Raw genomic sequence first — 50,260 nt, 5'->3', positions numbered from 1 at the left:
GCCCCACCTCGAACACATCGGCGCAGACCCAGGTGGCCTCCGGAACCAGCTTCATCCCGACCGCCACGAACTCGGGATCCGATTCCACGCATACGATTTCGCGCGCGGGCAGCCCACGAGCCTGCTCGAGGGGGTTGCGGCAGGCGAAGGCGAGCGCGCCGATCCCGGCGCACAGGTCGATCACCCGATTGCCGACCACGTCCAGGGACATGCAGTCGGCCAGATCCGTCGGAGTGAAGAACGTGCCCTCGACGGGGCGGGCCTGGCTGGCCGACTCCTGATAGTGGGCCAGGACGAAGCGTTTTTCCTCCTCGTCCAGGTCGCGGCGTAGACCGGCCAACCCGAGCGCTTCGCGATGCGCGGTGGCCTCGGCACGAGTGAGTCTGCCCATGAGAGATCAACCTCCGAACACAGGAAAGACGCCGCACCCGAGCCGGGTCCGGCGAAAAGGGGAATGGACGAGGAAACGGAGCCGGCCCTGACCGGAATGCGCTCAGGAGGCGGGCCGAAGTTCAGGTCCGCGCGGTGGGTGGCGCGGACTCGCCGGTGCGTGCAGGATCTCGAATTCACGCAGGGCCCACCCAGGGGCCGCACGCAGTTCGCGGCTGTCGATCTCCACGCCGGTGTCGGTGATCCGGGCGCGCCGCCAGAGGGTCGGGGAGCACACCAGGACCTGCTGCACGGCGCCGATGCCGTGGCCGTAGGTGTAGGCGCGGTCCAGGCGTATGACCGCGCCGACCGTCCGGCGGGCGGTGGCGAGGGCGCGGTGGTGGCGCAGCGCGTCGGCCCGCCACTGGCAGGCGTCGGGATGGTCGGTGGGGGTGAGCGCGTCGAGCACGCGGCGGGTGACGCCGTGGTGATCGCCGGGGCCTTCGGTCTCGTGCAGGTGCTTGACGACGATCTCGGAGACACCGCCGCGGTGGTGGCGCTGGTAGAGCAGCACGTGCGCAGACACCGTCACCGGTGTGGTGATGTCGGCGATCGCGGCGTAGAGGGCATAGGACCAGCCGCCGTGGCGGCGGCCGGTGCCCAGCGCGGCGCGGCAGTGCGCGACCAGCAGGTGCCCGGTGGGCAGGTTCTGGCGCAGGTTGTCCAGTACGAAGCGGTGGGTGTCGGTATCGACCGGCACCCGGAACCCGGTCGAACCCATGCGATCTCCTCGCAAGTGGGCGCCCGCGGGCGCGGGGTGGTCAGGAGTGTCTGGGATGACGTCGCTCAGCCGTTGTTCGGCGGCGTCGACGAGGTCGGCGAGCAACGAGTCGATGCCGTCGCTCGTGCGCGATGCCACCGGGGTCAGCGGTTGTCGTCGCCGAGGTACAGGGCGTGCTCCTCCTCGACCTCGCCGCGGTTGAGGACTGCACGCAGTTGCCGGACCCGGGCGGGACCGAGGTTGTGGGCGATGCGCATTCCTGGCGATGCCGGGCAGGCCGCAGCGGATCCGGGCTGCTCGACCGAGAGGGATTCGAGCCAGGTCAGGACTGCCCGCAGATCGGTGAGGGTGACGACGGTGATGCCCTCGACCTGGTCGAGATCGTCGGTGTTCTCCGGTGTCGCGGTCACGACGTAGCGGAATTCGGTGCGCGCTGCCGCCGCGACAACGGTGGCGATGGTGTCCGGCGGGCCAGCGGCGCGCAGGCGGCCGTCGAGGCCGAGTTCGGCGAGAAACAGGACGTGGTCGAGCAGCCCGCGCCAGGGCGGGTCGACGGCGAGCTGGTGGACGGTGACCGCGACCGCCAGATCGTGGTGGGGCCCGTGGCCGGTGCCGCCGACGCGGTAGAGGCGAAACTCCTCGCCCGGATATTCGGCGTCGCTGTTGACCAGCCCGGCACGAACCCGATGCCGGGTCTCGGGCGGGACGGGGTGCGCGGCCACGGAGGCTGCGACCGTGTCCAGCGCGGTGGTGGGAGTGGCGGCGAGCAGGGCCAGTTCGGTGCCGCCGTGGCGGGTGAGATTCGCTGTCCAGGCGAAGGTGTCGGTCACGCGGGTTCTCCGTTCGGTCGGTCCGGGGCGTCGTCGCCGGGAAACGGTTCGGTGGGCAGATCACCGGCGAGCAGGTAGATGTCGCGGGGTGAGGCGAGCGGGGTGACGTCGTGGTCGGCGATGAGGTGGTTGCCGGGGTTGGAGGTTGGGGAGGTGATCGGCCCAGGCACGGCGTAGGTGTTGCGGCCCAGCCGCTGCGCCCACGTGATCGACACCTCGCTCCAGCACCGCCAATCGGCCTCGACCAGGACGGTGGCGCGGGTGAGCGCGGCCAGTAACCGGTGGGCCGCCCCGACACGCTGCGGGCGCGGCTGGGTCCCCGGCGGGTATTCGCTGACCAGCACACCGGTGCCAGGTCGCGCAGAGCGCAGGTGGTGGTTGTGGTGGCGGTAGGCCAGGTCGGTGCCGCACGCCAGCACCGTCAGCGTCGGCACCGGGACGTGGTGGGCGGTGGACAGGGCGAGGGCGGGGACACCGGGACCGCCGGTCGCGGCGACAGCCATGCCGCGGGCGGTGACCTCGGCGGCAATCGCGGTGGTGACCTCGATCCCATAGCCGGTCGGGCGCGGTGTCCCGGCGACCGCGACAGCGTCCTCGGCGATCTCGGACAGCCGGGCGGTGCCGGACACCCACAACGCGAGGGGACCGACGAAGTGTTCGGGTCCCCACCCGGGTGCGTGCAGCGCGGCCAGATGCGCGGACGGCCATTCATCGTCGTCGGGGGTGATCAGTCGGCCCCCGCCCGCGTAGTGCACCACCAGCTCGGCGGTCGCGCGGTCGGGATCGGCGCGGGCCAGCACTGCCGGATCCACCTCGGCCCCGGCGGTGCCGGTGGCCAGCGCGGTCGCCGCGTCCTCGACACCGAGCCTGTCGATCAACTGCCACACCGTTTTCGAGGGTCCGCGCGCGGCGCGCGAGAGCAGCGCCCACGCCAGCCGCCGGGGCTCACGCACTGCTCCGAACGGGCAGTGATCAGTGCTGTTCATGAGCGAATTCCGTTCTGCTGGTAATTGATCGGCCTGGTCGATCGGGGCGGTACTGCCGTGGCGCCTCGGCGCCCGGGTGGCGGGTGTTATTCGCCGAAGGCGTTGAGGGGGCGGCCCGAGCGCCAGTTGGTCCAGGCGTCGGCGATGTTGGGGCGAGACCCGCCCGCGGCCACGAGCACGGCGTAGGCGTGGGCGTGGGCGAAATCGACCGCGTCACCGGACCCGATCCCGGCCGCGTCACACCAGCCGCGCACATACCCGAGAGCCTCGGCGCACAGCCACCACGCTGTCCGGTTCCGTAACGCGGCGTCGCATTCCTCGAATCCCGGCACCCGCTCGACCGGGGACGGGGCGGGAGCGAGGTTGGCGGTGAGGTCGCCGGTGAGCCGCCACGCGACCCACGCTTCCGCCAGGCCGGGGACGAAAACGTTGTCCTTGGTGAGGGATTCGGTGACGCGGTCGGCGTAGGCGGACGCGAACGCCTGGGCGGTGGAGGCTTCGGGGGTGCCGGAGTGTTGGATGTGCAGTGCACCCCAGACGAAGCCTTCGGCACGCGCGCGATCGTTGTCGATCCGGGCGCGGATGTCGGTGTCGGTGGCGGGCGAGTGGGCAGAGGCGGGTGTGGACATGGGGGTGGCTCCTTCGAACGAACGACAACGCCGCTCTCGTCGGGAGAGGGTGGCGGCGGGTTGACTGGGGCGAGGGTGGACCTCGACGCACCCGGCAGGTCAGTTCGGTGACCACGAACCAACCGACCGGCACCGGGGAGTCGCCAGTGGGTGTGGGTGCGTGGTGGCCTGGAACTATGGTCTGCCGAATCCGTGCAGGTGCAGGGCTTCGACGATGTCGTGGGTGCTGGGATGGTCGGCGCCGCGCAGGTCGGCGATGGTCGCCGCGACCGCGAGGGTCCGGTCGGCGCCGCGGCGGGTGATCCGGCCCTCCCGTAGTGCTGCCTCGAGGGGAGCGGCCTCGGTCCGTGACAACGGAAAGTGTTGGCGCAGAAGCGATGAGGGGACGCGGGCGTTGGTGGTGTAGCCGTGCTCGCGCCACCGGGCCGCTGCCGCCGTACGGGCCGCGGTGACCCGGCGGCGCACCTCGGCGCTGGTTTCGCGGGAGTCGGCCCCGAACCCGCCACGGTCGTCGGGGTTGTCGCGGATGGTGATGTCGACGCGTTCGGCCAGGACCCGGTGCAGCCGCTCCCGGTGGCGGCGCTTGGCCGCTGGCGGGCAGGCACACGCGCTATCGCGGGCCGCGTGGCACAGGCATTCGGCCGAGGTCAGTACCGCGAGGGTGTCGCAGGGCAGCCGCAGCAGGTTGTCGCGGTTGGCGACGACGACCTCACCGTCGTCCAGCGGTGCCCGCAGCGCGTCGAGCGTGCGCTGGTGCAGGTCGGGATAGGACTCCAGGTGCAGCACGCCGAGGTGGGCGCGGGCCAGTGCGCCGGGACGTGCGGAGGCGGCGCCGCCCAGCAGTGCACGGGCACTCGAGGAATGATGGACTTCGACGTAGGGGCGGGCGGTGATCGAGGCGAGCGGCCCTTCGGGCAGGGTGCCGGCCAGCGACGCGATCGCCCGGACCTCCAGCGACTCGGATTCGGTCAGCCGCGGCAGTAGTCCGGGCAGGCGTTGGGCGAGCGCGCCGAGCCCGGCGGCCGGTGGCCCGATCAGGCGCAGGTGGTGGCCCCCGGCGGCGGCGACCTCGAGTGCCCATCGCGCCCGGTAGTGACCACGCACGTCGCTGAGGTCCACGCCGGTGAATTCCGGTGGTGCCGGGACGGCGGCGGGGACGGCCAGGGGGTGGTCGGCCCCGCCGAGCCAGGCCAGCACAGCGCCGAGATGATCGGCGCCGAGAATGGTCATCCCCGGCACGACGGCGGCCTCGGCCAGGCTTTCGCGCGGCACGATCACGAGGGTGCGTCCGTGGTCGCGGGCGGCCAGGACCGCGGGCAGGATCCCGCGCACGGGCCGCAGACGGCCATCGGGGGCGAGTTCGCCGAGCAGCACGACCCCATCGAGGCGCGGTGCGGGGATCGTGGCGGGGGCGGTGGCGGCGAGTACCGCGACCGCCAGTGCGAGGTCGTGCATACCCTCGATGCCCGAGCCGACCGGCGGCGAGATCCTGAGAGTCACCCGGGCCTGCGGCCACCCCCAGCCGCAGCTGGCGACCGCGGCGCGGACCCGGTCGATGCACGCGTGCGGCAGGTCCTCGGAGGGACCGGTCACGGTGAGCGAGGGCAGTCCCGGCGTGATCTCGGCCGCGACCTCGCGCAGGTGCCCGGTGAGTCCGCGCACGATCACCGAACAGGCCACCGCGCCCATCACCGACCTCCCTCATGTGGGGGGTCGACGGACAGGGGCAGACGACGGGTCGATACCGCGGCGTGACGGACAGGAGTGGAGGGCATGGTGGTCTCCGATCTCGGTGCGGGACATGGACGGGAAGCCGCAGGAGGGCAGGCCGGCAGGGGATCGGTCGAATGACGGCCGAACGGGTTGGCGGCGTTGCCGCTGTCGCCGGATGCTGTTGTGTGACAGCGGGATTGCGCGAGCCACAGCGGGATCGTGGGGCGGTCGTTGGCCCGGTGTGTGGCCCGGCAGGGGTGTCGGCGGGTCAGGCGGCGGGCAGGTAGGTGCGGGCCTCGACCAGGACACGGACCTGGTTGTGGACCTCCTCGGGCCAGCACACCGGCCCGGTGATCGCGAACTCGGTCACCGGGAGTTCGACCGGGTTACCGTGCACGCGCCCGGCCGGGCGGCGACGCGCGCGCAGACGCACTACACCCGGTTCGGTGATGGGCTCGGGCGGGGTGGCGAACCAGTGCGAAGGGTGCGCCCACACCGCGTCGTATTCGATGCCGTCGATGCTCCAGGACCAGTGCTCGGCCTGCAGGCCACGGTGGTAGTCGAGTTTCGTCTTCCCGCCCTTGCGTTTCGGGCGCGGCGGCAGGCTGTTGGCGTCGAGGTCGGCGAAGATGTCGGGGAACCGTTCGTGGGCCTGGGCCTCGGTCATGACGGCGGTGATCTCGTGGAAGCGCATCGTGTCATCGGTGGTGATCCACCGATGACCGGTCATCTTCGCCGCGATGGTATGCACTGCCAACGGGGACAGGGAAAAGTTCACCACCGACACCGATTTCGGATTCACCCGCGTGATCTGACGCCACGTCGCCCCGCGGGCGCGCACGAAGTCCCCGACCGTGAAATCGTCACGGCCCCAGCCGGGAGTCAAGCCTTGGTCGATCTGGGTTTGGCGGACCTGTTTCCAGTAGGCGATGTCCCGCTCGCGCTGGGTCATTCGGCCCAGCACGCGCTCCCGGTATTCGCCGGTCGCCGGGCCGGTGGTTTCGGTCTGATAGACGTTGCCGTCGCTGTCGAGGAACCGGCGGGTGTGCCCGTCGAGGGCGCGTTGATCGCCACGCTGCTCGGCCTCGAGGATATCGATCCGGTTGGCCACCGTCCGCGGGGAATTCCGGTGCTCGGTGGTGTGGGCGGCGGCCTCGGCGCGATGGTGGGCGCGGGTGGCGTCGCGGTCGGCTTCGACCGAGCGGCCCCACGCCTTCCACGACTTGTCGATGGCGTTGCGGTGGCGGCGTTCGGAATGGTGCCCGATCTTGACAGGCTCTCCGAACGGGGGCAAGGCGTTGTGGGCGCGCTGATGCGCGGCTTCCGCGGCGGCGGCTTCCGCGTCTTTGCGGGATGCCTTGTTCTGCAACGCATCGACTCGGTCAGCCTGTCGCAGGGCGCGGTCGGTCTCGGCGTCCTCGGTGGCGCGCACGCTGCGGTCGATGTCCACCTCGACGGTGTATCCGGCCTCACGCAACTTCTCGGCGGCGTAGTCGATGTGGTACTGCTTGGGCTGGCGATCGCGCGAGGACACCACGATCCAACACTGAAGGCTCCTGGCCCACCGCCAATGCCCAATCGCGTCGCGCACCGCGCACATCACCTCGTAGGTGCCATCACCGCGGTCGGTCCCTTCCAACAGGGTGCCCTCTTCGGCGGTATGGGAAATCGTGAGTGCCGACAAGAGCGCCACCTCCTTCCAAGAGTTGTCGACATGCGCATCTACGCATGTGTGAGGGTTGGGTTCGTTCGGCCGTTTTCTGTAGCCGCGGGTCAGTCGCGGCGGGGTGAGCTTTCGGGCAGCTGATAGTCGCGGGGGCCGGTGCGGGTCAGTTCGTCGCGGGTGAAGTCGTCGACGGGTGCGCCGATCCACTCCGCGGTCAGGCCGGGGAAGGTGGCCTCGCCGAGCAACCACGACTCGAGAGTGTCGCCGACCTCGAACAACCTGCCCGTCACGCGGTCGTCGACGCACAGCCGCGCGGCGTCACCGCAGCGCACGCGGATCAACGACAGTCCGGTCGCTTCCTCGATCGCGGCGAACAGGCCACCGATCCGCTCAGCGCTGACCGAGACCAGCGGTGCCGGGCCCAGACGTGTGGTGAACGCCTCGGGATCGGTGAACGCGCGCAGTTCGGCGGTGAGTTCGCGGCGGCGTCCGGCGATGACGGCGAACACCACATCGCCGAGCGAGTCACCGACACTTGAGTTCCGGATCGCGGCGCGCACCTTGGGGAGTTCGGTGCGGGTGAGGCTGCCGCCGACCATCGCCAGCAGATCCGCCACCGAGATCACCGCCGCCCCGGGCGCGGCACTCGCGCGCGCGGGCTCGACAGCGGTGACCGACGGCGGTTCGATCTCGGTGTCGTCGTCGCATCCGCCGACCTCGAGATAGGCGCCGGTGAGAAGGTCGTCGTCGCCGACCTCCACCAGAGTGAGGCCCCCTTCGTCGATACCGACGAAACCGGAGGTATCCAAACCCGACACCCATGCACGTAGTTCCGGGACGGAGATCATGAGCTTCCTGCCTTTGCTGTTGTCGGAACAGAGTTCGTCGATTCGGCGACCGGGTCGCTCGGCAGCGTCGACCGCGGCGAGTCAGAGGAGGCGACGCGACCGGGATCTGTGCTGGCGATGTTGGAACGGCGTCGCCGCGGCGGTGTTCGCCGGAGCCGCTGCGGGCAGTGCGTGCCCTCTTCATGTCATGGGCTGTCAGAGACGACCCGTGATGAGGTGGAGCAGGCCGTTGGCGATCTCCACAATGTGTTCGAGGTGGAAATGGATTGCCGCGGCCGTCGAGAGTCCACTGTCGGGGAACAGTATTTCGGTGAATCCGGTGGTCACGGCGACGCTTTCCTGCCCACCGCTGCAGTTGCGCAACATGAGCGTGAAGCCGGGAAGCTGCGGTGTGTTGTCGTGGTCGACGAGCATTTCGAGCGGAGGGTCGCCGGTGAGAACGTCGGCATTGCGAGCGGCGTCGAGCAGTGCCACCAGGTCGCTGGCGGGCTGCTCGTCGTGACTGCACGGGATGTTGCCCGCGATCCGATCCCTTTCCGCCGCAATCCAGCCCGCGAACGCGGCCTCGTCCAGAGCAAACGGGCACGGATCGTGATGGCCGATGACGAAGGCGGTGTCGGGAGAACCGCCCGCCGGCGCGTCGGCGGGCTCGTCGTCGCTGAGCAGCTCGTGTGCACGAGCCAGCAGATCCTTCTGATACGTACCGAGGACGTCGTGGGGATCCCCGGTAGCGGCCCACAGCTCTGCGGCGGTCGCTACCAGGCACTCGATATCCTCGGTGGTGAACCAGGTCCTGATCGGGTACATGGGCGGTCCCTTTCTGCTCTGCTGTGGCGATATCCGTGCTCGGCCGCCACACCAGCGGTGATCCGAGCGACGGTGCCGACACGGAGGGATGACGCAGCGACACCACCGGTCCGGTCAGTGGACCGCTGCGTGATCCGCACGGCGGGACGGCAGGACGGTCGGCGCGGGCCGAAACTGTCGTGGCCGCAACCGGAGTGGGTCATGCCGCAGGGCTGGTGCCATGCGCCCGGCGGTGGCGGCGGGTTGTGACTCGCACCCATGCATGGCCATGCCCGCGCTTGGTGACGCTGGCAGAGGCGTTGCGAACAACGATTCTTGGGCCGGGCCGCGTGGCGATAGTTGGCTATCCAGGGACGTGGGCTGCGGGCTGGCCCGGTTATCGATTGGTTTGTGGGCCAGTGGGCCGCGGACATCCGACGCCGTTGTCGCGACGCGACTGCGGTTCAGGAGTTTCCTTCGTCGAGTTCTCGACGTAGCAGTCAGATCGGCTGATACGTTGAGCGCGTGGACCAAAGGGCCGATCCACTGAGCGCAGAGGATCCGGTGACCAGCCGGGAGCAGGACGCTGTTCGGATCCTGTTGTTGCTCGACAGCGCGGGCGAACCAGTGGACGACACCGAGCGGAGGATTCCCGGGCTGAGCACCGCGGTGTGTGTTGTCCGCACGACGGTGCGGTTGCTGAAGCTCGACTTCTGGCTGCGCAACCCCGACTACCTTGCAGACGAGCTGCTCAACGACTACGAGAGCAGTCGCGAGGAGCCGCTGCTCGCCATGGCCGCGTCGATCTTGGAGTCCGAGGAACCCGAGGTGCGTCGATACCCCATGCTGCGCAACAAGTTCGGCGCGTGGGAGAACATCGACAACGCGATGGCGGTTCTACGCGGTGCGGGCCTTGCCGCCCGCAAACGCAGCGGCACGATCGAGCGGGTGCGTCAAAGCGATTTCTACCTCCTCGACGAAGGCAGGCGGGTGGCCCGCGAGATCGTCGCCGACGAGCCGGTCTTCCAGTACTACGTCGACCGGGTCGACTTGGTGGTGAGACTCGCGGATGGTCTCGGCGGAACGCAGTTGAAGAACCGCCAGTACTTGCAGCGCGAGTATGCCGATACACCACTGCACGAGCACATCTCGACGGTGGCACCGCGGGCACGTGCCCGCTTGGCGGCGCTGCAAGCCGACTTGGCCGATTCGCGTGAGGCTGTGGACACTACGCAAGGAGAACGACGATGACCGGGCTTGTGGGCGACGACCAGCACGCCCTGTTCACCGGTAAAGATGCGAGCACCGTGGCAGATGGGGGCGCGCAGGAGCCGCCGGTGTCCGGTGAAGCGTTGCTGGATACGCGAATCGCAGACCGGGCCAAGGTCACCGCGGAACAGGTACGGGACGTGTTCGCCACCTACGGGTGGCCTTTGGTGTTCACCCCGGCCCGCCCGCGGTCGCTGCGCCTGGTACGCCTGCGGTTGGAGGGAGTCCGCGCGGGCAAGGTCGCACCCGGCGCGTTCGATACGACATTTGATTTCACCACGGGCCTGACGGCTCTGGTCGCGTCCAACTTCCGGGGTAAGACCAGTGTCCTGGAGCTGATCACATGGTGCCTGCGCGGGACACCGCGGCGGGAATTGCAGAGCGGCGTCCGGGGCTGGCTGAATCACCTCGACCTGGACATCACCGTCGCCGGACAGTCGATGGGTTTCCGCTTGGACATCACCGACGGGGCGATCTCGTCCGCGACCGTCCTCACCGCACCCAGCGCGTCCGTCCTTGCTCATGCCCGGGAACCGGACCCCGCACAGAAAGTGACTGTCCTGCTCCAGGCGACCGGCGAACAGAGCTACGCCGAGCAGGTGGCCAACCTGATGTTGGACCGGCTCGACCTGTCTCAGATTGTCAGCACGCTAAACGAGACCAGCACGCAGACCCACGGATGGCCAGCCTATTTTGCCGCGATGTACCTGGGCTCAGCCAGCACGAAGATCCTGCTGGGAGACCATCCGATGTCCGGCTTGGCGGGCAGGCTGCTTCAGGTCTTCTTGGACCTCCCCGCAGCCGCAGCGCTCACCCGGGTCAGGACCGCCCGCGATGTCCGCCGTAACGAGGCACAAGCCCGCCAAGCCGAGTGGGAACGCGAAGCGGCCCAGCGTCTAGAAGAGCGCACGCGCATCGAGGCCGAACTGGTGACCGCACGCGCACGACTGGCCGAGCTCACCGCCGCCGCCGGGCACAGCGGATCCCTCACGGAACTCGCACGAAAAGCCGCGCACCTGGCCGGGCAGGTCGCCGACGCCCGAGCGGTCGACGACGACGCCCGGCGCGCCGAGCAGAGCACGAAAACCGACCGTCAGCGGGCAGCCAAGCGCCTGGCCGACGTCCGCGAGAGCAAGGTCGCCAGAGCGCTGTTCCAGGGACTGGACCCTGACGCCTGCCCGCGGTGCGATCAGGCCATTACGACCGACCGCAGGCACAGGGAGCACCACTCCCACGCCTGCGCCGTGTGCGACCGCCCGGTCGACACCGACGACGCCGAGGCGATGGAGATCATCGCAGAGGCAGAGGTCCGCTTGAACGCGGCTGCGGAAGCCGAAGACCAGGTGAGAGCCCACGCGGAGTCCACGCGTACTCGGCTCAGGGCCCTCACCGCGGAGTTGGCTACCGCAGACGAACTTCTCCGATCTGCGCGGTCGGCCACCGCGCTGCCCGAGGTGATGCAAGCCCAGCAGGCAGTCTGGCGCCTCGAAGGCGCGTTGGAAGTCCTGCCGGCTTCGTCCCCGCCGGGCGGGGACGAAGCCGACAACGAGACGGTGACTCTGCGGGTGCTGGACACGGCGGTGAAGATCCTCGACGCCGACAACAAGAACGCCGCGGACGCGCTGTTCAACGACTTGGGGCGAGAGGTCGTCGACCTGTCCCGTCGGTTCGGCATGCTCTCGCTCGAGAACGTGCGCATCGACCGCGGTGCTCGGATGAAGGTCACCAAGGACGGGGGCGGCGAGGACTGGTTCAGCGATTGCGATTCCGGTGCCCGCCTGCGCCTGCGCATCGCATTGGTCATCGCCCTGCTGCGCGTCGGGGCTGCCTATGGCGTCTCGACCCACCCGGGACTGGTCATGATCGACAGCCCCAAAGCCGAGGAGGTTCAAGACCTCGACGCAACTGTCCTGTTCCGCGAACTCGCGGCGGTCGCTGAAGAACAGGGCATTCAGGTCGTGATCACAACCCGCGACTACGACCTTGTCCACACTGTCCTCGACGCCAAGCACACCATCGAAGCTGACGAGAACGAGCCGCTGTGGTGACCAGGCCAGGAACACGACGTGGCTGACTTGGCCGATCGCTTGAACAACCTTGCCGCAGCCGGGCAGCGGGTGTCCTTCACAACGATCGCGATTCCCGTGGCGGAGATCCTCGACAAAGCCCGCGAGATCGCCGCAGGTCCATTGGCACCGTTGCTGGCCGAGGCCATTACCGCGGACGACGCCGACCAGCGATGGGCGGATGTCACCGGACTGTTCGTCGACGGTCTGGCGGCGCAGAAAAGCGTGCTGGCCCTGTCCAGCGCCTTGGAAGTACTTTTGGCCCGTCCAGCGGTGCTCAGTTCTCACGGACCAGCGCTGCTCGACGCACTTCTCGACCAACTCGCACAGACGGTCCAGGACGCCCCAATACTCGCCGGTACCCGGCTGGACGCCGCAGTGCGGTTGGCCATCGGCAAGGCCGTGAGGCCCTTTCGGGTGTGGGATTTCCTCGAACGGCTCTCCGTGCTGGACGCCCCGGAAGACTTCGTCGAACTGCTGCCGCGCACCCTGGGCGCGGCACTCGACAGCTGGGCGGAGGAGACGGAAGCAGCCACCACGCTGCGCCGCCTCCTCGGTGAGCTGGCCCAACTGGAAGCTTCCGACTCGGACGCGGTCTACGAACTAGGCTGCGACCGACTCCGCAACGCTTTATCGAGCACCGACCTGACCCAGGTCACCCAACACCTCATAGATGCCCGGCGAGATCTCGCCGCCAGCACCACCGACGAAGCCCGAACCGACGCCGACTGCTTGATCGCGGCCTGCGACGCGGTTCTCGCTTTCAGCCGCCACGACACCGGCGCAGTGGTCAACGCGGCTGTACGCCTTACGAGGGCACTCGAACAACTCACCGCATGGCAACTGCGTACCCACCAGCCCACCTGGACCCGCCCCCGTCGCTCGGCCCTGCTCGGATGGCACCAGCTCCTACTGCTGCTGGACACAGCCTCGAATACTCTCGCCGACACGGTTTGGATGAGCCCGTGGAACGCCCTCGACGCCGTCCTCTCCGCCTACAACTCGATCCGCACCGTCCAACCGTTGGGCCCCAGCACCGACGCGGGTGTGGCCTTACTCGTAAAGCCCGCAATCGAAGACACCTTCTTACGCGAGCAGAACTTCCTGCACATCCTCGAACGCGCCGTAGATCAATCCGAACAGCACACCGGCCACCCCCAATTCGACCACCCAACAGCCGAAATTCTCCTGGGCAGGATCCGCGCCCGACAACCTCGCACCCCCAGATCCAGCGCGCCCGACGGCGAAGCCAACCCCGACGACGAAGACCCACAACCTACGCAACGGCTGTACCGCCTGGCGCCACTGCTGGTCCGCGCCATGGGCGAGAAGGCAGCACTAGACCTCACCGCAGACCTGACCGACGACGTTGTGTCTTCCCTCGGCGGACTCGCCGAGCAGGCAGATCAAAGCCGCTTCGACGCAAACGACCCAGTGGTAGGTCCGATCGTGCACCGCATCCTCGACCAGTTGGCCGGACACCCCCACTACACCGGGCGAGTACATGTCACCTTCTCAGCGCTGGTGTACCAGACCGTCCTATTCCTCAAGTCGCGCCTAGACCTGGAAAAATCCAGCCTTCTGGGCAAGAGGCGCCGTAACGGCGAACCGGTCTACGACTACCGCCAGCGGCCCGAGAAAGACCAACGCCAACCGCTTGAGGAGGACCTGCAATTGGACTTCCGTAGCTGGCTGGACTCGGGCCCCCTCCACTACGCGGCAAGTGCTGAGCCAATCGACTTGGCCCTCGGACGGGGCGACATCATCGTACGCTTCGACGCGCTGCGCTACTTGGCCGAGATCAAGAAAGATGATCACGACAACAGCCGCCAGCACATCGAGTCCACCTACCTGACTCAAACGACGGAATACAGCAACACCAACGTCCCCTTCGGCCTGCTCCTCGTACTCGACCTGACGCCGAAGACCTCCAGCAGCGGCACCCTCAGACTCGATGAGCTGATCTGGGTCGCGACCCACCGTCCGGCAGGAGCCACAGTTGATCGGAAGGTCGTCGTAGGTATTTTGCCTGGCAATCGATTGCCACCCTCGGATTACTCAAAGTGATGGCTCATGAGGCCGCAAGCCCAAAGCCAATGAGTTCCGCGCCGCTGTAGGACCTATCCACGCCAACTCATCGAGAGGTGGTGCGAACCCCACGAGTCGGCTCTCCGCGTGGAACGTACGACACTCGACATCACCGGCGCCGCAGACAAATCCGGAAAACGGCCACCGAGAGCCCCAGTTGAACGGTGAAACACGTGTACTGGCCAACTATCGATGAGAGTGGTCAATTACCCCTGCAAGGCACATGTGTTCGAGTGCCAGCAAGCGCTCGTCGGCGTGTCCGCCCCACCGGGTTTCGAAACCTGAACGTTTCTTCGGGGTGATCGTGTTCGGGGCCGCGACGAAGAACTCCTCCAAGCGTGGATAGTTCTCGGTCTCGACGGTCAGCCAGAGCCGGGTGTGTCGGCGCTCACGGAAATCCCCAGGTTGAGGCAGTTTCCGCTCATGTAATTCCGCAGGTGTCCGCTCACGTAATTCCCCAGCGGGAAGGTGAGCGCGGCTGGTGTGGTCCTCCCGAGACGAAGGTTGCTCCCATCGATGCGATTGGTGGGAGCTGGTATTGGCGAGGAGAACGTTCGACGTGGTCGATGTGACCGAGATTTTGATTCACTGGCATGCGGGTCGTTCGCAGAGCCAGATCGCGTCCAGTCTGGGGCTGGATCGTAAGACGGTGAAGAAGTATGTGGATCCGGCGATCGCGGCGGGGTTGGCGCCGGGTGGGCCGGCGCGGTCGCCGCAGGAGTGGGGCCAGTTGGTTCGGGAGTGGTTCCCGCAGTTGGCTGATACTCGGTTGCGGCAGGTGACGTGGCCGGAGATCGAGAAGCATCGCGATTTCATCGTGGCGATGCTCGAGGCTGGGGTGAGCAAGCAGACGATCTGGCAGCGGCTGCATGACGAACACGGCCTGGTCGCATCGGCGGCGTCGCTGAAGAGGTATATCGCAGCGAACCTGCCGGAGGAGAACCAGCGGCAGCGGGTGACGGTGCTGCGCGATGATCCGCCGCCGGGTGAAGAAGCTCAGATCGACTACGGGTATCTGGGTTCGTGGGTCGACCCGGTCGGTGGCCGCAAGCGCCGGATCTGGGCGTTTGTGATGGTGCTGGCGATGTCGCGGTTGATGTTCGTGCGTCCGGTGGTGTCGATGGATCAGCGGGCCTGGACCGAGGCGCATGTGGAGGCATTCGCGTTCTTCGGTGGTGTGCCTGCTCGGTTGGTGCCGGACAATCTGCGCACCGGGGTGGCGCGTCCGGATCTGTATGACCCGAAGATCAACCGGTCCTATGCCGAGTTGGCTCACCATTACGGGACTTTGGTGGATCCGGCCAGGCGCGGCAAACCCAAGGACAAGCCGCGGGTGGAACGGCCGATGCCGTATGTGCGTGACTCGTTCTGGCGGGGCCGGGAATGGACGTCGCTGGCCCAGATGCAGGAGGCTGCGGTTGCGTGGTGCCGGGAGGTGGCCGGGCGGCGGTCATGCAGGCCACTCGGTGGTGCGTCACCACTGTCGGTGTTCGAAGCGGTCGAGGCGGAAACGCTGATTGCGTTGCCGCGCAAAGACTTCGTCCTCGCCGACTGGTCGACGGGCACTGTCGGCCCGGATGTCCATGTCAAGGTCGGCAAGGCGTTGTATTCGGTGCCGTGGCGGCATATCGGCCGTCGGGTGGATGCGCGGTCGACGTATTCGATGGTGCAGATCTTCGACAATGGCGAGCTGATCGCCACGCATGTGCGTAAACCGTTCGGCAAGCAGACCGACATGTCGCACTACCCGCCGGAGAAGATCGCCTTCGCCATGCGGGGACCGACCTGGTGCCGAAACCGTGCTGCCGAGATCGGGGAATTCACCACGGCTGTGATCACGGAATTACTGTCGGAGAACGCGTTGTTCCGGCTCCGCGCAGCCCAGGGCGTGCTCGGGTTGGCCGATCGTCACCGACCGGAGCGGCTCGAATTGGCGTGCGCCAAAGCAATCGCCGTCGGGGATCCGTCCTATCGGACCATCAAGGGCATCCTCGCCGCAGGGCTCGAGGCCGACCCGCCACCACCGAGCACTGGTGATGGAGGCGCCGCGGCGTTCCTGCACGGCCCTTCGCGGCTGTTCGGCAACGTCGTGGCCCTGCCCAACCCGAACAGCCCAGCCGCGATCGCCGCCACCACGAACACCGACCGGGACGACGACGCTCGTGATGGCGCCGACGACGAGCAGGGCGAGGGGGTGTCGGCATGATCGTCGATGTCGCCCTGGAACAGGCACTGCGAACGTTGAAGCTGTCGGGGATGCTGCAAACTCTCGAATCCCGCCTCGCTCAGGCCCGCGCCGGCGATCTCGGGCATATCGAGTTCCTGCAGGTGTTGTGTCACGACGAGATCGCTCGCCGCGAGTCCCAGTCGATCGCGCGCCGCATCCGGCGCGCCCAGTTCGAACAACAAGTCACCCTCGAGCAGTTCGACTTCGCCGCCAGCCCGAAACTCCCCGCCGCCCAAATCCGTGACCTCGGTGCGCTGCGCTGGCTGGGAGTCGGTGAATCGGTGGTGTTGTTCGGCCCGGTCGGGGTCGGGAAAACCCATGTCGCCCAAGGACTCGGCCATCTGGCCATCCGTCAGGGCGCCGAGGTTCGATTCACCAAAACCAGCCGACTGCTCGCCACACTCGCCGGCGGTCACGCCGACAGGACCTGGGACAAGCGACTGCGCGAATTCGTCCGGCCCGCCGTGCTGATCCTCGACGACTTCGGCATGCGCGAGCTCACCGCGCCCCAGGCCGACGACCTCTACGAGCTGATCTCCGAACGTACCGCCGCTGGCGGCTCCATGGTGCTCACCTCGAACCGGTCACCAGTGGATTGGTATCCACTCTTCCCGAACCCTGTCGTCGCCGAGTCACTTCTGGACCGGCTCATCAACACCAGCCACCAAGTGTTCATGAACGGGCCGTCCTACCGGCCCAACAAACGCCCCGGCACCAAAGACGAGCCCAAGACACAACAGAAGGAGGTCGGGTAGAACATAACCCAGGACCCACCACCTGCCCCATTACGTGAGCCGAGCGCCCGGGAATAACGTGAGCGCCGACAGGGTGTGCTCACCGTCGGCACGTACAGCGATCCCGAGGCTATCGGCGAGGTCGAGGACGAACCGCTCGGCTGCGGCGCGGTCGGCGCGATGGGTGATCTCGACCGCGCGCCACGCGGTCGCGCGGGCGCTGTAGCAGCGCCGCACTCGATACACCGCCCACTCACACGAGTCCATCGCGGCGTCGGCCAAGGCATGGACCTCGTACGCACCGTCTGCCCTGAGTCTGTCCCGCAACGATTTACCTGGCCCGAACAGCCCGCTGCGGTGGTTGAGCGCCAGCGTGCAGTACTCGTCGACGAGATGTTTGAAGGCTTCCTCGGGGTAGGTGCGGTAGCGGGCGAGTTGATCGGGCCAACTGGGCACGCTGACGTAACCACACTGGCGGCAGCAACTTTTGGGCCACCATACGCCGAACAATCCGTACAGGTAGCCCTGGCTCATCGCCCGGCTCATCCCGGCGGCGTGCAGCGGGTAGATCGGGTGGCGGCGCCCGCCCATCGTGACTGAGGTGTCGCGGGCGATCCTTGCGGTCTCCTCGGCGGAGAACCCCACGGCGTGGATGTAAGGGCGCGGTCCCAAATGTGTTGCACGCCAGGTATCTAAAGGCTGGCCCTTTGCCTTGGTTGAGCAGGCGCGCCCGTTGAGGGTGGGCATGACACCGTTGCCGCGGTGTTCGGCCGAGAGCGGGTAGAAGCCGTGCTCGTCGGGATCGGGATGCAGACGTGTGGGGGTCCGGGTGTCTTGCAGGACAACGATCCCGTCGGCGACGCTGGGACCGGCACGGGCGACTTCGATGAAGCGCACTCGCCGGGCGGCGAGCAACGGCAGGATATGTTGCGCGACAAGGTCACAGGCCGATCGCCACTCGTCTCCTGTCTGGGCGACCATGACCAGCAGATTCGACAGATCATCGAGCAACTGCGGGGGCCGGAAACCTGGGTCGAGCAGAGTACGGGTGACCCCCGCGGCGCTGTCTACGCCTAGACCGAAAGACCAGCACAGCGGCATCGCATCGTCATCGAAAAGCGTTGGGAGAGGGAATAATCCCTCGGTTTCCTCGACCATGGCGACCGTTCCTTTCGGCAGATGACGCGGCCCGGCAGCACGGTCGGAAGCGATACCCCGGGCACTCACGCGAACGAAGCAGCCCCCAAGCGGGTGCGCTCACGGCCCAGGCAATGCAGGGCACTACGCGCCGCGTGGAGGGACCGCGCCGATCGAGGGCGCCGGAATCGAAAGCAGCGGCCCGTCCTGTGGAGATCCGTACTCCGGATTGCCGCTCTGTCAGCGGTCGAGCGGGCGGCGGGCGTGCAGGAGCACGGTGTCGGCCTGGGTGCCGGAGGTGGTGAAGGCCCCGGCGGGCAGTGGTTCGTGACCGCCGTGGGCGGTGATGAATTCCCGCATCGCCCGGTGGTCGCGGTCGGTGCGGTAGGTGTAGCTGTTGGGCGCGAAAGCCAGCAGCCCTCCGCCATCGTCGAGCAGGCCCCAAGCGGTGTAGAGGTGGTCCATCCACACCGTCGGCTGCCCCGGCAGTGCGAACGGCGGGTTCATCACCACGCCCGCGTACCGGGGTGTCGCTGTCGCGGCGAATTCCTCGAAACTGGCGATCACGATGGTGACCCGCGGGTCGTAGTCGATGGCTGCGGCACGCTCGCGGTCGGGCTCGACGGCGGTGACCCGCACAGCCGGGTTGGTGGCCAGGATCGCCCGCACAAGCGCGCCATCGCCGGCCGAGGGCTCGAGCACGTGCGCGCCGGGCGCGAGTGCGGCGATACCGGAGTGCTCACCCGCAACGATGTGGCGGGCCAGCGGCTCGGGGGTCGCGTAGTACGCGTCGAGTACTTTCCTGTCGGTGTTGGGGGTCGTGCCGCGAGCCACCGCTGCGGCGATGGTCTCGCTGGGGTCGTCGGGGAAGATGTGGGCTTGTGCGCGGCGGTTCCATTGTCCGCCCATGGATTCGAGGACCCTGTTGACTTTCTGGTAGTCGGCTTTGCTCAACTGCTGGGGCAGGAACAGGTTGTTGCCTTCGGTTCGCGACTCGGCCAGGACCTCGCGAGCGAACTCGGGCACCGACACCGACGTTCTCACAGCCATCAATGATCACCTTTCACACAGAATGGACACAGACAAGGAGACCCACGCCCAGCGGGCGGGAATCGAACGACGCTGCACAGCGCGGGCCGCCGGAAAGGCCGTGGTGGACTCGAACTCCGGCGTCGCGCCGGTGTCGACCGGTCAACAGGATGTGTCGATGACCAGTTCCACCCGTTCGTCGGCGACGGCGAGGCGGTAGTGGACGCAGTAGGTATCGGTCATGATGGTGGTGATGTGCAGCCGGTAGTGCTCGGTCCAGGTGCGCAGTTCGTCCCCGGCGGCGGCGGCGAGCCGGTGCTGGGCATCAGGGTCCAGGGATTCGAAGTGCTCGCCGTAGTCGGCGAGACTGCCGGTGTGCAGGGCACCCGCGTAGGACCACACGTAGCGGCGGGGTCACCGCCCATATACCGCTCGTGATGGCGGACGTGGACACCGCCCAGGACCGAGCGCGCGGACTCGGGACACCCGCAGCGGGCCGCAGGCGTGCCGTGGCGTTGCGCGATCGTGGCGCCGTCGAACCGGATCCGTATCGGCACCGATCGCGCGAGTTCGGCCGAGTTCATCTCGACCGTCACCACCCCCGCGGTGTCGCGCCCGCAGGCGATGCTCAGCAGCGGCATGCCACCGTCGCAGAGCACCCGCATACCGCAGGTCGTCGTCGTTTCGCGGCCGTCAGCCGACGACAGGCGCGCATCCACAGCGAGGTCGCCGCAGCCGGTCATGTGGCGGCTTTTCGGGTGATGTGGGCGAGCAGGGTCCGCAGGGCGCGCAGTCGTCCGCGCCGGGTTTGCAGGTTGAGATAGGTCGACAGCTCGACCGCGGCCACGAAGGCGTCGACGAGCTTCTCGCCGAGTTGGTCGACCTCACTGCGCTTGTCCAGCAGTTCCTGGACCTGCTCGCTCAGACGCGTGATCTGTTGTCCGGGTCCTGCCATCCCGGCCGGGACGAGATCCAATCCGAACTCGGCGGCCAGCATGCCGAGCAGCTCCCGCCCGTTGGGCAGCGGGGCCCGATCGGCGGCCTCGACCACCGCCAGGCCCTGCGGGGTCGAGCAGACCACGCAATCCTCGCGCGGCTGCTCGTAGCTGCACCGGGTCCCGTGCACCTCATCCAGCGGCTCGCCCTGCTGGATCAACCCGTCCAGACACCATCGGCCGTCCTCGAACACTATGTGCACCTTCACCGCGTCCTCGATCCGATGCTCATCGGGCATGTACGGATCGAAATCGGGGTGATAGGCGTCGATCTCGTTGTCACTCATGATGTTTCCCTTTCTGCGAGTTCGGATGTGGGCGTGCGGATCTCGGTTCGGGTCCGGCCGTGCCGGGACACGAACCGACGTCAAGGAGAGCCGGGCGTACCGGGAAGGGGGGCGGATTCAGTCGATCCAGTCGGCGACCGGCCCGGTCCCGGTGTCGGTGGCGGCTTCGGCGACGACCTCGGCCATGGACACGTCCACACGGAAGCGGTGCCCGATGTCGGCCTCAACCGCTGCGTACTGCGCGGCCAGCTCGGGGTGCAGGCGCGCGGCTCGCACCAGACCTGATCTCGACGAATAAATGCAGAACACACACGACGCGCGCGGAAATCCTGCACTGTAAGAAAAATGAGGCCGGGTGCCCGCCGCTGCGATCCTATTGGGGAAGTCCGATATCCAACGCTCCGGAATAGCCGGGACGGTCACTGCGGAGCCCGTCGTTGAACGACTGCGGCGTATTTGGCCCAGGAGGCTCCCGAACGATCGACCCAGCGGTCGGCTGCGGACGGGCTGACGCCGAGGAGGTCGGCGAAGACTGCGGCGGGCATCTGGGTGGCGAAGTCGAGAAGGGCGGCGTGTCGGCCTGGTCGCGAGAAGATTCCGATCTTCTTGAGGCGGTGGCCGAGGTGGTTCGGGCTCAGGTGTCGGGCTGGGTCGACACCGGGGAAGAGCCAGGGCGATTCTCCGGCTCGGTTGACGACTGATCGGGCGCTGCGGGTCTTGATGTGTTCGTGGAGGAGCTGAGCCAGCTCTGGGGGCAGGTTCAGCGGCTTGGGGCCGAAGTTGATGTGGGTCTCGGTGGTCGTGACGGTGACGTCGGTCATGGTGAGGCGGACGATGTTGGTGACGGATTGGGCGTAGAGCAGTGTGAACAGGCCAGCGACGCGGTCCCCGATATGGATGGTTCGGTTGTTGAGGAGTTGGCGGGCCAGGGCCCATCGGCGTTCGGCATCCAGCGGAACCGTTTGCTTGGTCTTCCGGTATTCGGGGATCTCGATTTGGTGGGCGTGGTGTTTCTGAACTGACCATTGGACGAATCCGCGGGCCTGGTAGCGGGTGCTCGAGCCCTCGGTGATCCAGCGGTCGATGTCGGCCTGCTGACAGCTGGCCAAGGTCAAGTCCTGCTCGTCGAGCCAGCGAAGCAGGGCGATTGCAGCTCGGAGGCTGACGCGGATCGCATCGACTTGTGCTCGTTGAGCGAATTTGTCGTCGCCGAGCAGTCGACGCAGTCGGCTGAGATGGTGCCAGGTGACGAAGCGGCGCAGTAATTTCCGTTGTTCGGGGTTGTCGACGGTGGTCAACGCCTTGTCGATCCATGCTTGGAGGTCGGCGAGGTATTCGTCGCGGGGTTTGAGAATGCCTGCGGTGGCCAGGATCCCGCGGAGGTGTCGGCTGGCATTCCGGGAGAGCCGCCGGTCGAATTCCTCATGGGTGAGTGGGCAGGTTCCAGCGGCGATGTCGCTCAGTAGCTGGGCGGAGGCGGACCTGCTGAGCCATTGGAGGATCTGGTTGGGAGAGGTGGCGTTGAGCAGAACTTGGTGCAGGGCATCGAGCTCTGGGCGGTCGACGGCGTCGGGACCGCGGAAGAGTTGATCGAGTTGGCGGGCGAGAGCGCAGCGTGGGCAGAGCCCGTAGTGGTAGAGCCGATCGACGGTTCCGCATTCGGTGCAGGTGCGGAACGAGATGGGGTCCTTCTCGTAGCAGGTGTGGCAGAGACGGCCGTCTGGGCCCCGGGCGGCGATCTGGAGAGTCTTGCCGCATCGAACGCAGGGCGATTTCTTGTGTGAGCATGACTCGCAGACGGGATGTCCGGCAGCGACTCCCAAACAGTTGCGGTAGTGGCCGCAGCGGCCGCAGAGGGCCAGCGGGAGTCGGTAGCAGATGTTGCAGAGCTGCTCGGTGCCGTGGCGCTGGACGATGAACCGGTGTCTGTGGCAGGTGGTGCATTCCTCGTGGAGAAGCCCGACGTTCCGATGGCAGTACTGACACAACGGCTTTCCCTCGGAGGTGCGGCCGACCACGAGCCGCTCACGGCCGCAGCGGGTGCAGGTCTTCTTCGGCTCAGCCTTCTTGTAGCAGGGGTTGCAGACGCGCTGGCCGTCGAGGCGATTGGTGAGCGCGAGGTCTTGGTGGCAGACCGGACAGGGCGGCAGCACCACGTGACGTGCACCGGCTCGGCGCAATTCGGTGATCAGGCGGATGAGGAATGGCGAACCGGATGCCGCCTCGCCGGTCAGCAGACCGGGGCGGTCTTCGATCTCCCAGGAGAGCTTGAGCAGATGGTTGGGCAGCTTGGAGACCTTGGTGATCGCCGCGTTCATGATGTCGCGGTCCATTTCCGGCTCCAGCTCCCGCAACTGTGCGGCGAGCAGAGCGACGGCGTCGACGTCGCGGCCGGGTCGGCAATCTCGACAGACCCTCCGGCCTTGCCGGTCATGGTATTGGAGCCAGCGGAAGGCTTTGCAGTTCGCGCATTCGGCCTTCGGTCGCTTTCTCTTCTGCTTGCAGGGCAAACAGATTCGCGTGTTGTCCGCGCGCTCGGAGAGCTTGTTGGGTTTCTCGCAGTCCGGACAGCGCGGTGCGACCACGTGTGCAGCGCCGGCGGCGATGAGGGCGTGGATGAAGTGGTCGACCGCGACAGGGCCGTCCGGTCTGCCGCAGGTCAGCAGGTCCGGGCGCTCGGTGAGTGCTTGGACGATGCGCAGCTGTTTGGCCCTGATCGACGCGGCCGTGCGTGCCGCGGCGAGCACGGTCTCGGCCGCCATGGCCGGTTCGACGTCAGCGACCAGCTGGAGCAGTTGGGTGTCCAAGGGTGATCGGTGCTCCATCTGACCCGTCCTCGTCCGGATTCAGCGGGTGATCCGGGCCGGCTTCGGGCGGAACGAGCCCACGCCGGTCTCGGTGCCGCTGCCGGATGCTGCTTTGCGGGGCCGGGCAGCTACGCCGACCGCGATCGGTTCGATCAGGTCTTCCATCGAACAGTCCAGGATGTCCATCAAGGCGACGAGCACTTTCAGGCTCAGACGCTCCGGTCGCTCGGCGACCAGGCGATAGACCTGGCTCGGTGACAGACTGATCCCTCGCTCGGCGAGCATCGGCCGCAGCGCCGTAGTCGAGAACATCTCTCGGGTCGCCATCACCTGCCGGAGGTTCCAGCGGTAGTCCAACTTGGCGGTCATGACAACTCCTTCTCGAAGGCCCGGTCCAGGGCCTGACGCATCATTGAATTCATGAAGTCACCGCTGACCGCTGTGTAAATCGCTGTGGTGGACTGGAATTCGTGTCCCGCTGCGGCCTGGATGAGTTTCGGGTCGGCGCCGTCCTCGATCAAATGGGTGACCCAGGAGTGTCGGAGGCAATGTGGGGTCAGCTCTGCTGGCAATCCGAGCGCGTCCCGATACTGGGCGAAGCGGTCGTTGATGTCGGCCGGCCGTACTCGCCCGCCCCGCTCGGTCAACCAGATCGCCGGATGTTCCGGGATTCCGAACCTCGGCCGGATGTTGACCAGGTAGTCGTCGATGACCGGAACGATCCACGGCATCAGCGTTGGGACCTCGCGGCGCTTCGGTGGTGATCCGCGGGTGCGTTTTCCGTGCCTGACTTGCAGCATCCCGTATTTTCCCAGTTCGCGGGCGTTGGCGTTGCGGTAGAAGTCGACGGTGTCCATGCGGGACGCCTCAGTTCGGCGAAGGCCCCACGCGTAGATCGTCTTGAACAAGGTTGCATCGCGGTAGGCGGCCAGGGCGCCCTTCCTGCCCGACTTCGCGGCGCGATCGACCTGCTCGTCCGCGTAGTCGAAGAACCGTTGCAGCTCATCACGGGTGAACGGTCGCCGGTCCGGCGAGCCCTCGTAATCCATGAGGTGAGCGACGCTGTTCCACTCGTGGACGATTTGGATCGGGTGAGTCTCGAATCGCTTCTGGCACTCGTATTCCCAGCCGTATGCGGGGTTGGTGAGGTATTCGGTGAAGCCCCGGACCGCGCCCTGATAGTTGCGGATGGTCGATTCCGCGCGGCCGAGTTCGCTGACCAGGTAGGCCATCCACTCGTCGAAGTGTGCCGCGGTCCAGTTCCATGGGTACTCGTTGGTGTAGGTGTGGAACCGCCGCACGACCTGTGCTCGTGAGTGAATTGTCTTGGGTTGCAAGCGACGTCCGCCTCGCTGCTGGCGTTCCCACCCGCGAATCATCGCTTCGAAGACGGTCTCTTCGGGATGCAGAAAGGCAACGCCGTCGACCAACTCGAGGCCCGCAGCACCGGGGCCAAGCACGCCCTTCTGCACCCAGCCTCCCGGTCCCTTTAATGCGTAGATCTTGCATCAGATGCGAATAGCATTGCAAATGCGCAGGTAGAAGGGTTGCCATAGGTGGGTCGTTGCGGGTTAGAGTTACGCCGATTGACCTGCAAAGTCGGGAATCGTGATTGCATCAGATGCAATTCCGGATGGACGCGCCCACACCGCGGCGAGGTCCCAGCCGTGGATCGGCAGCCAGGTATCCACGATCCGCCGCGAATTCGAGACACTGGCCTTCGGAGGATTCCCGGCGCTGCGGGCGGCAGCGCACCGCGGGCACAGACACGTCCTGCCGGGCTCGTGCACGAAGGCGGGCCGGTTCGCTCTCTCCGCGGACTCTTGACTGCGATGGCCCATGATGTTCAGCACCCTGATCGGGCGATCGACGATCCCGGCGGCGCGGGATTCCGCGACCAGCATCGTGATCACCCGCCGCGCCGGAGATCGCTTGAAATCGCTTGTGCACCAACGATTTCGATGCGATGGCCATTTTCCGCGTTCGGTGACACGGTCGAGCAGGTCCCCGCCGGTCCGGGCTACCACCTCGTGGCGCAGCCCGTAATGGTCGGCGTGTTCTCGCGCGAGAGCCGAAGTTTCCGGCCAGTCGGAGCGGCCCATGTCGGCATGGACGGTGGTGACCCGGTCCAGCACACCGAGGTGGTGGAACTCCTCGACCAGAACATCCACCATCGCCTGGCTGTCCTTGCCGCCACTCAGGCTCAGAAGGTAGTGGTCGTATCCACCCAGGTCAGGCCCCGCAGCCACCGAGAAATCGATCCCACCGCGCCCGCGCCGCAGTGACCGCTGGGCGGGGCCACGCCGAGCGGGCCTTCGCGTCGTGGCAATGGGCGTGGTCACGGCCGGGACCGCCTTTCTGTGTCGGTGCCGCTGCGGGCAGCGGGAGGCAAGGGGCGCGCACCGGTGGGGAGCGTGCGTGGTGTCGGATCCGGTCAGGCCGCCGACACCGTTCGTAATCCGGCGTCGAACAGCGGGATCTGTTCGCTGCCAGTGACTTCGGTGCGGGGCGCGATGCGGGGCCGTGGGCGTGGTGCGGGTTGAGTGGGTGCCGGTTGCTCCCACAGTTGCGGGTCGGTGGTGACGCGCAGGTGGTGGTTGAGGCGCAGGGCGTTCATGGCCTTTTCGCGGAAGGCCACCGCGTAGCGCAGGCAATTGCGGCAATCGGTCACCCGTCGGCGCCCGCTGTCGCGATTCGGGCGTGAGAGGTGCACGCAGCCGGGCATCGGTGTCCGGGCGCGCCGCGCTGCCAGTGACCAGGATTGGCTGTCAGCGCTGTGCAGAAGATGCCCGGCCAGGACCAGGGTGCGCAGCGAGACTCCGTAGCCGTGCATCCTCATCCCGAATCCCGCGAGCGCGGTCAGGACGTGGGCGACATCGTGGTCGGCGCTGCTACGTCGGCAGATACTGCCGATCCCGACCCAGCGGCCGGCCAGATCGATCCCCGCCGAGCGATACATCCGGTAATGCTCGACATATTGGCTGGGATGCCACCCTTGAAGGGTCGGCAGCCACGGGACGTGATCGAAATTGTGTGCCAGGTACCGGTAGTTGTCGAGGGTGAGTTGCTGATGATCGGCGATGCTCAGGCCGGTGCGTCGCAGGCATCCGGGTTCGCACGGCAGGTCCTGGATGCCGACGAACCCGGGTGGCCCGATGTCGTCGATGAGCCGCGACCACAACGCCCCGTACTCGTCCGGCACGGCCCACCAGGGGTGATGATGTGGATCGGCGGTGAGCACGAGAGCCGAGTAAGCCCCCGAGTCGCCGCTGTAAGGGGCGTGGTTGATCCGGACCGGGAACCGCTCCCCCCTGGTTCGGTAGCGCGCCAGCCGCGGCGCGGACAGGAACACCGGCACCGGTGTGGTGTTGAGCAGGCTGGGTTGACCGACACCCAGATAGAACTGCATCCGCCGCGCCGGATCAGGATGGTCAGCGGTGACGGTCCACGGCGTGATCGGTCCCCACGGCGTGTCCCACCGCCGACCGCCACTGTCCTCGGACCCGCGCGCGGGTGCCGGGTCATCGAATGGTGAGGCCATCATGCGAACTCCTTCCACACCGGGACGACGAAGCAACGGCGGCCCCGACCGTCCTCGGACACCGCAGGCGTATTCGCCGCATTCGGGGGGCCGATGACCCTCCGATTCGATTCGGGCGGCACACATCGATGAGGCGGCAGCGCAGCGAACGGTGCTGTCGCGCTGTGCCGCGCCGTGTTCGGCCCGGCCCGGGTTGGGTGTCGCTACGGGATGGTGATGCCGAGGTCGGCGGCGGCTGCGATGGCGAACCGCGCGCCCCGGTGCACTACGCCTGGTGGGAGGGCACGTTCGAGCGCGGCGTGGAGCAGCCGGGCGAAGATGTGCGTGGGATCGGCCTCCAGTGCGATCGTGATCGCGAGCCTGGCCAGGGTGCCGTCGCCGCGCAGGTGTGCGCTGTAGGCGAGCAGGACCGCGGCCTCGGCGCGGTAGCGGCCGGTGAGGCTGCGGGTCAACAAGATCCACAACCTCTCCGCGGCGACGGCGTGCTCGCCGATGGCGATCGCGGGCAGGCACTGCGACACCGTCGCGATGCTCAGCACGGCCCCCAAGCGTGCGAGGTGACTCGGGGTGAGGGTGAGGCCGTCGGCGAGATCGGCGATCGCGTACAGCACCTGCTCGAGGTCGCGGCGGTCGCGGACGGTCATCTCCAGGTCGTGCTCGACGGCCTGGCGGCGGCCACGGACCTCGGCGACAGCCCCGCCCAGCGCCGCTGACACCGGGATGGCGAGCGCGGGATCGGTCCTCAGCGAGTCGGCCAACGCTGCCCGAGACTCCAGGACAGGCATCCCGAGCGCTGCACGCTGCCGCGCGGAGGGTGTGCGAGCGGGATCGGGCAGCGTCCCGGATTCGGTGGTGCCCGACAGCGACCACCACGACCCACCGGCCACGATCGCGACCGTCGCGAAGGTACCGGACACGCGGACGGGACTGTCGGCGAGGCCGCGGACCACCTGCTCGACAAGACGATGGTCTCGCCCGGATGTGGCCCGTCCGTCGACGCCCGGCGCGGGCAGCCGGTCATCGACGACGATCACGAAACCCGTGGCAGAGCCCATCATCGCCAGCAAGGGCCGCAGGCAGTCGATGATCGAAGCGGCACTGTCGGTGAGGTCGAACCGAGGCAGCGCCGCCAGCTCGCCGCGGTCGGGATCTGTCGATCCTGCCGGGATCAGAACCAGAATCAGCGAACGCTGCGGGATGAAACCGATCATGCCGGGGATCGAGGCGATCAACCGGCCCGGAGACGGCAGTGGCTGAGGTATGGACATCACGAATCTCCTTGGTAGGGAATAGAACAACCTCCGAACACCTCATTGCTGGTGCCGGTATGACATCGGGTGGGAATGCCGAGGGCTGGCGCCGACCGCGGTGGGGCTAGTCGGGCACCGCAGCACCGGACGGGCGGAATCGGCGTGGCATTGGTCTTCCACGAACGTGGAAGACGAGCGGATGATCACGATGGGTGGGCGGGGAGTAGCATCGTTGCCGGAGGATCAGCAGGCTGGCCGATATTGTTGGAGGTCAGCTCATGGCTGCACGTCGACCGCCGCGCTCACCGCGAACGGCTCGGTCACCGGAAATGACGCAACGGGTGCAACGTTCACGCGAGCGTGTGCGCCGTCGCCGGGAACTCGCCCGCGAACGCGACCGCGCGATCGCCGCGGCGGTGCGCCGCTATCTGTCTAACTGGCAGGCGATCACCGCGTGCGAGACCAAACGCGACGCCGAGATCGCCGAACTGCGCCGACAGATCAGCGTCGTCGAAGACGAAGCCGCCGGACAGATCGCGAGTCTGCGCGCCGACCAGGGCAGCGCGGCAATGATCATTCGAGACCAGCCCGGCCACACCGACGATGACGTCGCCGACCTGCTGGAGATCACCCCGAAGCAAGTCCGTCAACTCATCACACTCGCCCGAACACAGGCCACCGACCCGCCCGCCCCGCCGAAGGACGCCGAAACGACCGACCCGCCGGAGGACGCCGAAATGACCGATCCCACGCGCGAGCAGAGGCAGCGGACGGAGGAGAAACAGACCGACACCGACGGCACGGAATCACCGCGTGCCACCGGTATCCCAGCGCAGACCGAACAATCGAGATGACACCGGCATCGCCGCCGACCACCGAGATCGGCCGCGCACGAGACCTGATCGGCGGCGTCTAACTGTCTACAACACCAGCCATCGCTGCAACGCGCATGATTCGCCGAACGGTTCGACACCTGCCGACTCGACGACGACCGTGCCGGGAGATCGGAGCGAGAGTCGACCGGTGCGATGGGCGCTATCGCTCGGCGACTATCGGGTGTCGTTGTAGCGGCCGACCTTCCAGACATGCCATCGGAACTGCTGCGGCGACAACGACTGTCGCACCGGTATTCCTGCCACAGGCGAGTACGGCCAGAACGCGGTCCCGCAGCGATGGCAATAGAACCCGGCCCTCCACAGCGCGTGCGCGTGCGGGCGTCCGCGCAGGATTCGGTTGTTGTGACGGCGTCGGCCCCGCGCCGCCGCGAGCGTCAACAGGCCCGGCGAGGCGTAAATCCCGACCATGAACACCCCGGACACAGCCATCGACATCTGGGCTCGTCCCGGTTCTTCGCCGACAGTGCCGATGGCCAGAACGATGAACATCAAGAACGCGGGTACCAGCAACATCCAGCCCACCCGGGTCAAACGCCGCGTCGGCTTCCAGTCGGGCTCGCGGGCGAAGCTGTTGGCCAGCGCGGTGGTGTGGGCTCGATCGACGGTCATCGTGCCGAACACCGGCACGAGCCCACTACTCGACACTCCGAAACCCGAATACGATCCGCTCCCCATCGAGACCGAAGTCCCGTCCGAGCACAACGCGGGCACACTCTGCACCCAGTCGAGCCGCCCACAGCTCGGGCAGGTGATGTCGATATCCATCCGCCGATCTCCCGGTCGGGCCACCACGTCGTCGTCACGGCCGTGCGGTGGTGCTGCCTGCGATGAAACCTCTGGCAAATCGTATTGAACACCGCCGGAACCTGTGTGTCGATAATCCGAATCTACGTAACGCATGGTCTGTTTCCTCTCATGGGCGCGTGAGGGAGGGGCTCCTGTCGGCGATTCCGACATCGGGCGCGACTAGCAAATAGCTGGTAAATACCGATGGGTTCTCCGCCGGGGGATCTGGCAGACCACAACCGCTGCCATGTCGATCCAGAGCCGTCCTCGGAGGGGATCTGTGTGGCAACTCACACCATCGCTGCTCTGATAGGTGCATCCCCCAAGCCCATTCGGGGCTGTTCAACCGGCTCGGTCGCACGGCCTGGAAGACGTCATCGAAGGGGTGGCGACCGGTTGACTTCGCGCGCACGGTCGAACGCCGCGCAGCGGGTGCTATTCGGGCGTGGACAAGTTGATCTCGTGGAGGATGCCGTCGAGCGGAAGGGCACGGTTTCCACGGCGTTCGGCGTGTTGTCGTAGTCGTCGACGAGTTCGATGCTGACTCCGCGGGCCATCGGAGTCTTCTTCGACAAGGCGGACAGCACGAGAGCGGAGTCGTAGCGCACGCCCTATTGGTGAGGAGCCGACGCGTAGAGCAGCGGACGGACCCGACAGGGCCGTGGTGGTCTATTCCTAAACACTATGTTGAGTAGGGGTACATGGGTCGAGGGAGGCGCTGATGGACAGCTCAACGGACGTCACTGACTGCGAGAGGGACAGCGTGTGCGCGGGCATCGTGTACGCAGCAGGTCGGATCATCGAGCGCAGTGTCGATCCCAGCATCACCGCGGAGGCACGCAAGATCCTTCGCCTCGCTCAAACCCTGGAGCCGCACCCCCCTACGCGCCCGGATAAGGGCCAGCACTGTTGAGGGTAGGTACATCGGTCGCGCGAGGGGAGCGATGTGAAGGGTATGTCGTGATCATCCGACAACCGACCTGCGCGCGCACTGTCGCGTCAAGGACGGGCCGAGTTTGAAGATTCTGTGGTTGCCAAGGACGCTTCGGGCCGAGCGTGCGTCTCGGCCCGAAGCGATTGTCAATTCGTACCAACCGGGGTCTTGATCTCCAACTCGGCTGCGGTGGTCCGGCCACCCGCCGTGGTGGTGGACACTGTCTGCTCGCCGACGTCGTGAGCATGGAGAATGGCGGCGTCGCTGAGTATTCGACTGATGGTGGAGCGGCTCTTGTTCAACTCGGCGGCGATTCGAGAGGGATTCCAGCCGTCGAGATGATGGTGGGTCAGTGCTCTGGCGACCAGGGCAGGGTCGCGGCGTCTGCCTGGATCGCGTGCGCACAGCCGCGCCGCCTCTGCCGAGAAGTCTCGGTCTGTGCGATCGGAAGCAGGCGTTGGCGTGTGCACGGAACCGGCCACCGCTGACGGCGCCTGCACATGGAGAGCGCTGGTCCTGGTCACTACGAATTCCTCATCCAGCGGCGACGCGACCTTGTTCGCCCATTCGGTGAGGTGCGCACGCTGTTTTCCGTGGCCGGAGTGAGCAAGGGCGAGCAGTGCCACAGTGGCTTGCGCCATGGACCCTTCGATGATGACGGGCCACAGCCACGCTTCTGCCTGGGGTACTCCAGCGGTGATCGCCAGGGACCGGAGCGCGGTGAACGACAGCCAGAACGCGCCGGTGGCGATGAGGACGGTCATCGCGGTCGCGACCCACCTGGTGGCGCGGGTCGCGGTGTGTGCACGCGCGAGGACCGTTACCCCGTGGACTGCGGCCAGCAGCGCCAAGGGCGGGATCACCGCGACCGCGGCGGCCACGACCGGCAGGGCCGTGTCGTGCAGGAGGGCTTGGGTGGCGTTGCCGGTGATGCTGACGGTGGCTGCGGCGGCGAGCACGGTCCAGAAGAACCCGTGCGCACGGGATTTCGGTGTGACCGCCTCGGGATCCGACGTCCGCGCGGTGTCCGTGGACGAGGTGAGAGCGAGGTCGGTCATGAGCGGGTTCCTCCGGTGGCGGGTTGGGCGGCGTGCGGACGGTCCATCCGGTCGTGGCGGTAGGCGGGGGCGAGTGGATGGGATTCGCCGGTGAGTACAGCGAGTGCTGCGGCGATCTCGTGCAGGTGGGCTTTGACGTAGGTGGCGGTGACTCCGGCGTTCTTGCCGCGGTGTCCGGCGTATGCGCGGGCGACGGCGTAGCTGAAGGTGCGTTCCACCCAGGTGAGGGTGGTGTGGCGCAGCCAGTGCATGCTGACGCCCTGGGCGGCGACCCACGGCAGTTCCTCCCCGACGCGAGCCCAGATGTGGTCGTAGCGGCGGGAAGTGATGGGTTTGCCGTTGCGGTAGCGCAGCAACTGTTCCGAGCGTGGGCTCCCGCGTTCGGCCGCGTGTTCCAGTAAGCCGCGCATCAGGGTCGGTGACACCGGTTGCCACCGGTCGCTGCCGTCCTTCTCCCGTAGGAAGATCAGGCACTGGTCGGGGTCGAGATCGTGCGGACGCAGGGCGAGGGAACCGCTACGGCGGCAGGCGGTTTCGATGTGCAGGCGCAGGACCAGCGCGTCGAGGTCGGGGTCGTCGCCGGTGGTCGCGGCGGCGGCCCAGATCTCGGCCAGCTGATTCGACGGGATCGCGTAGCGGTGTGACGGGCGGCGTGTCGGGCGGGCGATCCGGCGGGCGGGGTTGTCGACGGGCCGGATCCAGCCCGAGTCCTCGGCGAAGCGGTAGACACACCGCAGGGCGCTGACGAAGTTCTCGGCGGCGCCGGTGCCGCCGCGCGAGGCCCGGTTGGTGCGGGCCTCGGTCTGGAGGCGGCGGGCCATGTCCTCGAACTCGGCCTTCTCCGGTTCGTCCAGACGCCGCTCGGCCCAGTAGGTGAGCAGATGGGTGAAATGAGTGTCGTAGGTGCGCAGCGTGCCCGGCGACAGCCGTGCCCGCACCTTCGGAATGACCTCGGCGAAGGTCGGCACCGTGGTGCCGGGGTGGACGAGATCGGCGGGAGAGATCCCCATCTGGGTCAGCAGCAACCGTGCTGCGGCGAGGGTGTCGGCCGTTACGGGCGAGTGGCTGGAGGTCGTCATCAGTGGGCCTCGCTCACTAACGCGAGACTCGGCGAGCACAGTTCGTCGAGCACGGCCGGTGGGTGGATCAGCAGCTGATGGTTGGTGTGGTGGGCGATCAACAGTGCGCGGTCACCGATGTCGAGCCCGATCCGACGGCGCAGCCTGTAGGGGATGCGAAAGTAGCCGCCCTCGGCGAACACGACGTTTGCGTCGGGTGCGGGGCGGGCCAGCAAAGCACCGGCATCGAGACAGGTCAACTCGAGTCGGATCCCGGGCTGCCAGTCGAGGGCGGTGAAGACGGTGCGGTCGACGATTCGTCCGCCGGAGCCGACGGTGCACAGCCCGTACTGGATGTGCCCGTTCCGGGGACGGACCGAGTGGTTCGTGACCTGTGGTCCTGAAGCGAGTTCCTGCAACCGCGACTGCGGCGGGATGACCGGCGCGATCACCGCGGATCGCTTCCGTCAGCAAACATCCGGGAGACGGCACAAGTGACGGAAACTGGCAAACGCGCCACCAATCGGCGCAGGTCAGAAGGTGAAATCACAGCTCAGGCTCCTGTAATAAAGGGCCCTCGCGCACACTGCACGAATATCTGTCACGAATGACGGAGATCTGTGCGCGAGAGGGGACTTGAACCCCTACGTCCGTGGACACCAGAACCTAAATCTGGCGCGTCTGCCAATTTCGCCACTCGCGCTTGATGGTACGACCGTCCAAACTCTACCGGGCGATTCGGTCATAGCGAAGCATTGGGACGGCGTGGCGTACTGGCCGGTAACCTCACCTGGGATTATAACGATTTGGAAAACGACAACATGAGGGGCGCTCATGTTTCCTACGTGTTGGTAACCCGATGGACCAGCGGGTTCAAACATGAGGCCGGGTCATGTTCATCACTATTCTGGTACGTACGTACCTGAATACTCCGAAGTAACGGCCGCGCCCGGAGGCAAACGTGAGGATTTCCTCATGATTTTGTGCCATTCTCGCCGGTATCAGGCCGATCACCCGCGATCACTCGTGAACCGGTAGGGACCGGCGTGTCGCCGAGGCATGTCGCATGGAGAAGGAAGTCGAAGCGTCTTGACGATCAACGAGAGCACCAAGACCGAAGCCGGACAGAGCACGAAGGTGGTAGCCGCCACCGGGAAGGCCGCGTCGGGCGGGGCGCGGTCGCCGCTGTTGGATCGTCTGCTCGACGGCGCGCCGTACGCGCTCGCCTTCGGCGGACAGGGTGCGCAGTGGCTGAGCGAGCTGGAGGAGATCGGGCGCGACAGCGCGCTGGAGCCGGAGCTCACCGCACTGGTCAACGAGGCGGCCGCGCTGCTCGAGCCGGTTGCGGCACAGTTGCTTGTGGTTCGGCCCGTCGGCTTCGACCCGATCGGCTGGATGCTGGAGAACGAGCTGGCCGACACCGATGAGGGTGAGACCTCCGCCGCCCCAGCCGAGCACGTGCTGCGCTCGGCCGCGGTGTCCATGCCCGGTGTGCTGCTCACCCAGGTGGCGGCCGTGCGGGCGCTGCGCTTGCAGGGTCTGGATCCGGCCGAGCACGCGCCGGTCGCGATCGTGGGGCACTCGCAGGGCCTGCTCGCGGCCGCCGCGGTCGAGGCCGGTGGCGCCCGTGACGCGGAGCTGCTCGCGGTGGCCCAGATGATCGGCGCGGCAGCGGGTTTGGTGGCTCGCCGCCGCGGCCTGATGCCGGTGGGCGAGCGCTCGCCGATGACCGCGGTGTCGAACGTGGATCCCGAGCAGTTGCGCGCGGTGGTGGCCGAGGTGTGCGCGGGAGCCGATCCCGCCGCGTCGGTGGTGATCTCGATCCGCAACGGGCGGCGGCGCGCGGTGCTGTCCGGACCGCCCGCCCAGCTGGAGCGGGTGCGGCAGCGGTGCGCCGAGATCCACGACGAGCAGGCGCGCGAGCGCGACGCCAAGGTGCGCGGTGGCTCGGTGTTCGCTCCGGTCTTCGAGGACGTGGCGGTCGACGTCGCGTTCCATCACCCCGCGCTGGCCGACACCGTCGATCTGGTGAGCAGCTGGGCCACCCAGTGCGGCTTGGACGCCGAGCTGGCGGGCCGGTTGGCGCGGGATATCCTGGTCGACCCGATCGACTGGGTGGACGTCGTCGACGGCGTTATCTCCGCGGGTGCGCAATGGATCCTCGACCTGGGCCCGGGAGATCTGCTTTCCCGCGTCACCGCGGGCACGCTGAAGGGCACCGGCCTGGGCATCGTCGCGGCCGCCACCCGTGCCGGACAGCGCAGTCTGCTCACCCCGGGCGCGGCGCCGGAGCCCGCGGCCCCGTGGTCGGCGTTCGCGCCGCGGCCGGTGCGGCTGCCCGACGGGCGCATCGTGGTCGAGACCGCGTTCACCAAGCTGACCGGCCGCTCGCCGATCCTGCTCGCAGGCATGACCCCGACGACGGTCGACGCGAAGATCGTCGCGGCCGCGGCCAACGCGGGCCACTGGGCCGAGCTGGCCGGCGGTGGGCAGGTGACCGAACAGATCTTCGCCGACCGGGTGGCCGAGCTGCGGAAGCTGCTGCACCCAGGGCGCTCGGTGCAGTTCAACTCGCTGTTCCTCGACCCCTACCTGTGGAAGCTGCAGCTGGGCGGCAAGCGGTTGGTGCAGCGGGCGCGCTCGGCGGGCGCCCCGCTCGACGGTGTCATCGTGACGGCGGGCATTCCGGAGCTGGAAGAAGCCGTCGCGCTGATCAAGGAGCTGACCGAGGTCGGTATCGCGCACGTCGCGTTCAAGCCTGGCACGGTCGCGCAGATCCGGGCCGTGCTGCGGATCGCCGACGAGGTTCCGGACTACCCGGTGATCATGCACATCGAGGGCGGCAAGGCCGGTGGGCACCACTCCTGGGAGGACCTGGACGACCTTCTGCTGACCACCTACGCCGAGCTGCGCAACCGCGCCAACGTGGTGGTGTGCGTCGGCGGTGGCATCGGGACCCCCGAACGGGCGACGGAGTACCTCACCGGCGAATGGGCGGTCCAGCACGGCTATCCCGTGATGCCCCTGGACGGTGTGCTGGTCGGCACGGCGGCCATGGCCACATTGGAGGCCACCACCGCGCCGGAGGTCAAGCAACTGCTGGTGGACACCCCCGGCACCCCCGACTGGGTCGGAGCGGGCACCGCCTCCGGCGGAATGGCCTCCGGTCGTAGCCAATTGGGCGCCGACATCCACGAGATCGACAACGCCGCCTCGCGCACCGGCCGCCTGCTGGACGAGGTCGCTGGCGACGCGGACGCGGTCGCGGCGCGCCGGGAGGAGATCATCGCGGCGCTGAACGCCACCGCCAAGCCGTACTTCGGCGACCTGGTCACCATGACCTACCAGGACTGGCTGGAGCGCTACGTCGAGCTCGCGGTCGGGCTGGACCGCCGCAAGGACTTCGACTGCGGCAGCGACCTGGGCGACGCGATCGCCGAGGCCACCCGCTCGGTGTGGCTGGACATCACCTGGCGCGACCGCTTCGCGGAGATGGTGCGCCGCACCGAATCCCGGCTGCACCCGGCCGACCGCGGCGAGATCCCCACGCTGTTCGCGAGCGACGAGGACTTCGAGGACCCGGTCGCCGCGCTGTGCGCGCTGAAGGACGCCTACCCCGCGGCGGAACGCACCCTGCTGCACCCGGCGGACGTGCCGTTCTTCGTTGCGCTGTGCAAGACCCCCGGCAAGCCGGTGAACTTCGTGCCGGTCGTGGACGCCGACGTGCGCCGCTGGTGGCGCTCGGACTCGCTGTGGCAGGCGCACGATCCGCGCTACTCGGCCGATCAGGTGTGCGTCATCCCCGGCACCGTATCGGTCGCAGGCATCACGCGGGTGGACGAGCCGGTCGGCGAGCTGCTCGACCGCTTCGAACAGGACACCGCGTACTCGCTGGTGCGCGCGGGCGTGGTGCCCGCCGCGGTGGACGCGCGCCGCACGGCGGGTGTCACCAGCGGCCCGATCGACGCCGTGCTCGCCGCGCCGGACGTCCAGTGGGCAGGCCGCACCACGATCAGCCCGGTGCACCGCCTCGGCGACCTGTCCGAATGGGTCGTGGACGGCAAGGGCGCGGTGCATCCGCCAAGCGGAGCGACGCTGGTGGAGACCACCGGCCCCGAGCCGGAGCACGCCTACCTGGAGCTGACCGTTCCGCTGCTGGGGGACAACGCGGTGCGGATCCGGATCACCGTGCCCACCTCGGTGCACAACGGCGGCGCCCCGGTGGTCACCGAGGCCGACGCGGACGAGGCCATGTCCGCGCTGCTCGCGGTCGCGGCGGGGCAGGATCTGCCCGAGGTCAAGGGCAAGGTCGCGCACGTGAACCTGGCCTGGACGCCGGACCTGATCGCCGATCACGCCGGCGTCACCGGTTCGGGCCTGCCCGCCACGCTGAGCACGCTCGGCCGGACCGTGCCCGACGTGCTGGTCGGCGCCTGCTGGCCCGCGGTGTTCGCGGTGCTCGGCGCGACCCGCACCGCCGAGGACGAGAGCGTCATCGAGGGCATGCTCGACCTGGTCCACCTGGACCATCAGGTGCACCTCGCCGCCGACCTGCCTGCCGAGACCAGCGTGCTCGCGGTGCGCGCGGAGGCGGGGGAGACCCTCGACACCGACCTCGGCCGCGTGGTCGAGGTGCACGTGCGGATCACCGCCATGCTGGACAAGCCCGAGACCGGGATGTCGATGCCGGTGCTGGCCACGCTCACCGAACGATTCGCGATCCGCGGGCGCACCGGCACGGGCGAACTCACCGATCCGCCGCGCGCGGCGGGCACGGTGTCCGACGCGGCCACCGACACGCCGCGCAGGCGTCGCCGCGACGTCACGATCGTCGCTCCGCGCACCATGCACGCCTTCGCCGCCGTCTCCGGTGACCACAACCCCATTCACACCAGCGACGCCGCCGCGAAGCTCGCCGGGCTCGGCAGCCCGATCGTGCACGGCATGTGGCTGTCGGCCGCCGCGCAGCACGTCGTCTCGGCGGTCGATCCGGCCGGTTCGGTGCCCGCGCGGACGCTGACCGCGTGGACCACCCGGTTCCTCGGCATGGTCCGCCCCGGCGCGGCGATCGATGTGCGCGTCGAGCGCGTCGCGGTCGACGCGGGCAGCGAGATCGTCGAGGTCTCCTGCCGGACCGAAGGCGAACTGGTGATGACCGCGACCGGTCGCACCGCGGCGCCGAAGACCGTGTACGCCTTCCCGGGACAGGGCATCCAGCGCAAGGGGATGGGGCTGGACGCCCGCGCCCGGTCGAAGGCGGCCAAGGAGATCTGGGAGCGCGCCGACAAGCACACCCGTGCCGCGCTCGGCTTCTCGATCCTGGCGGTGGTGCGGGACAACCCGACCTACCTCAAGGCGCGGGGCGTCGAGCACCGGCACCCCGACGGCGTGCTGCACCTGACCCAGTTCACCCAGGTCGCCATGGCGACCCTCGGTGTCGCCCAGGTGGCGGAACTGCGTGAGGCCGGGGCTCTGGTCGAGGGTGCGCTGCTCGCGGGCCACTCGGTGGGTGAGTACAACGCGCTCGCCGCCGTCGCCGGAGTGCTCCCGCTGGAGGCGGTGCTCGAGGTCGTGTTCCAGCGCGGTTCCGCGATGCACGAGCTGGTGCCGCGGGATGCGCAGGGGCGCAGCGACTATCGGATGGCCGCGATCCGGCCCTCGCAGATCGGGCTGCCCGATGGCGAGGTCGTCGACTTCGTGCGGGAGGTCGGTGATCGGGTCGGGGAGTTCCTCGAGGTGGTCAACCTGAACCTGCGCGGTTCGCAGTACGCGATCGCGGGCACGGTGGCCGGGCTCGAGGCGCTGGAGGAGGAGATCGACCGCCGCCGTGCCGAGTTCGGCGGCAAGCGGGCGTTTATCCTGGTCCCCGGCATCGACGTGCCGTTCCACTCGACGGTGCTGCGCAAGGGCGTTCCGGAGTTCCGGCAGAAGCTCGAACAGCTGCTGCCGGTGGACCTGCGCCCCGAGGTGCTGGTCGGCCGGTACATCCCGAACCTCGTGCCCAGGCTGTTCTCGCTCGAGCGGGCGTTCGTCCAGGAGATCGCGGACCTGGTGCCGTCCGAACCGCTCGCGCAGGTGCTGGCCGACTTCGACAGCTGGGCGGCCCGGCCGACCGAGCTGTGCCGCGTGGTGCTGATCGAGCTGCTCGCCTGGCAGTTCGCCAGCCCGGTGCGCTGGATCGAGACGCAGGACCTGCTGTTCACCGACACCGCGCACGGCGGCCTCGGGGTCGAGCGGTTCGTCGAGATCGGTCTCGGCGCGACGCCCACGGTGGCCAACCTGGCCTCCCAGACGCTGAAGCTGCCCGCGTTCGGCGGCGCCACGGTCGAGGTGCTCAACATCGAGCGCGAGGCGGCGATCGTCTACGCGACCGACACCGACCCCGCGCCGGTCGACGAGCCCGTGGAGGAGCAGGCGGCCACCGCGCCGGCGGCCGTCGCCGCCGCCCCGGTCGCCGCGCCCGCCCCGAGTTCGGGCGGTCCGCGTCCGGACGACATCGCGTTCACCGCCGCCGACGCCACCCGCGTGCTGATCGCGCTGTGGACGAAGCTGCGGCTGGACCAGATCGGCCCGGTGGACACCATCGAGGGCCTGTGCGACGGTGTGTCCTCCCGGCGTAATCAGCTGCTGGTCGACCTCGGTTCCGAGCTGTCGCTCGGCGCGATCGACGGCGCGGCCGATGCCGACATGGGCGCGCTCTCGGCGACGGTGGAGCGGCTCGCCCGCACCTACCGTCCCTTCGGCACGGTGCTCACCGACGCCATCGGCGATCACCTGCGCAAGGTGTTCGGCCCGTCCGGCAAGCGTCCCGCCGCCATCGCCGATCGGGTGACGAAGGTCTGGGAACTCGGGGACGGCTGGGCCAGCCACGTCACGGCCGAGGTGTCGCTCGGCACCAGGGAAGGCACCAGTGTGCGCGGTGGCGACCTGGGCGGGCTGGTCTCCGGCGCCCTGAGCGACGGCGCCTCGGTCGACGCGGCCATCGACGCCGCCGTGCAGGCCGTCGCGGCCCGCCGCGGTGTCGCGGTGTCGCTGCCGTCGGCGGGTGGCGGTGGCGGTGCGACCGTCGACGCCGCCGCGCTGGGCGAGTTCACCGAGCAGATCACCGGACGCGACGGGGTGCTGGCCACGGCCGCGCGTGTGGTGCTCGAACAGCTCGGGCTGTCCGAGCGGGTCTCCGCGCCGGAGGCGAACGACGACTCCCTGGTCGACCTGGTGTCGGCCGAACTCGGTTCGGATTGGCCGCGTCTGGTCGCGCCCGCGTTCGACGCGCGCAAGGCGGTGCTGCTGGACGACCGGTGGGCCACGGCGCGCGAGGATCTGGCCCGGCTGTGGCTGGCCGACGACGCGGGCAGTGCGAACGGGCCGGTCACCGGTTTCCTCGGAGCGGGCGAAGCGGTTGCCGCGCAGGCGAACTGGTGGCGGCAGCGGGCGATGCACGAGGCCCGCTCGGTGCTCGCGGGGCTGTACGAGCGGATCGCCGAGGCGGCGCTGAGCACCGAAGAGCCCGGGCTGTGGTCCTCGGACATCGCGGTGGTCACCGGCGCCAGCAAGGGATCCATCGCCGCGGCGGTGACCGGCATGCTGCTCGGCGGCGGCGCCACGGTGGTGGTGACCACCTCGGCGCTGAACGACGAACGCCTCCGCTTCTACCGGAAGCTGTACCGGGACAACGCCCGCCACGGCGCGGCCCTGTGGGTCGTGCCCGCCAACATGGCGTCCTACCAGGACATCGACGCCTTGATCGACTGGATCGGCACCGAGCAGGTCGACAGCGCGGGCGGTGCGAAGATCAAGATCAAGGACGCGATGACGCCGACGCTGCTGCTGCCGTTCGCGGCGCCGCGGGTGGCCGGTGACCTCGCCGACGCGGGCGCTCGCGCCGAAATGGAAATGCGCGTGCTGCTCTGGTCGGTCGAACGGCTGATCGGCGGGTTGTCCAAGCTGGGCGCCGATCACGACGTGGACGCGAAACTGCACGTGGTGCTCCCGGGTTCGCCCAACCGCGGCCTGTTCGGCGGCGACGGCGCCTATGGCGAGTCGAAGGCGGCGCTGGACGCGGTGGTCGCCAAGTGGCGCGCCGAGAAGTCGTGGTCGACCCGGGTCACCCTGGTGCACGCGCTGATCGGCTGGGTGCGCGGCACCGGACTGATGGGCCACAACGACCCGATGGTCGAGGCGGTCGAGAAGGCCGGCGTGCAGACCTGGTCCACCGCCGAGATGGCCGCCGAGCTGCTCAAGTGGTGCACCTCGCGGGCCCGTCAGGTGACCGCGAGCGGCCCGCAGCAGATCGACCTGACCGGCGGTTTGGCCAGGGCCAAGCTGGATCTGCCCGAACTGGCCAAGCAGGCCGCGGAGCAGGCGCAGGCGCAGGCCGACGCCGAAACGGGTCGCACGATCGCCGCGCTGCCCGCGCCGCCCACCGTGACCTCCGCGCTGCCGGTGCCCGAGTGGGGCGAGGTGAGCGCCGATCCGGCCGACATGGTGGTCATCGTCGGCGCGGGCGAGCTCGGGCCCTACGGCTCGGCGCGCACCCGCTTCGAGATGGAGGTCTCCGACGAGCTGTCGGCGGCGGGCGTGCTGGAGCTGGCCTGGACCACCGGCATGGTCACCTGGGAGAACGACCCGAAGCCGGGCTGGTACGACGCCGAATCCGGCGACTACGTGCCGGAGCACGAGCTGGCCGAGCGCTACCACGACGCGGTGGTCGCCCGCTGCGGTGTGCGCCGCTACGAAGACGACGGGGCCATGACCGACAACTCGGCGCCCCTGATGACCTCGGTCTTCCTGGACCAGGATCTGTCGTTTACGGTGGGCGGCGAGGCCGAGGCCCGCGCCTTCCACGCCGCCGACCCGGAGCACACGGTCATCACGCCGGTCGCCGATTCGGGTGACTGGACCGTGACGCGCAAGGCGGGCACCGAGATTCGCGTGCCGCGCCGGGCCAAGCTGTCGCGCACCGTCGGCGGCCAGATCCCGACCGGCTGGGACCCGACCATCTGGGGCATCTCGCCCGATATGGCCGCTTCGGTGGACCGGGTCGCGCTGTGGAACATCGTGTGCACGGTGGACGCGTTCATCGGTTCCGGCTTCAGTCCGGCGGAGCTGATGAGCTGGGTGCACCCCTCGCTGGTCGCCAACACCCAGGGCACCGGTATGGGCGGCATGTCCTCGATGCGCTCGCTCTACGTCGACAACCTGCTCGGTGAGCCGCGCCCGAACGACATCCTGCAGGAGGCGCTGCCGAACGTGGCGCTGGCGCACGTGGTGCAGTCCTACGTCGGCAGCTACGGCGCGATGGTGCATCCGGTGGCGGCCTGCGCCACCGCCGCGGTGTCGGTCGAGGAGGGTGTCGACAAGATCCGGCTCGGCAAGGCCGACCTGGTCGTGGCCGGCGGTTACGACGACCTCGGCATCGAGGGCATCGTGGGCTTCGGCGACATGTCGGCCACCGCGGATTCGGCGGCGATGAGCGCCAAGGGCATCAGCGACCGGTACTTCTCCCGCGCCAACGACCGCCGTCGCGGCGGGTTCGTCGAGTCGCAGGGCGGTGGAACGGTGCTGCTGGCGCGCGGCAGTGTCGCGCTGGAGATGGGCCTGCCGGTGCTGGGCGTGGTGGCCTACGCCCAGTCCTTCGCGGACGGCGTGCACACCTCCATCCCGGCTCCGGGTCTGGGCGCGCTGGGCGCCGGTCGCGGCGGGACCGAGTCCCGGCTGGCGACCGAGCTGCGCAAGCTCGGCGTGACCCCGGACGAGATCGCGGTGGTGTCCAAGCACGACACCTCGACGGCCGCCAACGACCCGAACGAGTCCGAACTGCACGAGCGCCTCGCAGCGGCCATCGGACGCTCGGACGGCGCTCCGCTGTTCGTCGTCTCGCAGAAGACCCTCACCGGGCACGCGAAGGGCGGTGCGGCGGCCTTCCAGCTCATCGGCCTGTGCCAGGTGCTCGAGCAGGGCGTCATCCCGCCCAACCGCAGCCTCGACTGCGTGGACGAGAAGATGCGGCCCTTCCCGCACCTGGTGTGGGTCCGGGAACCGCTGCGGCTGGGCGATCGGCTCCCGCTGAAGGCCGGTCTGGTCACCTCGCTCGGCTTCGGCCATGTGAACGGTCTGCTGGCGATCGTGCACCCGCAGGCGTTCATCCAGGCCATCGAGCCGGGGCAGCGCGACGAGTACCGGCGCAGGGCACAGGAGCGTCAGCTCAGCGGCCGCCAGCGGTTCGTGGAGGCCATGTGCGGTGGCGCGCCGCTGTACGAGCGTCCCGCCGACCGCAGGCTCGGCGGGGAAGGCACGCCGTCCGGGCGGGCTCGTCAGCTGGAGGCCGACGTGCTGCTCTCGCAAGAGGCGCGCCTGGCGCAGGACGGCGCGTACCGGGCGAACGGCATGGGATGCGCGTAACCGGATGCGCGGCGGGGCAACTCGTCGCGCCGGGTTCGCGCGCGTGCTCGCCGAGTACGTCGTAGGCTGGCCGCCTATGACGATCCTCGGTATCGGCTTGGACTTGGTGACCATCTCCGAGTTCGCCGAACAGCTCGAACGCGCCGGAACCACCATGCTCCGGGAAAGCTTCACCGCGGGAGAGCGGCGCTACTGCCAGAGCAAGGGAACCGATCCGGCGCGCAGCTACGCGGCGCGGTGGGCGGCGAAGGAGGCGGTGCTCAAAGCCTGGGCATCGTCGCGGTTCGCCCGCCGCCCGCAGATCGGGGACAACCCCTATCCGCTGATCGAGGTGGTCAACGACGCATGGGGCAGGCCGAGCATCAAGCTGCACGGCCTGGCCGCCGAGTTCCTGCCCCGGGTCCGGGTGCACTTGTCGCTGACGCACGACGGCGACACCGCCGCGGCGATGGTCGTGCTCGAGGACCCGGGTGAGCTGGCCGACCTGATCGAAGGCCGCGACAGCGCGGGGTGAGCCACGCGGTGGTCCCGGTTCCCGCCGGGACCACCGCTTGTCATTCGCTGCCGGTACGCGATTCCTTCTCCGCGACGAGCAGGTAGGCGACCATCAGGCGCTTGAGTTCGGCGACCGCTTCGGCGCTGCTCTGCTCGTCCTGCACCGAGAAATTGAGCATCGAATAGACCACGTGCACCAGCACTTCGGCCATCATGGTGCGCCGTGCCCGCGGGGTGCGCGGGGTGAGCGGCCGCAACATCTGCGACACGACCTCGGCGAACTGCTTCTCGTGGATCGCGCCGGTGGCCCGGGTGGACGGCGTGGACTGCATGGCGAGCCACACTTCCCGCCGGGACGGGTCGGTCATCCAGAGGTTGGCGAGGTGGTCGACGAACTGGTTCATGTGCCGCAGCCAGTCCAGTGACGGGATCTCGCCGTGGAAGTCGGCCAGCTCCTGGGAAACGGCAACCAGGTCTTGCCGATTCAGCTCACAGACGATGACGTACTTGTTGGCGAAGAACTGATACAGCGTGCCGATCGGCACCTCGGCCCTGGCCGCCACCTCCTCACAGGTGAACGACTCGAACCCGACCTCGACGAGCAGTTCCCTGGACGCCTGCAGCAAGGCGTCGAACTTGCGTTTGCTGCGTTCCTGCGTCGGCCTGCGTCGCGGCATGAGCTCCTGTGGGTCGTCCTGCAGCTCCAACGCAGGGTCCACACGGTGCTTCGACCTGGCCTCCGCGCGTACTTCCACGCATCCAGGCTAACGGTAGGGACACGCGTGCGATACGCGCATCCGCCGTTCCGGTCCAGGCGGCTGGATTTCCGCTACCCATCCGTAACCGATGTGGTGTCGAACACATACCGAGCGCGCGTGCATCGCGACGTGTGTTCCGAGCAGGGAAATCCATGGGGCTCATGGTTTTCGGCAGGTCCGTGAGCTCGGTCAATGCGCAGAGGGAAGGCGTGATCAGTGGTAGCTGAATCTGTGGTGACTCTCGGCGTTTCCACCGAACGTGGTGCCGTGCACGCGGTGGCGCTCGCCGACGGCAGGAAGCTGGCCGACCGGGTGGTGCTGCGCCGGGTGGAGCGAACGGACGGTGACGGCAAGGCGGAGGTGGCCGCGGCGGTCGAGACCGCGCTGGACGCCCTGGCCGCGGGCCTCGGGCCGGATCGGGAGATCGGCGGCGTCGCGGTCGCCTATCGGGACGCGGCGCAGCGGCGCGCCATCGTGACCCGGTTGGCGACCGGTCCGTGGCACAGCGCCTCGATGGTCTCGGCGAAATCGGCCCACCTGAGCGCGGCGAGCATGATGACGTGGCTCGACGCCTACGACAACCTGCTGATCTGCGAGGTGGTGCCCGGATACCAGGCGTACACCCTGGTCGATCGCGGCCGCCGCCGGGTGCTCGCGGCGGTGGGGCAGGCGGGGCGGGCGACGCCGCGGTCGCTCGGCATGGGCGTGGCGGCGGCGTGGGATCAGCTGGACGCGGCCGCGGCCCGGCCCGACGCGGTGGCGCTGATCGGCTCGGCGGGCGCCGGGGCGGCGGTGTCGAAGGCGTTGGAGGACTTCGGGGCCCCGGTGATCCCGTGCACGATCGGCGCTTTCGCCTCGGCCGCGGGTGCGGCGTTGAGCGCGCGTCTCGAGCAGGACGGTTACGCCGAGCTGGTGAGCGAGCCGCACCGGGCGCGCGGCGGGGTCGCGGTGTTCGCCGCGGCCGGTGTGCTGGCCAGCGGAATGGTCGTCGGCGGGAGCTACCTGCTCGGCAACTCTTCGTCGTCGGTGCCCACCGTCGTCATGGCGGACGGCCGGATCGAAAGCGCCGGTGCGGCGCACCCGGGGGTCCCGGTCCAGCCGGGGGATGCCGGGGCATCCGGCTCGTCCGGCGGGCTACTCGACTCCAGCGTCGATGCCACCGGAGCACAGTTCCCGGAACAACGCTGGAGCGCCGCCGCGCGGCATCGTCCGCTGCCGCTGGTGCCCGTCGAGGCGGCGAACGAGGCGGAGCCGAGCATCCCCGCGCCGCTGGTGCCGGGCACCGGCGTCCCGGCCGATCGCAAGGTGGGCGCGCCCGACAGCGCGCTGCTGTTCCCCGGTGAGGCCCCGCCGCCGGCGGTGTTCACCCCGGAAGCCGCGGATTGGTGGGACGAACACCTGCGCTTGATGGCGCAATGGGCCGCACAGCAGGTATTGCAGTCCTGAGCCATCCGAGCGGGCTCTCGAACCCGGCCCGGCGCCGCTGCGGCGCCGGGCTTTTCGCTGCCCGCCGGCTACACCGAGAGGTCGCGGCGCAACTTGGCGACGTGGCCGGTGGCGCGGACGTTGTACTGCGCGACGGCGATCTTGCCCGCCTCGTCCACCAGGAAGGTCGAGCGGATGACGCCGACGACCGTCTTGCCGTACATCGTCTTCTCGCCGTACGCGCCCCACGCGGTGAGCACGGCGCGGTCGGGATCCGACAGCAGCGGGAAGGTCAACTGCTCGGCGTCCCGGAACTTGGCCAGCTTGGCGGGCTTGTCCGGCGAGATGCCGACCACGTCGATGCCCGCGCCGTCCAGGTCGGTCAGGTTGTCACGGAAGTCGCAGGCTTGCTTGGTGCAACCGGGGGTGCTCGCGGCGGGGTAGAAGTACACGATCACCTTGCGTCCGCGGTAGTCCGACAGCGAGACGTTCTTGCCGTCGGCGTCGGGGAGCGTGAAGTCGGGGGCGGTGTCGCCGGGGGCGAGTCGTTGGTTGGTGGTCACCTCCAGCACGGTATCCGAACGATCGGGCCGGAGTTCCGCGCGCGGCCGGATGGCGCGGCCCGGGGGCTAGACTCGTCCGCGAGCCCTGGGCGCTCCACGAACGGCCGAGCATGCGGCGTGATTCGCGCCCAGGTGCGGCAATCGACAACAGGAGGGTGGAACGTGGCAAGGGATACCGAGCGGATCGAGCAGGAGATCGAGGCCGCCCGCACTCGGCTGGCGAGCACGCTCGACGAACTCGCGGTACGCGCGGACCCGCATCGCATCGCGGACGACACCAAGCACATCGTGGTCGCGAAGCTGAACGAGCCGAAGGTGAAGTACAGCCTGATCGGCGCCGCTGCCCTGGTCGTCGGGCTGGTGCTGCTCAAGATCTTCCGCTGAGCTGGAAAAACGACGACACCCGGTAGGCAGCGCCTACCGGGTGTCGTCGTTTTCCACGCGGTTCAGACCGTCGGGCAGGCGAAGCCGTCACCGTCGGGATCCAGGTGCGGGCCGAAGCCCGGTTCCCCGCGGAACAGCGGCGCCCGTCCGGCGTTGCGGGCGTCGTCGCAGTTGGCGAAGGCGCCACCGGCCGAACCGGTCTGCGACAGACCGGCCGAGCCGGTCGCGGCGGAGCCGGTGTCGACGGCCGAGGAGCCGGTTCCGGCGGAACCGGACGGAGGGGCGGCTAGGGCGGCGGGAGCCGCGAGAAAGGTCAGTCCCGCGACGGCCGCGCTGACGGAGAGCCGGCGAACGTTCATGTATTCCTCTATGTGGTTGCTGCGGTGGATGGGCGTCCGACGGGACGCCGCATCCACTGTTGTGACGGGCCGCTCTCTTGTCAACCTCGGGGGGACGGAACTAGGGCATTAGGGGATTGCGCCCGGGATGCCGGTCAAGCTGTCGTCCCGGCGCCCCCGATGTGCTGCGCCGGGATGTTCCCCATGCGTCCAGCCTGGTAGTCCGTCATCGCTTCGATGATCTCCGCGCGGGTGTTCATCACGAACGGCCCGTACTGCACAACGGGTTCCCGGATCGGTCGTCCGCCGAGCAGCAGCACCTCGAGCGCTCCGGTCGGATTGTCTTGGCGCGCATCGGCTGTCACGGTGATCGCGTCGCCGCGGTCGAAGACCGCCAGCTGTCCTTCGCCCAGCGGCCTGCGCTCCTCGCCGACCGTGCCGCTGCCGGACAGCACGTACGCCATCGCCGTGAACTCCTGCGGCCATGGGGATTCCAGAATTCCGCCAGGTGTGATCGACGCGTGCGCGTAGGCGATCGGAGTGTAGGTGGAACCGGGACCGGTGAATCCGCCGACCTCTCCGGCGATGAGCCGGACCAGCGCGCCGCCGTCGTGCGAGCTCACCAGGGTCAGTTCGCGGGCGCGCAGGTCCTGGTAGCGCGGCGTCGCGAACTTGAGCGCGCGCGGCAGGTTGACCCAGAGCTGGATGCCGTGGAACCGGCCGCCGGAGGCGACCATCTCCTCCGGCGGGACCTCGTCGTGCAGGATCCCGGAGCCCGCGGTCATCCACTGGGTGTCGCCCTCGCCGATGACGCCGCCGCCGCCCTGCGAGTCGTGGTGCACCATGGTGCCGTCGAGCATGTAGGTGACCGTCTCGAAGCCGCGGTGCGGATGCCATGGCGCGCCCTTGGCCTCGTGTGGTTCATAGGCGACCGGGCCCATCTGGTCGAGCAGGATGAAGGGATCGGCCGTGCGCAGGTCCATGCTGGGGAAGGGCCTGCGCACCTCGAATCCCGCGCCCTCGAGCTGTTTGTGGGCGGTGACCACGCTGCGGACCGGTCGCCGGCGCAGAGTGGCGTCGGGGCGGGTCAGCCGCGGCAGGACCATGATGTCGGGAACGGTGACGGCGGGCATCGGGACCTCCTCGAGAGTTGGTGTCCATGTCAACCAACCGTGACTACACTTCATTCCCATGGTCCGGTGGTTGAGTGACGACGAGCAGGCGACCTGGCAGGCCTATGTGCGGCTGCGCCAGCGTTTGGATGGGGCGATTTCCGCCGGGCTGGCCGAGGACGGTCTGTCGCTGGCGGATTACGAGCTGATGGTGGCGTTGTCCGCGGCACCCAACGGTTGCCTGCGCGCCAAGGAGCTGGCCGCCGAGGTGTGCTGGGAGAAGAGCAGGTTGTCCAAGCACCTGGCCAGGATGGACGCCCGCGGACTGGTCGAACGCAGGCCCGCTGAGGAGGATGCCCGCGGCATCATCGTCGAGCTCACGCCGGAAGGGCGCATCGCCCTGGAGCGTGCCGCGCCGAACCACGTCGACCTGGTCCGCCGCGTCTTCGTGGAGCCGATGACGCCGGAGGAGGCGCGGGTCCTGCGCGCGCTGGCGGACAAGGTGGTCACCGAGGTCGAGCAAGTTACCGAACTCGGCGCTTGATCGGGGCGCTGGTTCCCGCCGGCGACCTCAACCGGTTCCGTGCCCCCACCATCGCCGCCACCACCGGCGGCGTGGACGCGCTGCGGCCTCGTCGGCGGCCGCCCGGGAAGGCGGTGTGCTCTGGCCGCTGAAGGATGTGCGCATCGGCCGGACCGTCGCGCACGCGGTTCGCCATTGCGCGACGATCTCGTCCGCGTTCACGGGGGCGATCGGGACGTACGGCCCTTCGGGCATCCGCAGCCACTCCACGATGCGTTTGTTGAGCTCGCTCACCGTCGCGCGTACTTCCCGTTCGGTCGCCGTGTCGCGCACGGACTCGGCAAGGTGCTCGATATCGCGCCGCAGTACGAGCGAAGGCGGTAGCAGGGCATCGCCGCTGACCCCTTCGCGCCGCAGATACCCGCGCAGCCACCAATCCTCGTCGTAAGCCGTGCCTGCTCCGGGAATCGGCTTACCCGCGCCGGAGAGGTTGTCGAATTCGCCGCGCTCGGCCGCCTCGCGGATCTGCTTGTCGATCCACGATTCGAAGGTCTCCTTCGGCGGCTTGCGCTCGGTCATCGCGACGGCGGTGTCGGCGGGTGCATGACACCAGTCTACGGAAGCCTGTAGTAGACCCGGGAGGCGTTGCGTCGCAACTCATCCGCGAAAAGCTCAGCTCCACGGCCGAATCGGCGGCTTCACCCACAGGAGCTTCTCGTCGGTATGCGCGCGCCGCGCCGCGGGATGCTCCGGATGGCGCGCGGCCCAGCTGTCCTTCTCCGCCAGCAGCCGCGCCACCGTCGTCCAAGTCTCGTCGGTGCTCGGCGGATTCGTGTCGGCGGCCCTGGCCACTTTGCGCCGCACCGGCGCGGGCATCGCGAGCACTTCGGCTTCGGTGATACCGCGTTGCCAGAGGTAGCTCGCCAGCCGCCGCGCTTTCTCGGCGCGACTCTTGGCTGCCGTGTCGCTGTGTGCGTAGTCGGTCATGGCCTGTCCACGGGGTCGCTGGTGCATCGACCCTAATGGACGCGGTCGGACAGCGTCCGTCGATGCCCGCGGATGCCGAACCGGAGCTACGCCTCGCCGACCGGGCGGACCGGCCGGGAAACGCCGCAGCCTCCCCATCCGAGGATGGGGAGGCTGCGTGACGAAGCCGACTCAGTACGCGCCGTTGACGTTGTCCATCGAGCCGTAGCGGTGCGCGGCGTAGTTGCAGGCCGCGACGATGTTGGCGACCGGATCCCAGACGTCGAAGGGCGTGCCCGCGACGTGGTAGGCGGCGAAGGTGGGGTCGATCACCTGCAGCAGGCCCTTGGACGGGATGCCCATGGCGGCATTGGAGTCCCACAGGTTGATGGCCTGGGGGTTGCCGGTCGACTCACGCATGATGTTGCGGTGGATGCCCTCGTAGCTGCCGGGGATGTTGTTCGCCCGCATGACGTCGAGCGCCTGACGGATCCAGCCGTCCAGGTTGTTCTCGTAGACCGGGGC

Annotated in this window: 41 protein-coding genes, 1 tRNA gene and 1 pseudogene; 11 read left to right on the top strand and 32 right to left on the bottom strand. The window is 68.4% G+C overall.

Features of this window, described 5'->3' with window-relative positions:
• The 9 genes from HOV91_RS23330 to HOV91_RS23290 form a co-directional block, all read right to left on the bottom strand.
• On the bottom strand, window positions 1-391 hold a 391-nt coding region (locus HOV91_RS23330; protein ID WP_498072315.1), incomplete at its 3' end, for a class I SAM-dependent methyltransferase.
• A gap of 102 nt (window positions 392-493) precedes the next feature.
• Window positions 494-1,288, bottom strand: coding sequence for a hypothetical protein (locus HOV91_RS23325; protein WP_043735723.1), 795 nt, complete (start codon window positions 1,286-1,288; stop codon window positions 494-496).
• Between the two features lie 5 nt (window positions 1,289-1,293).
• On the bottom strand, window positions 1,294-1,980 hold the full coding sequence (locus HOV91_RS23320; protein WP_174187532.1) for a magnesium chelatase domain-containing protein: 687 nt from the start codon (window positions 1,978-1,980) through the stop codon (window positions 1,294-1,296).
• On the bottom strand, window positions 1,977-2,966 hold the full coding sequence (locus HOV91_RS23315) for a DNA-processing protein DprA (RefSeq protein WP_051047210.1): 990 nt from the start codon (window positions 2,964-2,966) through the stop codon (window positions 1,977-1,979). Before HOV91_RS23315 ends, HOV91_RS23320 begins: the two co-directional genes overlap by 4 nt.
• Window positions 2,967-3,052: 86 nt before the next feature.
• Window positions 3,053-3,595: a hypothetical protein gene (locus HOV91_RS23310; protein ID WP_043736033.1), complete on the bottom strand. Its 543-nt coding sequence runs from the start codon at window positions 3,593-3,595 to the stop codon at window positions 3,053-3,055.
• A 174-nt stretch (window positions 3,596-3,769) separates the two neighbouring features.
• Window positions 3,770-5,284, bottom strand: a complete 1,515-nt coding sequence (locus HOV91_RS23305; protein ID WP_043736035.1) for an ATP-binding protein — start codon at window positions 5,282-5,284, stop codon at window positions 3,770-3,772.
• Between the two features lie 292 nt (window positions 5,285-5,576).
• The gene (locus HOV91_RS23300) at window positions 5,577-6,992 is read right to left on the bottom strand and encodes a DUF3560 domain-containing protein (protein WP_083887951.1); all 1,416 of its coding nucleotides are present in this window, start codon (window positions 6,990-6,992) and stop codon (window positions 5,577-5,579) included.
• Window positions 6,993-7,081: 89 nt separating this feature from the next.
• Entirely contained in the window at window positions 7,082-7,822 is a 741-nt protein-coding gene (locus HOV91_RS23295) for a hypothetical protein (protein ID WP_043736038.1), read from the bottom strand.
• Between the two features lie 195 nt (window positions 7,823-8,017).
• Window positions 8,018-8,629: a hypothetical protein gene (locus HOV91_RS23290; protein WP_043736040.1), complete on the bottom strand. Its 612-nt coding sequence runs from the start codon at window positions 8,627-8,629 to the stop codon at window positions 8,018-8,020.
• Between the two features lie 504 nt (window positions 8,630-9,133).
• On the opposite strand from HOV91_RS23290, the gene HOV91_RS23285 reads away from it, so the two are divergent.
• From HOV91_RS23285 to istB, 5 genes and pseudogenes are all read left to right on the top strand, one after another.
• Window positions 9,134-9,859: a hypothetical protein gene (locus HOV91_RS23285; protein ID WP_217441043.1), complete on the top strand. Its 726-nt coding sequence runs from the start codon at window positions 9,134-9,136 to the stop codon at window positions 9,857-9,859.
• Entirely contained in the window at window positions 9,856-11,925 is a 2,070-nt protein-coding gene (locus HOV91_RS23280) for an ATP-binding protein (protein ID WP_043736042.1), read from the top strand. The genes HOV91_RS23285 and HOV91_RS23280 overlap by 4 nt, the downstream gene beginning before the upstream one ends.
• 18 nt (window positions 11,926-11,943) lie before the next feature.
• Entirely contained in the window at window positions 11,944-14,010 is a 2,067-nt protein-coding gene (locus HOV91_RS23275) for a hypothetical protein (protein WP_157227534.1), read from the top strand.
• Between the two features lie 580 nt (window positions 14,011-14,590).
• Window positions 14,591-16,105 (top strand): annotated as a pseudogene (gene istA / locus HOV91_RS23270) (IS21 family transposase); the annotation flags it as partial.
• Between the two features lie 128 nt (window positions 16,106-16,233).
• Window positions 16,234-17,013 (top strand): IS21-like element helper ATPase IstB, encoded by a 780-nt coding sequence (istB, locus tag HOV91_RS23265; protein WP_043736045.1) that lies wholly within the window; start codon window positions 16,234-16,236, stop codon window positions 17,011-17,013.
• 30 nt (window positions 17,014-17,043) lie between these two features.
• Here istB and HOV91_RS23260 read toward each other — a convergent pair whose 3' ends face one another.
• From HOV91_RS23260 to HOV91_RS23210, 11 genes are all read right to left on the bottom strand, one after another.
• A complete protein-coding gene (locus HOV91_RS23260; RefSeq protein WP_157227535.1) occupies window positions 17,044-18,150 on the bottom strand; it encodes a hypothetical protein in 1,107 nt (368 codons plus the stop codon).
• Between the two features lie 219 nt (window positions 18,151-18,369).
• Window positions 18,370-19,179, bottom strand: a complete 810-nt coding sequence (locus HOV91_RS23255) for a hypothetical protein (protein ID WP_157227536.1) — start codon at window positions 19,177-19,179, stop codon at window positions 18,370-18,372.
• A 141-nt stretch (window positions 19,180-19,320) separates the two neighbouring features.
• Window positions 19,321-19,560 carry a hypothetical protein gene (locus tag HOV91_RS23250; RefSeq protein WP_043736049.1) on the bottom strand — a complete coding sequence of 80 codons (240 nt, stop codon included), beginning with the start codon at window positions 19,558-19,560 and terminating at the stop codon, window positions 19,321-19,323.
• A 337-nt stretch (window positions 19,561-19,897) separates the two neighbouring features.
• Window positions 19,898-20,440, bottom strand: coding sequence for a hypothetical protein (locus HOV91_RS23245; RefSeq protein ID WP_174187531.1), 543 nt, complete (start codon window positions 20,438-20,440; stop codon window positions 19,898-19,900).
• A 117-nt stretch (window positions 20,441-20,557) separates the two neighbouring features.
• Window positions 20,558-20,716, bottom strand: coding sequence for a hypothetical protein (locus HOV91_RS23240; RefSeq protein ID WP_157227386.1), 159 nt, complete (start codon window positions 20,714-20,716; stop codon window positions 20,558-20,560).
• Window positions 20,717-20,859: 143 nt separating this feature from the next.
• Window positions 20,860-23,265 (bottom strand): CHASE3 domain-containing protein, encoded by a 2,406-nt coding sequence (locus HOV91_RS23235; protein WP_174187530.1) that lies wholly within the window; start codon window positions 23,263-23,265, stop codon window positions 20,860-20,862.
• A gap of 21 nt (window positions 23,266-23,286) precedes the next feature.
• A complete protein-coding gene (locus HOV91_RS23230) occupies window positions 23,287-23,616 on the bottom strand; it encodes a helix-turn-helix domain-containing protein (protein ID WP_174187529.1) in 330 nt (109 codons plus the stop codon).
• Window positions 23,613-24,626 carry a tyrosine-type recombinase/integrase gene (locus HOV91_RS23225; RefSeq protein ID WP_174187534.1) on the bottom strand — a complete coding sequence of 338 codons (1,014 nt, stop codon included), beginning with the start codon at window positions 24,624-24,626 and terminating at the stop codon, window positions 23,613-23,615. The genes HOV91_RS23230 and HOV91_RS23225 overlap by 4 nt, the downstream gene beginning before the upstream one ends.
• Before the next feature lie 198 nt (window positions 24,627-24,824).
• Window positions 24,825-25,421, bottom strand: a complete 597-nt coding sequence (locus tag HOV91_RS41120; protein WP_369009325.1) for an adenine nucleotide alpha hydrolase family protein — start codon at window positions 25,419-25,421, stop codon at window positions 24,825-24,827.
• A gap of 260 nt (window positions 25,422-25,681) precedes the next feature.
• On the bottom strand, window positions 25,682-26,791 hold the full coding sequence (locus tag HOV91_RS23215; protein ID WP_051046290.1) for a deazapurine DNA modification protein DpdA family protein: 1,110 nt from the start codon (window positions 26,789-26,791) through the stop codon (window positions 25,682-25,684).
• A 200-nt stretch (window positions 26,792-26,991) separates the two neighbouring features.
• Entirely contained in the window at window positions 26,992-28,056 is a 1,065-nt protein-coding gene (locus HOV91_RS23210) for a DUF4192 domain-containing protein (protein ID WP_043721168.1), read from the bottom strand.
• 323 nt (window positions 28,057-28,379) lie between these two features.
• Here HOV91_RS23210 and HOV91_RS23205 point away from each other — a divergent pair, with 323 nt between their 5' ends.
• Window positions 28,380-28,892, top strand: coding sequence for a hypothetical protein (locus HOV91_RS23205; protein WP_157227106.1), 513 nt, complete (start codon window positions 28,380-28,382; stop codon window positions 28,890-28,892).
• A gap of 195 nt (window positions 28,893-29,087) precedes the next feature.
• Here HOV91_RS23205 and HOV91_RS23200 read toward each other — a convergent pair whose 3' ends face one another.
• The 5 genes from HOV91_RS23200 to HOV91_RS23180 all read right to left on the bottom strand — a co-directional run bounded on the left by HOV91_RS23200 (window position 29,088) and on the right by HOV91_RS23180 (window position 33,473).
• Window positions 29,088-29,891 carry a hypothetical protein gene (locus tag HOV91_RS23200; protein WP_174187527.1) on the bottom strand — a complete coding sequence of 268 codons (804 nt, stop codon included), beginning with the start codon at window positions 29,889-29,891 and terminating at the stop codon, window positions 29,088-29,090.
• 909 nt (window positions 29,892-30,800) lie between these two features.
• The gene (locus HOV91_RS23195) at window positions 30,801-31,712 is read right to left on the bottom strand and encodes a DUF2637 domain-containing protein (RefSeq protein ID WP_051046291.1); all 912 of its coding nucleotides are present in this window, start codon (window positions 31,710-31,712) and stop codon (window positions 30,801-30,803) included.
• The gene (locus HOV91_RS23190) at window positions 31,709-32,791 is read right to left on the bottom strand and encodes a tyrosine-type recombinase/integrase (RefSeq protein ID WP_051046292.1); all 1,083 of its coding nucleotides are present in this window, start codon (window positions 32,789-32,791) and stop codon (window positions 31,709-31,711) included. Before HOV91_RS23190 ends, HOV91_RS23195 begins: the two co-directional genes overlap by 4 nt.
• Complete coding sequence (locus tag HOV91_RS23185) at window positions 32,791-33,222, bottom strand: hypothetical protein (RefSeq protein WP_051046293.1); 432 nt, start codon at window positions 33,220-33,222, stop codon at window positions 32,791-32,793. The genes HOV91_RS23190 and HOV91_RS23185 overlap by 1 nt, the downstream gene beginning before the upstream one ends.
• Before the next feature lie 169 nt (window positions 33,223-33,391).
• Window positions 33,392-33,473: transfer RNA gene (locus tag HOV91_RS23180), tRNA-Leu, on the bottom strand.
• A gap of 386 nt (window positions 33,474-33,859) precedes the next feature.
• On the opposite strand from HOV91_RS23180, the gene HOV91_RS23175 reads away from it, so the two are divergent.
• Together HOV91_RS23175 and acpS are read left to right on the top strand one after the other, a co-directional pair.
• Complete coding sequence (locus HOV91_RS23175; protein ID WP_246350604.1) at window positions 33,860-43,171, top strand: type I polyketide synthase; 9,312 nt, start codon at window positions 33,860-33,862, stop codon at window positions 43,169-43,171.
• Between the two features lie 76 nt (window positions 43,172-43,247).
• Window positions 43,248-43,685 (top strand): holo-ACP synthase AcpS, encoded by a 438-nt coding sequence (gene acpS, locus HOV91_RS23170; RefSeq protein WP_043721202.1) that lies wholly within the window; start codon window positions 43,248-43,250, stop codon window positions 43,683-43,685.
• Between the two features lie 40 nt (window positions 43,686-43,725).
• Here acpS and HOV91_RS23165 read toward each other — a convergent pair whose 3' ends face one another.
• Entirely contained in the window at window positions 43,726-44,343 is a 618-nt protein-coding gene (locus HOV91_RS23165; protein WP_246350610.1) for a TetR/AcrR family transcriptional regulator, read from the bottom strand.
• A 297-nt stretch (window positions 44,344-44,640) separates the two neighbouring features.
• Between HOV91_RS23165 and HOV91_RS23160 the strand changes: the two genes are divergently transcribed.
• Window positions 44,641-45,870 carry a DUF7159 family protein gene (locus tag HOV91_RS23160; RefSeq protein WP_174187525.1) on the top strand — a complete coding sequence of 410 codons (1,230 nt, stop codon included), beginning with the start codon at window positions 44,641-44,643 and terminating at the stop codon, window positions 45,868-45,870.
• A gap of 68 nt (window positions 45,871-45,938) precedes the next feature.
• Here HOV91_RS23160 and bcp read toward each other — a convergent pair whose 3' ends face one another.
• Complete coding sequence (gene bcp, locus HOV91_RS23155) at window positions 45,939-46,412, bottom strand: thioredoxin-dependent thiol peroxidase (RefSeq protein WP_174187524.1); 474 nt, start codon at window positions 46,410-46,412, stop codon at window positions 45,939-45,941.
• A 162-nt stretch (window positions 46,413-46,574) separates the two neighbouring features.
• On the opposite strand from bcp, the gene HOV91_RS40005 reads away from it, so the two are divergent.
• Window positions 46,575-46,796 carry a DUF3618 domain-containing protein gene (locus tag HOV91_RS40005; RefSeq protein ID WP_174187523.1) on the top strand — a complete coding sequence of 74 codons (222 nt, stop codon included), beginning with the start codon at window positions 46,575-46,577 and terminating at the stop codon, window positions 46,794-46,796.
• Between the two features lie 62 nt (window positions 46,797-46,858).
• On the opposite strand, the gene HOV91_RS23145 is transcribed toward HOV91_RS40005, so the two are convergent.
• Window positions 46,859-47,155 carry an excalibur calcium-binding domain-containing protein gene (locus HOV91_RS23145; RefSeq protein ID WP_043688643.1) on the bottom strand — a complete coding sequence of 99 codons (297 nt, stop codon included), beginning with the start codon at window positions 47,153-47,155 and terminating at the stop codon, window positions 46,859-46,861.
• A 134-nt stretch (window positions 47,156-47,289) separates the two neighbouring features.
• Window positions 47,290-48,267: a pirin family protein gene (locus HOV91_RS23140; protein WP_174187522.1), complete on the bottom strand. Its 978-nt coding sequence runs from the start codon at window positions 48,265-48,267 to the stop codon at window positions 47,290-47,292.
• 58 nt (window positions 48,268-48,325) lie between these two features.
• Between HOV91_RS23140 and HOV91_RS23135 the strand changes: the two genes are divergently transcribed.
• Window positions 48,326-48,790, top strand: a complete 465-nt coding sequence (locus tag HOV91_RS23135; protein ID WP_174187521.1) for a MarR family winged helix-turn-helix transcriptional regulator — start codon at window positions 48,326-48,328, stop codon at window positions 48,788-48,790.
• Window positions 48,791-48,817: 27 nt separating this feature from the next.
• Here the strand turns inward: HOV91_RS23135 and HOV91_RS23130 are convergent, their stop codons facing one another.
• From HOV91_RS23130 to HOV91_RS23120, 3 genes are all read right to left on the bottom strand, one after another.
• Entirely contained in the window at window positions 48,818-49,348 is a 531-nt protein-coding gene (locus HOV91_RS23130) for a DnaJ family domain-containing protein (RefSeq protein WP_174187520.1), read from the bottom strand.
• Window positions 49,349-49,441: 93 nt separating this feature from the next.
• Complete coding sequence (locus tag HOV91_RS23125) at window positions 49,442-49,756, bottom strand: hypothetical protein (protein ID WP_174187519.1); 315 nt, start codon at window positions 49,754-49,756, stop codon at window positions 49,442-49,444.
• 171 nt (window positions 49,757-49,927) lie between these two features.
• Window positions 49,928-50,260 (bottom strand): transglycosylase SLT domain-containing protein (locus HOV91_RS23120; RefSeq protein WP_174187518.1); only part of this gene is annotated, 333 nt, incomplete at its 5' end.

The organism is Nocardia barduliensis (assembly GCF_013315795.1).
GTDB lineage: Bacteria > Actinomycetota > Actinomycetes > Mycobacteriales > Mycobacteriaceae > Nocardia > Nocardia barduliensis.
This window is presented reverse-complemented; position numbering and strand designations above follow the sequence as displayed.

Coding starts and splice junctions, on each gene's coding strand:
- acpS (WP_043721202.1), top strand. CDS start 43,248: ATGACGATCCTCGGTATCGGCTTGGACTTGGTGACCATCTCCGAGTTC.
- HOV91_RS23290 (WP_043736040.1), bottom strand. CDS start 8,629: ATGTACCCGATCAGGACCTGGTTCACCACCGAGGATATCGAGTGCCTG.
- istB (WP_043736045.1), top strand. CDS start 16,234: ATGATCGTCGATGTCGCCCTGGAACAGGCACTGCGAACGTTGAAGCTG.
- HOV91_RS23310 (WP_043736033.1), bottom strand. CDS start 3,595: ATGTCCACACCCGCCTCTGCCCACTCGCCCGCCACCGACACCGACATC.
- HOV91_RS41120 (WP_369009325.1), bottom strand. CDS start 25,421: ATGGTGGATGTTCTGGTCGAGGAGTTCCACCACCTCGGTGTGCTGGAC.
- HOV91_RS23235 (WP_174187530.1), bottom strand. CDS start 23,265: ATGGAGCACCGATCACCCTTGGACACCCAACTGCTCCAGCTGGTCGCT.
- HOV91_RS23280 (WP_043736042.1), top strand. CDS start 9,856: ATGACCGGGCTTGTGGGCGACGACCAGCACGCCCTGTTCACCGGTAAA.
- HOV91_RS23130 (WP_174187520.1), bottom strand. CDS start 49,348: ATGACCGAGCGCAAGCCGCCGAAGGAGACCTTCGAATCGTGGATCGAC.
- HOV91_RS23210 (WP_043721168.1), bottom strand. CDS start 28,056: ATGTCCATACCTCAGCCACTGCCGTCTCCGGGCCGGTTGATCGCCTCG.
- HOV91_RS23260 (WP_157227535.1), bottom strand. CDS start 18,150: ATGGTCGAGGAAACCGAGGGATTATTCCCTCTCCCAACGCTTTTCGAT.
- HOV91_RS23195 (WP_051046291.1), bottom strand. CDS start 31,712: ATGACCGACCTCGCTCTCACCTCGTCCACGGACACCGCGCGGACGTCG.
- HOV91_RS23145 (WP_043688643.1), bottom strand. CDS start 47,155: ATGAACGTTCGCCGGCTCTCCGTCAGCGCGGCCGTCGCGGGACTGACC.
- HOV91_RS23165 (WP_246350610.1), bottom strand. CDS start 44,343: ATGCCGCGACGCAGGCCGACGCAGGAACGCAGCAAACGCAAGTTCGAC.
- HOV91_RS23295 (WP_043736038.1), bottom strand. CDS start 7,822: ATGATCTCCGTCCCGGAACTACGTGCATGGGTGTCGGGTTTGGATACC.
- HOV91_RS23255 (WP_157227536.1), bottom strand. CDS start 19,179: ATGGCTGTGAGAACGTCGGTGTCGGTGCCCGAGTTCGCTCGCGAGGTC.
- HOV91_RS23215 (WP_051046290.1), bottom strand. CDS start 26,791: ATGATGGCCTCACCATTCGATGACCCGGCACCCGCGCGCGGGTCCGAG.
- HOV91_RS23190 (WP_051046292.1), bottom strand. CDS start 32,791: ATGACGACCTCCAGCCACTCGCCCGTAACGGCCGACACCCTCGCCGCA.
- HOV91_RS23140 (WP_174187522.1), bottom strand. CDS start 48,267: ATGCCCGCCGTCACCGTTCCCGACATCATGGTCCTGCCGCGGCTGACC.
- HOV91_RS23200 (WP_174187527.1), bottom strand. CDS start 29,891: ATGTCGGAATCGCCGACAGGAGCCCCTCCCTCACGCGCCCATGAGAGG.
- HOV91_RS23245 (WP_174187531.1), bottom strand. CDS start 20,440: ATGAGTGACAACGAGATCGACGCCTATCACCCCGATTTCGATCCGTAC.
- HOV91_RS23315 (WP_051047210.1), bottom strand. CDS start 2,966: ATGAACAGCACTGATCACTGCCCGTTCGGAGCAGTGCGTGAGCCCCGG.
- HOV91_RS23305 (WP_043736035.1), bottom strand. CDS start 5,284: ATGGGCGCGGTGGCCTGTTCGGTGATCGTGCGCGGACTCACCGGGCAC.
- HOV91_RS23125 (WP_174187519.1), bottom strand. CDS start 49,756: ATGACCGACTACGCACACAGCGACACGGCAGCCAAGAGTCGCGCCGAG.
- HOV91_RS23230 (WP_174187529.1), bottom strand. CDS start 23,616: ATGACCGCCAAGTTGGACTACCGCTGGAACCTCCGGCAGGTGATGGCG.
- HOV91_RS23225 (WP_174187534.1), bottom strand. CDS start 24,626: ATGATTCGCGGGTGGGAACGCCAGCAGCGAGGCGGACGTCGCTTGCAA.
- HOV91_RS23135 (WP_174187521.1), top strand. CDS start 48,326: ATGGTCCGGTGGTTGAGTGACGACGAGCAGGCGACCTGGCAGGCCTAT.